Source organism: Acetobacter cibinongensis, assembly GCF_000963925.1.
Lineage (GTDB): Bacteria > Pseudomonadota > Alphaproteobacteria > Acetobacterales > Acetobacteraceae > Acetobacter > Acetobacter cibinongensis.
Window position 1 is genome coordinate 170,671 of sequence record NZ_BAMV01000007.1, and the last position, 56,451, is coordinate 227,121.

At 52.9% G+C, this 56,451-nt stretch carries 57 protein-coding genes and 4 pseudogenes (2 of these 61 cut by a window edge); 24 read left to right on the forward strand and 37 right to left on the reverse strand.

Annotation, left to right across the window (positions count from 1 at the left end; genetic code table 11):
- The 4 genes from Abci_RS03925 to Abci_RS03940 all read right to left on the reverse strand — a co-directional run.
- Nucleotides 1–454 carry the 5' portion of a Flp family type IVb pilin gene (locus Abci_RS03925; RefSeq protein ID WP_084597505.1) on the reverse strand. 284 nt of this gene lie to the left of the window's left edge, so only the first 454 of its 738 coding nucleotides appear in the window; it begins with the start codon at nt 452–454; the stop codon falls past the left edge of the window.
- 160 nt (nt 455–614) lie between these two features.
- Nucleotides 615–803, reverse strand: a complete 189-nt coding sequence (locus tag Abci_RS03930) for a Flp family type IVb pilin (RefSeq protein ID WP_048837832.1) — start codon at nt 801–803, stop codon at nt 615–617.
- A 206-nt stretch (nt 804–1,009) separates the two neighbouring features.
- Nucleotides 1,010–1,681: a Flp family type IVb pilin gene (locus Abci_RS03935; RefSeq protein ID WP_084597506.1), complete on the reverse strand. Its 672-nt coding sequence runs from the start codon at nt 1,679–1,681 to the stop codon at nt 1,010–1,012.
- A gap of 123 nt (nt 1,682–1,804) precedes the next feature.
- On the reverse strand, nt 1,805–2,803 hold the full coding sequence (locus tag Abci_RS03940; protein ID WP_052944759.1) for an AAA family ATPase: 999 nt from the start codon (nt 2,801–2,803) through the stop codon (nt 1,805–1,807).
- A gap of 421 nt (nt 2,804–3,224) precedes the next feature.
- Here Abci_RS03940 and Abci_RS03945 point away from each other — a divergent pair, with 421 nt between their 5' ends.
- The 4 genes and pseudogenes from Abci_RS03945 to Abci_RS03960 all read left to right on the forward strand — a co-directional run.
- Entirely contained in the window at nt 3,225–3,770 is a 546-nt protein-coding gene (locus Abci_RS03945) for a hypothetical protein (protein ID WP_048837833.1), read from the forward strand.
- Nucleotides 3,767–4,393: a recombinase family protein gene (locus Abci_RS03950; RefSeq protein WP_048837834.1), complete on the forward strand. Its 627-nt coding sequence runs from the start codon at nt 3,767–3,769 to the stop codon at nt 4,391–4,393. The genes Abci_RS03945 and Abci_RS03950 overlap by 4 nt, the downstream gene beginning before the upstream one ends.
- 219 nt (nt 4,394–4,612) lie before the next feature.
- Nucleotides 4,613–6,241, forward strand: a complete 1,629-nt coding sequence (locus Abci_RS03955; RefSeq protein WP_084597519.1) for a tyrosine-type recombinase/integrase — start codon at nt 4,613–4,615, stop codon at nt 6,239–6,241.
- A 196-nt stretch (nt 6,242–6,437) separates the two neighbouring features.
- Nucleotides 6,438–6,694, forward strand: a pseudogene (locus tag Abci_RS03960) (integrase core domain-containing protein); the annotation flags it as partial.
- A gap of 80 nt (nt 6,695–6,774) precedes the next feature.
- Here the strand turns inward: Abci_RS03960 and Abci_RS03965 are convergent.
- From Abci_RS03965 to Abci_RS03985, 5 genes are all read right to left on the reverse strand, one after another.
- Nucleotides 6,775–7,602 (reverse strand): hypothetical protein, encoded by an 828-nt coding sequence (locus tag Abci_RS03965; protein WP_048837836.1) that lies wholly within the window; start codon nt 7,600–7,602, stop codon nt 6,775–6,777.
- 74 nt (nt 7,603–7,676) lie between these two features.
- Nucleotides 7,677–8,252, reverse strand: coding sequence for a J domain-containing protein (locus tag Abci_RS03970; protein WP_146806902.1), 576 nt, complete (start codon nt 8,250–8,252; stop codon nt 7,677–7,679).
- Nucleotides 8,253–8,286: 34 nt separating this feature from the next.
- On the reverse strand, nt 8,287–9,252 hold the full coding sequence (locus tag Abci_RS03975; protein WP_158319773.1) for a DUF2167 domain-containing protein: 966 nt from the start codon (nt 9,250–9,252) through the stop codon (nt 8,287–8,289).
- A gap of 104 nt (nt 9,253–9,356) precedes the next feature.
- Nucleotides 9,357–9,671 (reverse strand): metallophosphoesterase family protein, encoded by a 315-nt coding sequence (locus Abci_RS03980; RefSeq protein WP_052944760.1) that lies wholly within the window; start codon nt 9,669–9,671, stop codon nt 9,357–9,359.
- A gap of 189 nt (nt 9,672–9,860) precedes the next feature.
- Complete coding sequence (locus tag Abci_RS03985) at nt 9,861–10,094, reverse strand: metallophosphoesterase family protein (RefSeq protein ID WP_048837839.1); 234 nt, start codon at nt 10,092–10,094, stop codon at nt 9,861–9,863.
- Nucleotides 10,095–11,046: 952 nt separating this feature from the next.
- Here Abci_RS03985 and Abci_RS03990 point away from each other — a divergent pair.
- From Abci_RS03990 to Abci_RS04010, 5 genes are all read left to right on the forward strand, one after another.
- Complete coding sequence (locus tag Abci_RS03990; RefSeq protein ID WP_040133494.1) at nt 11,047–11,625, forward strand: TetR/AcrR family transcriptional regulator; 579 nt, start codon at nt 11,047–11,049, stop codon at nt 11,623–11,625.
- Nucleotides 11,626–11,679: 54 nt separating this feature from the next.
- The gene (locus tag Abci_RS03995; protein ID WP_040133497.1) at nt 11,680–12,450 is read left to right on the forward strand and encodes an MBL fold metallo-hydrolase; all 771 of its coding nucleotides are present in this window, start codon (nt 11,680–11,682) and stop codon (nt 12,448–12,450) included.
- 11 nt (nt 12,451–12,461) lie between these two features.
- Complete coding sequence (locus tag Abci_RS04000) at nt 12,462–12,863, forward strand: ester cyclase (RefSeq protein ID WP_048837840.1); 402 nt, start codon at nt 12,462–12,464, stop codon at nt 12,861–12,863.
- Between the two features lie 270 nt (nt 12,864–13,133).
- On the forward strand, nt 13,134–13,718 hold the full coding sequence (locus Abci_RS04005) for a recombinase family protein (RefSeq protein WP_040133501.1): 585 nt from the start codon (nt 13,134–13,136) through the stop codon (nt 13,716–13,718).
- 4 nt (nt 13,719–13,722) lie between these two features.
- A complete protein-coding gene (locus Abci_RS04010) occupies nt 13,723–16,701 on the forward strand; it encodes a Tn3 family transposase (RefSeq protein ID WP_040133502.1) in 2,979 nt (992 codons plus the stop codon).
- Between the two features lie 77 nt (nt 16,702–16,778).
- Here Abci_RS04010 and Abci_RS04015 read toward each other — a convergent pair whose 3' ends face one another.
- The 7 genes from Abci_RS04015 to Abci_RS04045 form a co-directional block, all read right to left on the reverse strand.
- Nucleotides 16,779–18,116 (reverse strand): reverse transcriptase domain-containing protein, encoded by a 1,338-nt coding sequence (locus Abci_RS04015; protein WP_219810299.1) that lies wholly within the window; start codon nt 18,114–18,116, stop codon nt 16,779–16,781.
- A gap of 22 nt (nt 18,117–18,138) precedes the next feature.
- Complete coding sequence (locus Abci_RS04020) at nt 18,139–18,285, reverse strand: hypothetical protein (protein ID WP_181015810.1); 147 nt, start codon at nt 18,283–18,285, stop codon at nt 18,139–18,141.
- A 509-nt stretch (nt 18,286–18,794) separates the two neighbouring features.
- A complete protein-coding gene (gene ybaK / locus Abci_RS04025) occupies nt 18,795–19,268 on the reverse strand; it encodes a Cys-tRNA(Pro) deacylase (protein WP_048837841.1) in 474 nt (157 codons plus the stop codon).
- Nucleotides 19,269–19,668: 400 nt separating this feature from the next.
- On the reverse strand, nt 19,669–21,099 hold the full coding sequence (locus Abci_RS04030; protein ID WP_048837842.1) for a hypothetical protein: 1,431 nt from the start codon (nt 21,097–21,099) through the stop codon (nt 19,669–19,671).
- Entirely contained in the window at nt 21,096–21,446 is a 351-nt protein-coding gene (locus Abci_RS14135; protein ID WP_048837843.1) for a plasmid mobilization protein, read from the reverse strand. The genes Abci_RS04030 and Abci_RS14135 overlap by 4 nt, the downstream gene beginning before the upstream one ends.
- Nucleotides 21,447–21,736: 290 nt before the next feature.
- Nucleotides 21,737–22,075 (reverse strand): nucleotidyltransferase family protein, encoded by a 339-nt coding sequence (locus tag Abci_RS04040; RefSeq protein ID WP_048837844.1) that lies wholly within the window; start codon nt 22,073–22,075, stop codon nt 21,737–21,739.
- Nucleotides 22,072–22,473: a nucleotidyltransferase substrate binding protein gene (locus Abci_RS04045; protein ID WP_020944509.1), complete on the reverse strand. Its 402-nt coding sequence runs from the start codon at nt 22,471–22,473 to the stop codon at nt 22,072–22,074. Before Abci_RS04045 ends, Abci_RS04040 begins: the two co-directional genes overlap by 4 nt.
- 208 nt (nt 22,474–22,681) lie before the next feature.
- On the opposite strand from Abci_RS04045, the gene Abci_RS14140 reads away from it, so the two are divergent.
- Complete coding sequence (locus Abci_RS14140) at nt 22,682–22,936, forward strand: DUF6538 domain-containing protein (RefSeq protein ID WP_052944761.1); 255 nt, start codon at nt 22,682–22,684, stop codon at nt 22,934–22,936.
- A 33-nt stretch (nt 22,937–22,969) separates the two neighbouring features.
- The gene (locus Abci_RS14145; protein WP_052944762.1) at nt 22,970–23,587 is read left to right on the forward strand and encodes a hypothetical protein; all 618 of its coding nucleotides are present in this window, start codon (nt 22,970–22,972) and stop codon (nt 23,585–23,587) included.
- Between the two features lie 430 nt (nt 23,588–24,017).
- Here Abci_RS14145 and Abci_RS04055 read toward each other — a convergent pair whose 3' ends face one another.
- A complete protein-coding gene (locus Abci_RS04055) occupies nt 24,018–24,350 on the reverse strand; it encodes a hypothetical protein (protein ID WP_048837942.1) in 333 nt (110 codons plus the stop codon).
- Nucleotides 24,351–24,432: 82 nt separating this feature from the next.
- Between Abci_RS04055 and Abci_RS04060 the strand changes: the two genes are divergently transcribed.
- A complete protein-coding gene (locus tag Abci_RS04060) occupies nt 24,433–25,323 on the forward strand; it encodes a 3'-5' exonuclease (RefSeq protein WP_048837845.1) in 891 nt (296 codons plus the stop codon).
- A 178-nt stretch (nt 25,324–25,501) separates the two neighbouring features.
- Here the strand turns inward: Abci_RS04060 and Abci_RS04065 are convergent, their stop codons facing one another.
- Nucleotides 25,502–26,473, reverse strand: a complete 972-nt coding sequence (locus Abci_RS04065) for a quinone oxidoreductase family protein (protein WP_048837846.1) — start codon at nt 26,471–26,473, stop codon at nt 25,502–25,504.
- A gap of 90 nt (nt 26,474–26,563) precedes the next feature.
- Nucleotides 26,564–27,646 (reverse strand): annotated as a pseudogene (locus Abci_RS04070) (MFS transporter); the annotation flags it as partial.
- Nucleotides 27,647–28,013: 367 nt separating this feature from the next.
- On the opposite strand from Abci_RS04070, the gene Abci_RS04075 reads away from it, so the two are divergent.
- Nucleotides 28,014–28,889, forward strand: a complete 876-nt coding sequence (locus Abci_RS04075) for an arginase family protein (protein ID WP_048837943.1) — start codon at nt 28,014–28,016, stop codon at nt 28,887–28,889.
- Between the two features lie 43 nt (nt 28,890–28,932).
- Here the strand turns inward: Abci_RS04075 and Abci_RS04080 are convergent, their stop codons facing one another.
- Both Abci_RS04080 and Abci_RS04085 read right to left on the reverse strand, forming a co-directional pair.
- The gene (locus Abci_RS04080; RefSeq protein WP_048837848.1) at nt 28,933–29,823 is read right to left on the reverse strand and encodes a LysR family transcriptional regulator; all 891 of its coding nucleotides are present in this window, start codon (nt 29,821–29,823) and stop codon (nt 28,933–28,935) included.
- 102 nt (nt 29,824–29,925) lie between these two features.
- Nucleotides 29,926–30,894 (reverse strand): carbon-nitrogen hydrolase family protein, encoded by a 969-nt coding sequence (locus tag Abci_RS04085; protein WP_048837849.1) that lies wholly within the window; start codon nt 30,892–30,894, stop codon nt 29,926–29,928.
- A gap of 98 nt (nt 30,895–30,992) precedes the next feature.
- On the opposite strand from Abci_RS04085, the gene Abci_RS04090 reads away from it, so the two are divergent.
- Entirely contained in the window at nt 30,993–31,916 is a 924-nt protein-coding gene (locus Abci_RS04090; RefSeq protein ID WP_084597521.1) for a LysR substrate-binding domain-containing protein, read from the forward strand.
- Between the two features lie 48 nt (nt 31,917–31,964).
- Here Abci_RS04090 and Abci_RS04095 read toward each other — a convergent pair.
- A pseudogene (locus Abci_RS04095) lies at nt 31,965–32,120 on the reverse strand (winged helix-turn-helix transcriptional regulator); the annotation flags it as partial.
- A gap of 50 nt (nt 32,121–32,170) precedes the next feature.
- On the opposite strand from Abci_RS04095, the pseudogene Abci_RS04100 reads away from it, so the two are divergent.
- Nucleotides 32,171–32,757, forward strand: a pseudogene (locus Abci_RS04100) (IS701 family transposase); the annotation flags it as partial.
- A gap of 40 nt (nt 32,758–32,797) precedes the next feature.
- On the opposite strand, the gene Abci_RS04105 reads toward Abci_RS04100, so the two are convergent.
- A complete protein-coding gene (locus Abci_RS04105) occupies nt 32,798–33,949 on the reverse strand; it encodes an FAD-dependent monooxygenase (RefSeq protein ID WP_084597509.1) in 1,152 nt (383 codons plus the stop codon).
- A gap of 102 nt (nt 33,950–34,051) precedes the next feature.
- Here Abci_RS04105 and Abci_RS04110 point away from each other — a divergent pair, with 102 nt between their 5' ends.
- Complete coding sequence (locus tag Abci_RS04110) at nt 34,052–34,669, forward strand: TetR/AcrR family transcriptional regulator (RefSeq protein WP_052944763.1); 618 nt, start codon at nt 34,052–34,054, stop codon at nt 34,667–34,669.
- 318 nt (nt 34,670–34,987) lie between these two features.
- Here the strand turns inward: Abci_RS04110 and Abci_RS04115 are convergent, their stop codons facing one another.
- Complete coding sequence (locus Abci_RS04115) at nt 34,988–35,221, reverse strand: IS5/IS1182 family transposase (RefSeq protein ID WP_048837946.1); 234 nt, start codon at nt 35,219–35,221, stop codon at nt 34,988–34,990.
- A gap of 127 nt (nt 35,222–35,348) precedes the next feature.
- Between Abci_RS04115 and Abci_RS04120 the strand changes: the two genes are divergently transcribed.
- Nucleotides 35,349–36,359 carry a chorismate transformation enzyme, FkbO/Hyg5 family gene (locus Abci_RS04120; protein ID WP_048837850.1) on the forward strand — a complete coding sequence of 337 codons (1,011 nt, stop codon included), beginning with the start codon at nt 35,349–35,351 and terminating at the stop codon, nt 36,357–36,359.
- Nucleotides 36,360–36,391: 32 nt separating this feature from the next.
- Here Abci_RS04120 and Abci_RS04125 read toward each other — a convergent pair whose 3' ends face one another.
- From Abci_RS04125 to Abci_RS04170, 10 genes are read right to left on the reverse strand one after another with little or no spacing between them, the layout of a single operon-like run.
- Nucleotides 36,392–37,657: an NAD(P)/FAD-dependent oxidoreductase gene (locus Abci_RS04125; RefSeq protein ID WP_048837851.1), complete on the reverse strand. Its 1,266-nt coding sequence runs from the start codon at nt 37,655–37,657 to the stop codon at nt 36,392–36,394.
- Entirely contained in the window at nt 37,654–38,373 is a 720-nt protein-coding gene (gene fabG, locus Abci_RS04130) for a 3-oxoacyl-ACP reductase FabG (protein WP_048837852.1), read from the reverse strand. The genes Abci_RS04125 and fabG overlap by 4 nt, the downstream gene beginning before the upstream one ends.
- Complete coding sequence (locus tag Abci_RS04135) at nt 38,370–38,810, reverse strand: phosphotransferase (protein ID WP_048837853.1); 441 nt, start codon at nt 38,808–38,810, stop codon at nt 38,370–38,372. Before Abci_RS04135 ends, fabG begins: the two co-directional genes overlap by 4 nt.
- Nucleotides 38,804–39,598, reverse strand: coding sequence for a beta-ketoacyl synthase chain length factor (locus tag Abci_RS04140; RefSeq protein WP_084597510.1), 795 nt, complete (start codon nt 39,596–39,598; stop codon nt 38,804–38,806). Before Abci_RS04140 ends, Abci_RS04135 begins: the two co-directional genes overlap by 7 nt.
- Entirely contained in the window at nt 39,595–40,797 is a 1,203-nt protein-coding gene (locus Abci_RS04145) for a beta-ketoacyl-[acyl-carrier-protein] synthase family protein (protein ID WP_048837854.1), read from the reverse strand. Before Abci_RS04145 ends, Abci_RS04140 begins: the two co-directional genes overlap by 4 nt.
- A complete protein-coding gene (locus Abci_RS04150; protein WP_244877575.1) occupies nt 40,794–43,130 on the reverse strand; it encodes an MMPL family transporter in 2,337 nt (778 codons plus the stop codon). The genes Abci_RS04145 and Abci_RS04150 overlap by 4 nt, the downstream gene beginning before the upstream one ends.
- The gene (locus tag Abci_RS04155) at nt 43,127–43,693 is read right to left on the reverse strand and encodes an outer membrane lipoprotein carrier protein LolA (protein WP_048837855.1); all 567 of its coding nucleotides are present in this window, start codon (nt 43,691–43,693) and stop codon (nt 43,127–43,129) included. Before Abci_RS04155 ends, Abci_RS04150 begins: the two co-directional genes overlap by 4 nt.
- Nucleotides 43,690–44,601, reverse strand: coding sequence for an LpxL/LpxP family acyltransferase (locus Abci_RS04160; protein ID WP_048837856.1), 912 nt, complete (start codon nt 44,599–44,601; stop codon nt 43,690–43,692). The genes Abci_RS04155 and Abci_RS04160 overlap by 4 nt, the downstream gene beginning before the upstream one ends.
- Nucleotides 44,598–46,250, reverse strand: coding sequence for an AMP-binding protein (locus tag Abci_RS04165; RefSeq protein ID WP_048837857.1), 1,653 nt, complete (start codon nt 46,248–46,250; stop codon nt 44,598–44,600). Before Abci_RS04165 ends, Abci_RS04160 begins: the two co-directional genes overlap by 4 nt.
- Complete coding sequence (locus tag Abci_RS04170) at nt 46,247–46,534, reverse strand: phosphopantetheine-binding protein (RefSeq protein ID WP_048837858.1); 288 nt, start codon at nt 46,532–46,534, stop codon at nt 46,247–46,249. Before Abci_RS04170 ends, Abci_RS04165 begins: the two co-directional genes overlap by 4 nt.
- Nucleotides 46,535–47,414: 880 nt before the next feature.
- On the opposite strand from Abci_RS04170, the gene Abci_RS04175 reads away from it, so the two are divergent.
- Both Abci_RS04175 and Abci_RS04180 read left to right on the forward strand, forming a co-directional pair.
- Nucleotides 47,415–48,179: a class I SAM-dependent methyltransferase gene (locus Abci_RS04175; RefSeq protein WP_048837860.1), complete on the forward strand. Its 765-nt coding sequence runs from the start codon at nt 47,415–47,417 to the stop codon at nt 48,177–48,179.
- Between the two features lie 63 nt (nt 48,180–48,242).
- Nucleotides 48,243–49,694 (forward strand): LTA synthase family protein, encoded by a 1,452-nt coding sequence (locus tag Abci_RS04180; RefSeq protein ID WP_084597511.1) that lies wholly within the window; start codon nt 48,243–48,245, stop codon nt 49,692–49,694.
- Nucleotides 49,695–49,894: 200 nt separating this feature from the next.
- Here the strand turns inward: Abci_RS04180 and Abci_RS04185 are convergent, their stop codons facing one another.
- Entirely contained in the window at nt 49,895–50,458 is a 564-nt protein-coding gene (locus tag Abci_RS04185) for a Hint domain-containing protein (protein WP_048837862.1), read from the reverse strand.
- A complete protein-coding gene (locus tag Abci_RS04190; RefSeq protein WP_048837863.1) occupies nt 50,455–50,694 on the reverse strand; it encodes a hypothetical protein in 240 nt (79 codons plus the stop codon). Before Abci_RS04190 ends, Abci_RS04185 begins: the two co-directional genes overlap by 4 nt.
- Before the next feature lie 425 nt (nt 50,695–51,119).
- On the opposite strand from Abci_RS04190, the gene Abci_RS04195 reads away from it, so the two are divergent.
- From Abci_RS04195 to Abci_RS04205, 3 genes are all read left to right on the forward strand, one after another.
- The gene (locus Abci_RS04195) at nt 51,120–51,281 is read left to right on the forward strand and encodes a helix-turn-helix domain-containing protein (RefSeq protein WP_146806906.1); all 162 of its coding nucleotides are present in this window, start codon (nt 51,120–51,122) and stop codon (nt 51,279–51,281) included.
- Nucleotides 51,282–51,409: 128 nt separating this feature from the next.
- Nucleotides 51,410–52,033, forward strand: coding sequence for a hypothetical protein (locus Abci_RS04200; RefSeq protein ID WP_048837864.1), 624 nt, complete (start codon nt 51,410–51,412; stop codon nt 52,031–52,033).
- 239 nt (nt 52,034–52,272) lie between these two features.
- Nucleotides 52,273–53,727 (forward strand): phosphomannomutase, encoded by a 1,455-nt coding sequence (locus Abci_RS04205; protein WP_181015814.1) that lies wholly within the window; start codon nt 52,273–52,275, stop codon nt 53,725–53,727.
- A gap of 11 nt (nt 53,728–53,738) precedes the next feature.
- Here the strand turns inward: Abci_RS04205 and qhpR are convergent, their stop codons facing one another.
- Nucleotides 53,739–54,809 (reverse strand): AraC-like transcriptional regulator QhpR, encoded by a 1,071-nt coding sequence (qhpR, locus tag Abci_RS04210; RefSeq protein WP_048837866.1) that lies wholly within the window; start codon nt 54,807–54,809, stop codon nt 53,739–53,741.
- A 139-nt stretch (nt 54,810–54,948) separates the two neighbouring features.
- Between qhpR and Abci_RS04215 the strand changes: the two genes are divergently transcribed.
- Together Abci_RS04215 and eutC are read left to right on the forward strand one after the other, a co-directional pair.
- The gene (locus Abci_RS04215) at nt 54,949–56,337 is read left to right on the forward strand and encodes an ethanolamine ammonia-lyase subunit EutB (protein ID WP_048837867.1); all 1,389 of its coding nucleotides are present in this window, start codon (nt 54,949–54,951) and stop codon (nt 56,335–56,337) included.
- Nucleotides 56,334–56,451, forward strand: the 5' end (the start) of a protein-coding gene (eutC, locus tag Abci_RS04220; RefSeq protein WP_048837868.1) for an ethanolamine ammonia-lyase subunit EutC. Its footprint extends 680 nt past the window's final position; 118 of the gene's 798 nt are visible here — the first part of the coding sequence; it begins with the start codon at nt 56,334–56,336; its stop codon lies off the right edge, out of view. The genes Abci_RS04215 and eutC overlap by 4 nt, the downstream gene beginning before the upstream one ends.

Here is a 56,451-nt window from a genome sequence, read left to right on the forward strand (position 1 = left end):
AATCATCAGACACTCCTACAGAGTTAGCTAATTGTTCTGGAGTTGTGAGTTTATTTCCATTAGCGTCATAGAAACCAGAGATAGTTGTAATTCCATATACTGCGAAATTTACAAGGTCGCTAGAAACAGCATTTGAAAATGGAGTAAGAAGTGTGCCTGAAGCTGGTGTCATGACTGTTGAATTATCTGCACTTGTTCCACTACTACCAGCACGTGTTCCACTATTTCCGGAACTGCCAGAGCCACTACTGTTAGCAGAGCAACCGGATGCTGTGCTTCCTGCTCCAACAGCCTGACTTAATTTATTGGCTATGGTGCAATAGGTTGTCCCAAGATTTGTTCCTGTTGCCTGTAAACCTAAAATCGTAACAACAGCAATCAGGGCAGACAGTATGCCATATTCTATGGCTGTAGCACCAACCTCCTGCTGTATTTTCTTTTTATAATAAATCATATTGGAAATCCTCCATTGTATATATACATTTTTATTGTAATATATATTAAGGAATAACTTCAAACATATCGAACTATTTGAAAAATTCTTTCCATACGCTGGACATAAAAAAAGGAACCCCGAAAGGTTCCCCATAACGTATAACGCTTGCTTCTGTGGATTAACCACTTGATTTTGCACTGCTAACTGTAGCTAACGTAGAACCAACATTGTTAAATACACTGGTTAAATTAGTTCCAAGTGTTGTGACAGCAGTAATAATTGCGACTGAAATCAAGGCAGCAATCAGACCATATTCGATAGCGGTTGCCCCAACTTCATTTTTACGTGTTTTAAGTAAAGTTTTCATATGAAAATCCTCCAAATATTAATATTGAACACCATACTATTATGATGCCTTAAATATATAATAATAAATACTTTTGCTAATATGCAAGAAAATCGAACTTTTTTAAATTATTTTCTTGACATTATCATTTATATATAAAATAATAATTTTATGTTGTAGCGACATAAGTGACCATCAGACCCCCTCCTAAAACGGTCTGGTGGTTTTTATTTTGCTGATGTTTCTTTGACAGTGACAGATGTATCCCCGTTTGGGGCATACAATGTGTAAACTTTTCCTGACGCAGTGGTAACTTCAAGCCCAGGCCAACCTTTTGCTGATGCGAAAGCTTCACCATCACTGGGTGTATTATCCCTATTCCCGCCAGCCTGAGCCGTTTTCAATGCATTAAGAGCATCAGAATAAGAAGAGAGTGTATTTGATGTTTGATGATTATATAAGCCTAAAACATTTGTAATAGGATCACTGCTGTTAATTGATTGTAATGAATCGGCTAATTTTCCTGCATAATCGGCTGGGTCCCAAGGGCCACTCCAATCTAAATCCCATGGACCATCAGGGTCCATAGATGCAGTTCCTCCAATAGATGTGTCTGCGAATGAAGCATCAAGCTTATCAGATAGTGATTTTTGTAAGTCGTCCAAAGAGGCTCCGTCTGCAAGGGATACACCACTATTTCCTTGTGTAGAACTACTAGATGTTGAACCAGAGCAATCACCAGTTCCACCAAGATGCGTTGATATTGTGCAATAGGTGTTTTTTAAATTCACGCCAACTGCGGATATACCACTAATAGCAACAACAGCCACTAACGATGCAATAAGCCCATATTCTATAGCTGTTGCACCAATCTCATTTTTTACCTTTTTTAAAATCATGATTTAAAATCCTCCTTTGTATATATACAAATTTATTGTAATATATATTCAGGAATAACTTCAAACATATCGAAACTTTGGCAGAAAATGCCACCCAACTGAGTGGCATTCCATCCTCTGCTATCAGGCTACCTTCCAGTAGGTCATCTGGTCTTTCATGATGACTTCAATGTATTGACGCATGGAACGCAGGTCTTTGGTGCAGTAGCGTTGCACCAGTTCCTCCTCTTCCTGGCTCAGGGTGAACCATTGCGGGAGCAGGTCACGTTCCCTCGCAATCTCAGCCATAATCCTGCGTGCCAGAAGGATAACATCCTGCCCTTTTGGCTGTTCAACATGCACAATCCGACATCTGGAACGAAGAGGCTCTGACACCTGTGCAAGGTCATTGGCTGTCAGCACCCAACGCACATAACCCGCATTGACTGGCAGGTTCAGATACACGTCATTGAATGACCCGGCTTCCATGCCTTCAAGGAACTGAAGCATGACATCCTGCACATTCCCATGCTGTCCACCCCTTGGAGCTTTGTCGATTTCATCCAGGATAATGCAGGGGTTCGCCAGTTCCGTGCTGGCCATCCATTCCGTGACCAGAGAAGGCTTGGCTTCTCCAAAACTCTGATGCACCCCCATCAGGGACAGAGCATCTGTCATGCCGGAGACATTGATGGTTTTGACAGGATAGCCAGCCATTTCATGGTAAAGCCTTGCCACTGTGGACTTGCCACACCCCGGAGGCCCAACCAGAAGCACGGGACGCATGGGAACAACCTTTCCCCATTCAGACCATTCCTCATCACAGCAAGCCAGCACCTCAACAGCCTGTGGAGCATGAGGACATGCGTCCAGAACCCTTGTTTTCAGGGTAGCAAAGTTGCGGGGGGTATGGAGTTTGACAGGGTTTTCCAGCCTTCTGACACTGGCAAAACGGTCCATGCGTCTTGAGGAGGAATTTTCAGGAAAACTGTGGTCTTCGGGGAGAACCTTCAGGCAGGTAAAGCCTGACCTTTGTTCACCAACAGGGGTTTCCTTATCCGGGACAATGCCCAGAAGCTCTTCAAGGAATGCTTCGGAAGAAAGCGTGTCGGTTTGTGTATCGGGAGTATTGTTTTCGGTCATCTGCCTGTTCCTGTTGTTTGAGAAGGGAAGAGATGCAGAGTGACGGTCGTATGGTCATAGACTACCTCCAGGGAATAAACGCACCTGTCCTGTCAGAATGAAAAACAGAACAGGGATAAGGAAGGATGAGGAACAGACAGCTAAAGCTGTCAGGGAATAATCAGAAAGGATATTCGCCGGTTCATCATGGAATGGATGATACCACAAAAACCATACGCTGAGAGCCGGGACTGGAAAAATTTTCTCAAAAGACCTTTTTAAGTAATAGTGAAAATACTTAAATATAGACTGTTTCAAAAACTTGACTTTTTGAATACACAACCCTTATCATGTAAATACAAAGGGAAAATCGTATTCAATATTGTATATTCAAAAGTATTTTAGAAAATAATCCCTGATTAACAATTTAAGGAGATATTTTATGAGTGAAATTACATTTCGAACTGGAAACCTGACCGTCCATCATATTTTTTCACCCGTAGAGGGGTTTGATGACATCGCACCAGGATATGTGAAAGACTTCAGGACATTCCTGCAATCCTCTAAAATTACAAAGACAATGCAGGAAGCCTATATTTCCGCATTGCGTGAATTCCCGGTATATTCCGAAAGCAACAAGCTTGAAGGCACGATAGAAGACCAAGCCTATAAATTATTAGATTTATATCATTCTGATGCCATCCAGAATATTCTGGACGTGCTCGCTCCACAGATTATTGAAAAATATGGCGAAGACCAGTTATCCGTTTTCATAGTGGCTTTTCTGGAAGGCGTTTTAAGGGATATTGAAATCATAAAAGGAGATGGCAAAAATCACCTGTCCTATTTCAATCGTGACCTTGATTGTAGCTGTGCTTCTGTCCTGAAGAGCTACTTTCCTGATGATTATGCATTGGGAGATTATCTGGCCCGCTATTTCCTTGCGGACAAAGTGACAGCCCTGCATGTCTTTGGCGGTGTGCAATGATTTATGGTTATGCACGTGTCAGCACCAGAGACCAGTCCACTGATATGCAGGTCAGTCGTTTGCTGGAAGCCGGGATTCCAAAAGAAAGAATTTTTATGGATGTCATTTCTGGTGCGACAGAAGACAGGCCACAGTTAAACAGTTTGCTGAATCTGTTAAACAAAGGGGATGTTCTGACAGTCTGGAAGGTGGACAGGCTTGGAAGACGAACAGCCCATCTCGCACGATTGCTGGAAGAGTTTGACCAGAAAGGAATAACAGTCAGAAGTCTGACAGAAGGTGTGGATACGTCAGACAGGTCAAGTCGTGTCAGTTATCTGCTGATGTCTGTCATTGCTCAAAATGAGCGTGAGACGATTAATGAACGCATCAGGAGTGGCATAGACCATGCCCAGAAATATGGAACGAAAACAGGTCGTCCCATAGGAAGACCCAAAGCCAGTTCAGCAAAGGTGCAACATGCCCTTGACCTTCTGGCATCTGGAAAAAGCTACAGACATGCGTCTTCCATTGCGGGTGTGTCTTTAGCCACATTGGTCAGACGTGTTCAGGCCATGCAACAGCAAAACCAGTTCACACGCCAGAGCAGTATTTTTGAGACACTGAAGCAGGAAGCCTCCTGACAGAAAGGTCTTGATTTTCTACGAAGGTCTTCTACAATTTCCTTCACGTCAGGATTATAAAAGTCTTTAATATCAGTATGTTATTTAGGCGACTGCGGGATTCTTGACTTTCGAGTCCCGCAGTTCGCACCACTAACCTCTTGAAAATATTGAATAAAGTGCCTGCTTAGCAGGACAAAAGGACCGTGTCCCGTTCACCTTCCCATAATGGGAACCGACATGCTCCGTCTGCTTGGCTCACACTACCACTTCCGTCGTACCATTCCCCACACCCTTCGGCCCCTGCTGGGCCGCACGGAAATCTCCCTTTCTCTCCAGACCAACAGCAAACGGGTTGCACGCGAACGTGCAGCCGGGCTTTATGCCAGAACAGGACTGTTCTTTAGTAAAGCCAAAGCCATGTACGAAGATGCCTCTCCAGAAGAACTGAGAAAGCTTCTTGCCCACTATGAGGACCTCATACGCGATACAGACCGTATGATTGCTATTGAAGAAAAGAAAGTGAGCCTCGAACGCACTTATGAAAAGGCAAGGTTCTACCTCGACAAGGCGCATAGCCTGAAGCAATTGCAAGAGTTTATTAAGATATCCAATGACGGCATAGACAGGCTGATGGCAGGCTTCAAAAAACTGCACGCCACGGCCTCCAAGGACTATCTACGCAACGCCACAGAAAAAACCATGCTGCGCGAGCAGATTGCCAACCTAAGCGCCATCGTGGTGTCTATCAAAAATTCAGCGCAGGAAACGGAGGCCGCCTTCATGCCTGTACAGGCGGAGCCCTCAGCCCGCATGGCTCCCAACAAAGCCACACCCAACGCTAAGAAGACGACAGCGCCGACCATCACCGAAATGGCTGAGCAGTTCATTTACCGTGATAAAACCAAAAGCCCCGGCATTATTCGCGATACCGGCAAGACCATCGGTCTTTTTGTGGAAGCCTTTGGCGACAAGCCTGTTGACCAGATTACCGGCGGGGTGGCCGGGGAGTTCCGGGATATGCTCTTCGCCCTGCCCTCGACGCATGGCAAACATAAGAACTCTCCTGGCATTCACGACGCGATTGTGCGCGCCAAGGAGCAAGAGCTGGAAACCCTCAGCGGCAAGACGGTCAAAAACCATTTCTCCCGCCTCTCGGCCCTTTGGGGACATTTGGTGCAACGCGAAATCGTGACCCGTAATCCCTGGGCCGGATGGAGCTATGATGTCACCCAGAAGATTGACCGCCGGGACTGGACAGACCTCGAACTGGCCCAGCTTTCCACAGCACGCTGGACAAGCACCACAACATCCTTACGCAGTTATGTCGGGATTATTACCATCGCCCTGTATACAGGCATGCGCCTTGGGGAACTCTGCAATCTGCGCACGCAGGACATTGTGACCGTGAACGGTATTCCTTGCTTCCATGTTCGCCCTCACCCGGAGGATAACTGGTCACCGAAAACAGCAGCCGGAACGCGGCTTATTCCTATCCATAGCCATCTTTTGCAATGGGGTGTGCTCGACCTTGTGCAGGAGGGAGAACATTACCTGTTCCCAGACTTGAACCCCTCCGCCCGAGGGCGCGGAACGGACTTTGCCCAAGCCTTTTCAAAATTCAAGAAACGCCTTGGCCTGCCAGAAAGCGTCACCTTCCATTCTTTCCGGCATACGGTTTCGACCAAACTGCGGAACCAAGGTGGCAATATCAGAGAACTCTGGATTGATACCTTGCTGGGCCATGAAGCCAGCCATCGGTCTCAGGGCACCACAACCTACACCAGCGGCATTGCTGTGCAGAACCTGCAACAGGTCGTGGAGGCTCTGGAGTATCCGACTTTCCATATCTCCCTCCCACCGCTCTGACTATTTTCAACCGAAGCAAAACAGCTTCAACCATGAGTGATAAAACCGCTCTAGTTGGGGGGGCAAACTGAAACGTTTTTTTGAATTCACGGTATCCGTTCGCTAAGGGGGGAGAACGGAATGTCGGTTATCGGGAAGGCCTGACCGGAAACTGCCATTCGCAGCGTTCAAGTTCATGACGGCTTCCGACCAATGCCAGACCCAGGGCAAGATCGAGCGCTGGCACCAGACCTTGAAAAACCGCATCCTGCTGGAAAATTACTTCCTACCCGGGGATCTGGAACGCCAGATCGAGGCATCCATCCAGCATTATAACCACCAGCAATACCACGAGCGCCTCAACAACCTGACGCCTTGGTTCGGTCGGGCTTCAGCCACAATCAAATAGCGCGAAACGATCAAACGGAACACATCGCTCATCGACGCTTGCAACACTGCGCAATCGCCGCCTAAACGTACCCTCCAGACGAGACCCGCTCTTCGCTATCTCATGCCAAGAAATATGCCAAAGGTCCTGACGACGGACACCCGCCTCACCTCTTCTTTCCGCTGAGCTTCCTTAAAACCGCCCCGGTCACCCCCATGCCTATGATGCCGGGACCGGCTCCGTTGACCGTCACCGCCACAGTTCTGGTCAGCGTCCTAGTGTAGTCCCTGACATAGATACTTTTGAATCCCGTCGAAGAGAAAGCCGGCGCGCGCATGTGGCTGGACACATTTTGCTTCACGCTGACACGTTTCGTGCCGACCGTTGTTCTGGACGAGGACCGGGCAGACGCCACCAGCGAGACGAGAAGAATCGTGACGAGCGGTATCGATAGGAACGTCAGGCTCAACAAAAGGAACGCTTCCTGCACGCCGGAAGCGCGGCGACCGACCCGGACGCAGGTGATGAGCGCCAGGACCGAGAAGGCCGACACCAGGCACTCTAGGTCGTGGGGCCCGGCTATAATCTCGCCCGTTCCAATCATGTGGATGTGAGACAGCGTAAAGAACATGCCGAAACTCAGGATGATTTCGACAAGCATGTTTTTCACGGTATTAAAAAGAGCCAAAAATCCGAGAGCTAGGAAAGCAATGGTCAGTACGACATCAAGAACCGGTATCGCCTCTACGATGACGGATATTACCGCACCAAACAGAAATCCTTTCATGATATCGTAAAGGATTCCCCCCCTTATTGCCGATACGACAAAGTAGATTAGCGAGGACATGAAGACGCCCGCGACAACGAGAAGATAGCGATCAGGGTTGACATAGACGCATCGCATTGCCCCGAGCAGGACGCCGAAAGCCAGCAGGGCCGTCATGCCGGCTCTTGCCGCGGATGGTTCTGCCGTCATTTTCAGCGTGTCTGACATGGGACGCCTTTGCTTTCTGTTCTGCCGTTCCTGGGAACCGGGATTTGAGGGACGAATTTCATCGGTCCGCTGTCTCAGGCGTCGCGACTTTGACGAATAAACTGGTAGGCCTCATTGATTTCCTTCGAGCGCTCTTCGGCCAGCGCCCTGAAATCATCACCAAGGCTCGCCATTCTGTCGGGGTGATAATCCGAAATCTTGCGGCGATAGGCAGCCTTGATGTCGACAGCAGATGCGTTCTCGCGAACATCCAGGACGACGTACCATGGCCGACGTTCTCGCCTGGTTTTGTTGCGCGCGGCGTCTTCGCGCTCTTGGCGTTCCCTTCTTTCCTGCTCCCTGCGGGCCTGCTCGTCACGCTTCTTGCTCGCGGCTTCGTCGGCATTCGCCTTTCCCTGACGGCGCCTTTCCTCGGCCGCGTCCCATTCATGCCGTCGCGCTTCTTCCTGGCGGCGCGCATTCTCGGCGCGGGCGGCCTCATCGTGGGCCTGCTGGTTCGGGCCCGCCTGGCCCGTCCTGGCCTTCCCCTGGGTCGCCACGGAAGGCCTGAGCAGCCTCGTCACGAAACCAAGAATACGCGAGACAACCACATATCCGATGACGGCGCAGACGGCCAAGGCGGCAATGGACAGAATGGCAGTCCCAATCATGACGCCCACCCCATAAACTTGGTGCAATCTCGCGTCACTGACCGTCCCCGGTCTTCTTGCTGCTCCCGAAAATGGCTTTCTTCACACGCGCAAGCACCGCGACGACCGCACCAACAATCGCCACGAAGGCTGCCTTGATGCCCAGCGCGCCTGCGACTTTCGCAATGCCTGCCAGCAAGGCGGCCAAGAGACCCGTCTTCACCGCGACCGCCGCCGCGCCGCCGCCAATGAGCCCCATAAGCCCGTATTTGGCCAGCTTGTCGCCGGACTGATATGCGCTGTAACGACTGCCAGTATCGAGAGACAGCCCCCCCATGACGGTATTGAAATCCTGGATGTCGGATGCGAAGCTCTGCGGGGACGTCACGACGATAGCCCGGAAGTAGCCGGTCCTGGTCAAGAAGCGGGTGTTGAGGTTGTCCGTGATGTCGTTACCCGAACCGAACCGGTATGCCCACTCCAGACGCTTCGTGTATGTGTTGAACTCGGGTCGGAGTTCCCAGCCCTGCAACGGAAGGAGCGGTAGCCCCTTCTCGGCCCGAACCTTGTCTTCCGCCTCGCTGTGAGTCCGCTCGTTTGCCAGAAGGGCGTCTGCGTCGATAGATTCGTCATCCTTGACGTGACCGACATCGTTGTAGTCTAGGACCGCGAACCAGCTCTTGCTGTCCGCCAGGGGCTTCAGAATATAAATCTGGCCATCGGGTCGGGGATTGCCCTCTAGCGCAATGAAATCATTGGCGTCGGGCGATGTAAGTGCGGCGTATCCGGCGGGAATGGGGAGGCTGGCCATGCCGGCCAGCCGCAGCTGGCTCGGCCCCGTAAGCCAGTGCTTGGCCGCTATCTTTACCGCCGGACTGTCCGGCGCGGGTGACTGGTCGGATGACGGCGTTGAGTCCTGGGCCTGCGCCTGCGCCGGTGCTGAAGACAAGGCGCCGACCAGAACCACGGCAGTCAGGAATAAGTGACGTAAATAAAGCCGTCGAGCAATCGAAAAACCCACCACCCTGCAAGCCATCCCATTACTCCGAGAACTGTTTCTTACAATGTCACGTCCCTATCACGTCGATTTCGTAATGACCAGCAAGTGCCTCTCCCGTTTCCCCCTCAAATGGAGATGTCTGCCTCGGACACCGAGAACCACCAGGTCCCGTCTTTCGACAGGGCGATGTCGACGACAAGCCGCGGATTTAAAGCCGGATTTTCCCGACCGCCACGCCTCAGGTATCCCACAGGGTTGCAGACCACGAGCGTGCCGGAGGCATCGCGATACTGATGATGCCCGAAATGCGTATGTCCGCAGGCCCAGAGCGCGGCCCCCATGGCTAGGAGGTCGTCGCGGTTCGAGGCGAAGCCGGCATTGACCGGGTCGTCTCTGTATCGGGCGGCAATGCCGCGCAGGGACGCCAATTGGCGGCTCACGACAATCGTCGGACCGGCATGCGCCGCACCGAGTTCGCGTGCGAGAAACGCACGGCTGTCCTCATGGCGGCACGCGGCCTCGGACGCAATAAACCCGCCAGGCCCGTCGGTGGCCCAGTCGACGCCCTGGATAAACCTGCTGTCGTTAAGTGCGCGTTCGACGAGGCGTCCATGGAATTTCGGACGCTCTTACAACCTGAAATCCGTCCAGAGCGTCGAACCCAGCACCCGGACCGGCGTCCCGCGCACATCAACAACGGCGGTCTCGTCCTCGAGCACGATGACGGGGCGGCCCATACGCCTGGATTGGCGCGCCGCATCCCTGCGCATAACACCGATGCCGCGGTCGACATCCATGCCGATGCCGTAATGCTCATGATTGCCCGCGACCATGACGATGGCGGCCTTAAGAACCTCAGGCACGCCGTTGTCACCGCCCGGCGCGCAAATCGGGCGGCATCACGGCGGACGCGCCCTCGCCATGGGGGTTGGGCCTCGCCATCTCACTGGATCCCATCTCGCGCGAGCTTTGCGAGCTTCATGGCGGGTCTTTGGTTCTGCAAAGGGCATTGCTGGGGGGACTGGCGGCCAAGGTCAGGCTGGATGTCTCGTAACGTTCGCCGTTTGAAATTTTCCAGTTCGCGTAGATAAAATGCAAGGCGAGCTGTGGACACGTCCGCTTTGCGAAACGGGAAATGATATGCCTCACGTCCGCAAAGAGGGCGACTGCTGCCTGTCTGCTCCTGTATCATTGAGCAGACAGGCCGATCAGGGGGGGAACCGGAATGTCGGCTGTTGAGAAGGAAACATCAAAAAGCTGACATTTGCATGCAAGACGTTCGGAGGGGCCAATAGTCCGAAGCTGTCGAATTCGCTGAGCTTGAATGTCAGGCAGCGCCGACCGTGAGAGTGGCAAATAGTAGTTATTACGAAATGGAAAAGGAAAAGTCTGAATCAATTTTATTTAGAGCAGCTCTTAAATCCAGATAAAATCATACTTCCGCGGCTGCGTGCCTGCTTGAACCTGTCGGCGGCAATCCGACGTTTCGGGTCTAGGTGACGACCTGGGGGCGTCACATAAAAGGGGCACAGATATACGCTAAGGCTTGAAGGCGTCGGAAAACACCTGTTTGCCGCGCAAGACCGCAAATGACCTGCTCTGCGATAAAGCCGTTGGTCGCGACCGTGACCCTAAGTGTCAGGTTTCGTTTTAACCACGTTTTCAGACCGTTCGAGCCTAGCCTAACAACGAGCGAGCCAGGTCAATAATCGAAATTTCGTAACTGACTGAAACATAGCGGAATATTTTTCTGGACTAAACGGTCCTAAATGACTATACACCCTCCCACAGCATGCCATTGCAGGGATAACGATCGTGGCCAGGCCGCAAGAGTTCGACAAGCAGCAGGTCTTGAACAAAGCCATGAAGCTCTTCTGGCAGAAGGGTTTCGTGGCGACCTCGCTCAGCGATCTGTTGGCTGCGACCGGGCTGAGCAAGAGCAGTCTCTATGCGACGTTCGGCAGCAAGCACGAGCTCATGCTGTCCGCCTTCGACAACTATCGGGCCGAGCGGGAGGCAGAAATGCGGCGCGTGACCGGTGACGGCAATGCCCGCGCGGGCATTCTGGCCTTTTTCGAGAAGATCGTCGAGGATGCCCGGGCGGAGGGGTTCGAAGGGTGCATGAGCATCAACGAGGCCGTCGAACTCGCCCCGCATGACCCCGAGGTGCGGGAGCGGGTGCGGCAGGACTTCGCGACCATCGAAACCATTCTGGCCACCGCGATTGCCCGCGGTCAGACGGACGGCTCGGTCGCGACCCGGCGGCCGCCCAACGAACTCGCGCGGCTGCTGACCATCCTCTTCCCCGGGATGCAGGTGATGGCGCGCTCGTTCGCCGACGGCGATTTCCTGCGGACCGCAATCAGGCAGATCGAAATCCTGCTCGATAGCTGAGCCCCCTTTTTTTGATCATTTTGGACCAATTGGTCCTCAACAAGGAGACGTAAAATGCAAGTCAGACAGATCCGGAACGCCACGCTGCGCATCGATTACGGCGGCCAGCGCTTCCTCATCGATCCCTATCTCGCGGCGAAAGATACCTATCCGGGCTTCGAGGGCACGATGAACAGCCACATCCGCAATCCGCGGGTCGAACTCGCCACGCCGATGAGCGAGATTCTCGATGTCGATGCAGTCATCGTCACTCATAGCCATCCCGATCACTGGGACGAGGCTGCGGTCGCTCTCGTGCCCAAGCACCTGCCGCTCTTCGCGCGGGACGAGGCGGACGCCGAACTGTTCCGCAGCCAAGGCTTCGCGGACGTCCGCAACCTGGCCGACGAACCCGGCTTCAAGAACGTCAGCCTGACCCGCACCGCCGGCCAGCACGGATCGGACGCGACCATGGCCGCCGCCGGGGAAGTGCTCGGCGAGGTCTGCGGCGTGCTGTTCACGGCCGAAGGCGAGAAGACGCTCTACCTTGCCGGCGACACCGTCTGGAACGCGTCGGTCGAGGAGGTCCTGGCCGACGCGCGGCCCGACATCATCATCCTCAATGCCGGCGACGCGCAGATTCCGGGGCTCGATCCGATCATCATGGGCAAGGAAGACGTGAAGCGCGCCCATGATGCCGCGCCCTTCGCGACCGTGATCGCGAGCCATCTCGAGGCCGTCAACCACGCCGTGCTGACGCGCGCCGAGCTCAATGCCTTCGTCGCGGAGCACGATCTTGCCGACCGCGTGCTCGTGCCGGCCGACGGCGAAGCCTATTCATTCTGAAAGGACAGATTATGACCACCGAAGCAAACAAGGCCGTCGTCCAGGCATTCTACGACGCGATCAACCGCCGGGAATTCGACCTTCTCGCGCAATATTGCCACTCCGACCTCAAGTTCTACCATCAGATGGACACGCCTCATCACGGGGTCGAAGGGTTCGTGGCGTCGGAGAAGCAGAATTTCGACGCCTTCGACGACTGGACCATGCCCATTGTCGAATTGATCGCCGAAGGCGACAAGGTCGCCGCCTATCTCGTCTTCCAAGGCATTCACAGCGGACTGCATCAAGGAGTCTCGGCGACCGGGAAGAAGCTTCGCTTTTCGTTGCTGATGTTGCTGACTCTGAAGGACGGCAAGATCATCGAAAAGCGGGCGCACTTCGACCGCATGGATATTCGCAACCAGCTTGCCTGAACGGACGCCGATGCAGCGGGACGTCCTGCTGCATCGGTCCTGCCGCATTCATGGGCTGAACTGGCGGATGGCCGATTTCACATTCGTACACGCCCAGGGAACCTCCTATTTTTGTCGGGAGCTGCCTAGCCACCCTGGCGGAAATCACATGTTTGTCGACAGGCGGCGGCGCGAACAGACTGCAACCCGATGACGATGGCCGATTATGCACGACAAACCCTGTCGCTTTGATCTAGTGTGCGACAACATCAATTTAGAGGTTTGTCGCACATGCTCATCGGGTACATGCGTGTCTCATCGGTCGACGATCGCCAGTCTGTCGACCTGCAGCGCGATGCTCTCATCGCCGCCGGCGTCGATGAGCGCCATCTCTTTTCCGACAAAGCATCGGGCGCCCGGGACGATCGCCCCGGGTTGAAGGCTTGCCTGGAATACCTGAAGCATGGCGACACGCTGATCGTTTGGAAGCTCGACCGCCTCGGGCGATCCCTGGCCAACCTTCTGACGATCATTACCGACCTGAAAGACCGGGGCGTGGCGTTCCGATCACTTACGGAGCAGATGGACACGTCGACGCCCCATGGAGAATTGCTGTTTTCGTTTTTCGGCGCGCTTGCTCAATATGAACGCGCGCTCACGCGCGAACGGGTGATGGCGGGTTTGGCCGCAGCTCGGCGGCGCGGTCGGCACGGGGGGCGTCCACCTAGCATCGACGCGGAAACGATCGAGCAGATCACGGATGCACTCAATGCTGGTGCAAGCAAGGCGTCAGTGTGCCGGTCCTTTAAGGTGCCCCGATCTACCCTCATCGGCACGCTCGATCGGATTGGCTGGACGGGGCCAGCCAAGGCCTGAGCAGATGCCCCGCCGTTCTGTCCTGACCGAGGCGCAACATGCCGAGTTGTTCGCCTTGCCCGAAAACGAAGCCGACCTGGTGCGGTATTGGACGCTCGGTGCCGACGATCTGCGCGCCATCACAAGCCGAAGGCGTCCCCACAACCGTCTCGGTTTTGCACTTCAGCTCTGCGCTTTGCGATATCCCGGCCGGCTGCTGAAGCCCGGCGAATTCATTCCCGATGCTCCTCTCAGGTTCGTCGGGGATCAGCTCGGCATCGCGCCGGACCTACTTGCAGGCTATGCCACGCGCGGCCCCACCCGGTACGAGCAACTCGACACGCTGCGCGAGGTATTCGGTTTCCGCCAATTGAGCCGTCCGATCCAGGCTGAACTGCAGGCCTGGCTCCTGCCGATCGCCCTCACCATGACCGGCGGAATCGATCTGGCGCGGATCTTGATGGAGGAATTCCGGAGACGGCGGATAATCGTGCCCGGCATCACATCCCTGGAACGTATGGTGAGCAAGGCCCTGCTCGATGCCGAGCGGAAAGTGGGCGACTTGCTGACGGGCCATCTGACCTCGGCACAATGCGGCCTGCTGGATTCGCTGTTGCTGCAGTACGATGAAGGCCGGATCAGCACTCTTGCGTGGATTCGCCAACCGCCCGGCAGGCCTGGGCGCCGTTCCTTCGCGGCGATTCTTGAGCGGTTGTCCGTAATCCGCGCAATTGGCCTGGCCCCTGAAGTCGTGGCCCCGGTCCATCCCGAGCGGCTGCGCCTTCTCAACCAGCAGGGCGTCCGGCTTACCGCGCAACATCTTTCCGTCCTGAACCCGATCCGTCGTCGGGCTGTTCTGGTCGCCACCGTCATCGAAATGCAGGTGGCCCTGACCGACGATGCCGTGGTAATGTTCGAACGACTGATCGGACAGATGTTCCGGCGCGCCGAACGCCGGGAAGAGGCGGCGTTGAAACGCGACAAGCGCACCATCAACGGCAAAATCCGCCTGCTGGCCCGCCTCGGAACCGCGATCATCGACGCAAGGGCAAACGGCTCGGATCCTTTCGGCGCCATTGCAGAGATAATCGGGTGGGATGACCTCGGCTCCGAAATCGCGGAGGCTAGGCAACTTGTGCGTCCCGATCCGCTCGATCCTGTCGAGCTTGCGCGATCCAACCTTCCGATCCTCCGTCAGATCGGTCCGGCCTTTGTCGCCAGCTTCACCTTCGGCGCAGTTCCTGCCTGCTCGGGCCTTGCTCGTGACATCGCTACGATGCGCGATCTGGGCAGTGGGCGGCTGCGCAAATTGCCCGTGGGTGTCCCGCTCGGCTTCGTGCGCCCCGCCTGGCGTCGGCGGATCGACCGAGCCGGTCTTGACCGTCGCATCTTCGAATTCTGTGTTCTTACCGAATTGCGAGACCGGCTGCGCGCCGGCGACATGTGGGTCGAGGGCAGCCGGCGATATAGAGCGGTTGAGCAGCAGCTTATTTCCGCGCCTGTGTTCGCTGCCATGCGGGCGGCGGGGCCACTGCCCATCCCGGTCGCCGAAACCGCCGCGACTTGGCTAGCGGAACGCAAGGCCCTGCTCACCCAGAGACTGGCCGAGGTCGATGCAAAGGCAGCGGCCGATGCACTCGAAGATGTACGTCTCTCGGGCGGCAAGCTGCGGATATCGCCGCTTCGGGCCGTCACGCCAGACGAAGCTGAAATGGCCCTTGCGCCCTTGTATAGCCATCTGCCGACTATCCGCATTACTGACCTGTTGGCGGAGGTTGACCGCTGGACCGGTTTTTCGAAATGCTTCACCCATCTCACAACCGGCCGAATGCACGATGATCCCCGTGCCGTCCTGACCGCAGTGCTTGCCGATGCCACCAATCTTGGGCACGCCCGCATGGCCGAGGCCTGCGATCTGGTGAGCCAGCGCCAACTCGGTTGGCTTGCAGCCTGGCATTTGCGCGAAGATAGCTACGGCGCTGCCTTGGCGATGTTGGTCGATGCCCAGCATCGCCTGCCACTTTCAAACGCGTTCGGCGCCGGCAATGCGTCGAGTTCCGATGGCCAAAATTTTCCGCTCGATCGCCGCGCCCAGGCGACCGGTGCCGTCAATCCGCACAAGGGCAGCGAACCATCAGTTTCCTTCTACACCCATGTTTCGGATCGCTATGCGCCATTTCACGCCAAGGTGATTTCCGCCGGCGCGAGTGAGGCTGCGCACGTCCTTGACGGCCTGTTGCATCACGGTGCCGAACTGGCGATCGAACGTCATCACACCGACGGCGGCGGCGTGTCCGATCACGTTTTCGCGCTGTGCCATCTGCTGGGCTTTCAGTTCGCACCGCGGATTCCGAACATCGCCGCGCGGCGGCTCCATCTCTTTCGTGATGCGCGGCCCGGTCCGGCCATCGCCCCGCTGGCCGCGCAAGCCATCGATGAGCAGCTTATTGCCAGTCACTGGGAAGATATTGTCCGCCTTGCGACGTCGATCCGGACCGGCGTCACGAGTGCGTCCACGATGCTCGAGCGCCTCGGCTCCTATCCGCGCGCCAACGGTCTGGCCCTGGCGCTGCGCGAGGTCGGTCGGGTCGAACGGACGCTTTTCACCCTCGATTGGATCGAAAAGCCGGAAGAACGGCGCCGCGCCACACGTGAGCTGAACAAGGGCGAGGCGCAGAACGCCCTCAAGCGGGCGATCTTCTTTCACCGCACCGGCCGGATTCGCGACCATGGGATTCAGGCCCAGGGACACCGGGCAAGCGCCCTCAATCTGGTCGCCGGAGCCATTGTCCTGTGGAACACGACCTACATGGAGGCGGTACTGCGCCATCTGGAGCGACATGGGAAACAAATCCCGCCCGACTTGCTCCAGCACTTGTCGCCGCTGGGTTGGCAGCACATCAATCTTACGGGCGACTACCTCTGGACGGACGCCAGCACAACGGGCGGAACGCTGCGGCCGCTGCGCCAAAAGATCGGCGTTTCCGATGCCCAAAATGCTTAGCGTATATCTGTGCCCGTTTTATGTGACGTCCCCGACCTGGTGGGATCAGGACTAGTAACAGTTGAGGAACACACTGCCTATTTTGATTTTTTGTCTTGTGCAAGATCAAACATTGCTGAGGTTGAGGGGACACCAAGTATCATCGCCTTTATCCCATCGTTGGCCTTCCCGAGTTGCCGGACGATCGCACCGTGGTAGCCCGAGACCTGTTTTGAAATGTATTCGTCGAGGTGTTCGAAGGGTTGACGTTGGTTGCAGAAGGCGAAGGATTTTTGCCATCCGTAAATTCGCTTACTTAGGGAGTCTAGGGTAGCACTCTGCGAATGCTTGGAATTCAGAGTGGTGCCTTTTGTGAGCGCGTCTTTGATCGCGGCCCTCGAAGTTGCGAGCGTCTCTCGAACGACTTCCTTCATATTGTCGAGAGATTTATTACTAGGAACGCATCGCTTCGGCTGAATAGTGCAGCCAAGGAAATTGATGGACTTGCTGCACTCTCCTTGCGCTGCTTTGTCAGGACCGTCTGCTGGCGTGTAGAGGCCGAAACCAAAGTCTGTCAGGGTTGTCTCGGTGTAAGCTTTGGCGGCGTCGATGACTGCTATGTTAGCACCGACCATGAGAATGTCGTCGATGTATCTAACCGCCGTTACGCCCATGGTATTCAGCTTCTGGTCCATGTCGTACAGCAACACGTTCCCCGCAAAGGCCGAAAGAGAGGACCCTTGAGCAACGCCGATACCGCCTTTCGGAAATAGGTGCGTGTAACCAACAAGCTCATCTTCATTTCCCAAGTGGACCTCAAGTGCCTTGGCGAACAGCTCAACGAATGTGTTGTCGTTGGTTTCATGCCGAACAAAGTCAATCACTTTGTTTGTCGGAATTTTGGTGAAGAAGGACCGAATGTCGGACTGGAAGTAGAATTTCGCGCCGCCATCAATCGCGGTCCTGATTGTCTCGATGGCGGGGCGAACGCCGCCATGAGGGTAGATCAATCCTCCAACGCCATATTTGGATCGGTTGACGTCGTTGATGCGGCCCAGTCTGTCGTCACAAACGGTCTCATATCGTGTATCTGGATCGCGTAAGTCGCGTGCGTGCCTTGGCTGTAGAACCTGTAGGATTGCCCGCTGAACGACACGGTTCTGGATAGTAGATATTGCGATAGGCCGTGGGTCTTTACCTGCTGCATGGCGCTTGCGCTTGTCTTTCAAGACGCCTTCGACAGGATCGAAAGAGAATTTGCCTGTGCGCAGTTGATTGATGATGCGCCTAAGGTGGCGCTGGTGAGCATGCTCGAACTCCGAGGCTTTGCCGCGAATATCGGCGTTACCGGAGATCAGAGCGCTACGCTTGACGTGACGCCACGCTGAGAAAATGTTTTGTTCGCTTCTGACTTCTTCAAATAATGTTTTCACCATGTTCTTCGTTCGGGTCCTCCGCTCATACAATCCCGACCGTTGACGGACACCCATCCTCTGCGCACGGCATGGCCGCGACGACAGACACCTCAGCAGCAACAGCCACCTTGGCGAGGTCTCCCTGGCGCACGATCCGCATGGATAGGTCCAGCTTCACGTCATACGTCATGGAAACCATGGACATGGTTAATTTAATGGTGAGCCGATCTTGCTACTTCAAGGGAAGCCGAAAAAAATACTTTGGGGATTTCAAAATGGCTAACTGAAGATTTTTGTCTTTGGTATAATTAGATGAGTGCATCGGGTTGCGACCGGCCCCTCGGTAAGGAGCTGTGCAAAGGTAGCTCTCTGCGAAGCGCGGCTAATCCCAATTGCCGGAGCGAGCATCCACTTCCGGCTGATAGTCTGTGAATGATTCGTGTCCGCTATCCGAAAAGCTAGCACAGATCCCACATGTCCGACCTGAGGGCGTCTGCCGCCTGTCCGCTTCACGTTTCTTGAGCGGACAGGCAGTTCAGGGGGGCAAGCTGAAGGTCGGCTTCCGCGCTGTTTTTAGGGCAGATAAACCTTATGATTTTCCATGGCAAATAGGGCGGGTTGTCGCGACACTGCACCCGCACTCCGGCTGATATGGTCCGCCAAATCGCAGGGGGTTCCTGAAGCGGGCTGTCCAGCGTGTCAGCGAACCAGATCAGCGGTTATGCAATTCAAGATCCCAATTAGGTCAGCGGGGCGAATGCGGATTTGCAGGCCGCGTCGTCCGCCATTCAGAAAAATCTCGTCATGGAGCGTCGCCACTTCATCAAGAACCGTTGGAACGCTTTTGCGCTGGCCCAGCGGGCTAATACCGCCGATCTTGTAGCCGGTAAGACGCTCGGCATCGGCGGGCTTCATCATGTGCGCCGATTTGCCACCGAGCGCTGCCGCCAGTTTCTTCATGTTCGCTTCCTCGTCCGATGGCAGGATGGCGCAGACCGGCCTGCCATCAAGCTCCGCCATCAGCGTCTTGAAGACCTCCGAAGGAACCACGCCCATGGCTTCAGCCGCTTGTAGTCCTGCGCGTTCGGCATCGGGATCATAGTCATAGGTGACAAGAGCGAACGAAACGCCTGCGTCCGAGAGGGCTTGGGTTGCTGGTGTGCTTTTGGACATGGTTTCCACTCATAGTATCAGATCAAGCAAATTGCGAAGCGAGGGGCTGCGGTTACGGGAAGACCACACAGCGGAGAATGGGATCATTTCGCTTTCATCGGCAATCGGCAGAAAAACGATTTTTACGGCATTTGCCGCCATGCTGTCCTCGACAAACACCGACACGCCATGCCCTGCCGCGATCATCGACAGGAGCGCGCTGCGCCCCACTGAACTTAGGCGAATAACGCGATGTCTTCTGCTCTATCATAGGGCTCATCCGCCGAAAGTTTTACTCTCCGGCAAACCCAGAGCCGTTCAGTCCTGATTATGTCCGTTATGCGAAGCACTATTAAGAACTCTTTAATGCCTGACGAGAGGGCCGACCATAACCATGAAGATGTTTGACAGCAAAACCAGTTCAGGCCCCCGCAAGGCCAGAACCTACAGAGACCGTCTCCAGCAGCGGTAATTTTGGCATAGAGTGAACTGGCACACGCGGCTCGCCTCTTAGACTCATCATTGCCTCCCCCCATGCTCCGGCCTGTATCGCCTGCCGCGTTACCGGGTTGTCTGACACCAGGCGCTGCTTCAAAAGCCTACGCTCTCTCAAGGCTGCCTGCACTTCTGGTGACGCAAAATGCTCCTGCACGTCCTGCTGCCGTAAATGGGCCACCTCCGCGCACGCCTTTGAAATCCGTTCCCTCGCTTCGTCTGCTGTTATGGGTGGCACCTCTATGGATAACCCAAACAGTGCCTTCAGCATTCGGGCGATAAGGGCTGCCAGCAGCCGCTCCAGCATCTCTCCCAGCGTGCTGTTTTCCAGCCGTCGCACCCTGTTTTGGTAGGGCAAGGCAATGAGTTCCGCCCGACACTCAGACCGTTTCCACCTGGGCCGAATACATTGTCTTAATACTTCAAGCTTTTGGGCATAGTCCGGTGGTACGGCTATTGGGGGTGGCTTGTTCGCTTTGACAGATTGTACCGTCAAACGAGGCGGAGATAAGGGAACAGGCCTATTGGCATCCGACAACAAGGCAACCAGCTCTTTTTTCTTCAGCCCTAGCACACGATGCAAAGCAAGATGAGCACCTCCGTTTTGACCAATCAGCCAGACGTCAGGCTTATCCCCTTCACGAAGCAGATACCCCTCCTCAGCCACCCGTTCGATAAAGGACAGCAACACCTGCCCCTCTTCCTGCCATCGCTTGCGCAAGTGCGCCCGCATGGAAGGTAACACTGATTTCCCTGCTTTGCGCTTCGTGACCTGATGCGCCTTATCCGTAAAGGTTGCTTGAGGCGTATTGGCTTCTCCCCAAAAGGCCCGCTTGAAGTCCGTGGCGGCCCTCTGCATATGGGGATTGGTAGAGGCTTCCAGCGCTCTGATGACCGCATCATTATGCTTGCCTGATGTCAGAGGGTGACCAAAGGCCAGTTCCGTAAACCGGGCCACCTTTTCGTTCCTGATACGGATAAAGCGGGAGTCCAGACTGCGTCCGTTAGCGAGGGTTTCAGCAAACACCACATGCCAGTGCCGGTCATAGCTTTGACCATCAGCCCGCTTTTTCTGGTGCTCCACAATCATCAAGGGTGGGTCAGCCCCAAATTCACTTTGGTAGAGTGTCACTATCTTCTGAAATGTCTCAGGGGATGTCGCCTGTTCCGGGCTGAGGATAACGTGACGCAAGCCGTAGCGCCGTTTGGCGTGACGAGCATCTTTGACCGCCTCTGCAAGGGCGAATTCCCTGCCCTGCACTATTCTGACCTCTTCATTCTCGTCCGTCCGCATCAAGTGGCGGTATAAATGACGGTGCGTGCTTTCTGCTGTGATACGAGAGGTTTTGATAATCATACCCGTATCTCCCGTAGCAAAGAACGGACATGAGCCGTGGCATTATCGACGGCCAGAAGGGTTTGCCCAACATCAGCACTGCGGCCCCCGTTTAAAACATGGGCTATCTGATTCAAATTATTACCAATGGCTGAGAGCTGATGCGCCACGTCCTGCAAGGCAACAACAAGAGCATCATGTCGACCTTTTGTGGCAATAACCGCCAGCATCACAGAGCGCAGCCATGACGAACAGGTGACACCAGCGGCACAGGCCGCACGCTTTAAAACAGCATGTTCCGTATCCGACAGGCGGAGACGCATATCATGGCACCGGCCATGGGTTTTGGGGGATTGTCTGACAGACATGGCAAGGCACTCCTTCACCACAGAAAAGGGGGTTCACGGGGGAAAGCAACGCTTTCCCCCTGACCAGTTTGCAAACTAGCGAGACCAACGTGTCCGCTGGTTTGCACGGCTGGCTTTAAGGTAACCAACTTTTCTGCAAGTGACCGGGCTGGGAATGTGACGCCTCTCAACCCATGGCAGGCTCTAGCCGCGGAAAAGGCCTTTTAGCTCTTGATGAGTTCTCAACAGCCTCACTTTAAAAGGTATTTTCAGAAGGCTGTTAAACGAGGGACGACAGAGAAAGGAAGCCCTCAAGGAACGCTGTTTGAGCGGATATTTTCTAAAGATGTTTGAATAACAATATGGTCTTTCTGAATCAGGTCACGAAAGACTGCATCGGTTGTTGCCCAGTCCAGCACATCGACTTTCCAAGGTAGCAGAGAGGAAGAAAAAGCCTCTTCCAAACCGACACGCACCAGTAAAGGAAGCGGCTCTTCGCCAATAACAGCAAGGTCCAAATCTGAATATGGCTTGGCAGTTCCTTTTGCTCTGGAACCAAACACCCAGACCTCTTTGTCTGGCACAAACTCTTTGAGAAGAGTGGTGACGGTGAGTTTCTCTTCTGGGGAAAGAACCAAAGCAGAAGTCATGCGGTGCGTTCTTTTAGGACCTGCAACAAGAATGCAGCCTCCTCTATAAAGTCAGGGATACCCGCCACAACCTGCCGTGCCGTTATCTCGTTATAGGTATGGCTCGTTAAATTGCGCATCTTCCGATAAACGCTCCACTCAGCCCAAGACCCTTTTAGAAGACCGGCTTCATTGGCGGAGCGAATAAGGTCGGGAAATCCCATCCGGTCATATTCTTCAGGTGAGGCCGCGTTCTGTTCCAAAAACCGCTTCAGGGTTTTGTGGCTAAGTTCATAGGTAAATTCAAAGCGCTGTATCAGACCATCGCGTAGCTGTTCATCCGTTGGTTCAGCCTCGTGTCGCACCCAGCCTTCTTTCAAGCGGTCAAGAGCTCGTTCCAATGGCGTGAGATACAACATGCTGCTCTTTACCCTCTGCTACGCTTCATAGTGTCACGCAGTCATACCGTATTCCCGCACTCCGCAACACCGTGAATGCGGCCCCTTGCCCGGCTTGACCTTCCCATAATGTTCAACCAAAATGCCTACCAGAAATTCAACCCCGAAGGTGACGGCAGAACACTTTGTTCGTCTTTTCAAGAGGTTAACTGCGGGACAGTGCAGGACTATGAAGGTTCGAGTCCCGCAGTTCGCACCACAAGTTGTTGAAAAACATAGGTATTTTGTCCGAGAGGAAATTTTCCTACAATGGGAAAACTTCATGCTCCGCGCCATCCCGTCCCGACGCACAGGAGAGCCTCGTTATCACTTCCGCCGCATCGTCCCAGCACTGCTCCGCCCTCTGTTGGGCAAAACCGAGATTTCACTTGTCCTCCATACCTCTGATAAACTGATCGCCCGTGAACGTGCAGCTGCCCTGTAAGCCAAGACGGGACAGCTTTTCAGAGCAGGCAAGATGCAACACCCCACCAAAGACGGCCTTCTGGCCCTCTATCGCGACCTCACTGAAAGCTACGAGGCCGCTCTGAAAGCTCAGGAAGAGAGTAGCGAGAAAGTGCTCGAAGCCGAGCGCGCCCAGCATCTCATTGAAAAAGCCGATCTGGTCACCAAGCAATCAACCTTCCTCAATACGATCCTGCCTCACATGGAAGGCCTTCTGAAGGGATTGGGACAACTCAGGCACACCCTCGAAAAACGGGAAGTCTGGGCTGTCACCGAAAAACAGGGCTTACAAAACCAGATCACCACGCTTTGTGGCCTGATCCAGAACAGCCTGCCTCACAATGAAGATAAACCCGATGGGCAGAAATCCTCGTCCAAACAACCGCGCAGCATGAAACTGTCGACGGCGGCGGACAAATTTGTCTTCTCAGTGCCATCCAAAAGTGCTGGCACCATCAAAGGAACCGGCAAGACCGTAGCCCTCTTCACCGAAGCCTTCGGAGATATCCCAGTTCATCAGATCACCGGCGACGTGATTGGAGAATTTTACGACTTTCTCTCTGGCCTCCCGACCACCCATGGCAATGGTACGGTCACCCTCCCCCCTTCGGGATGCTGTCAGAGAGGCTGAGACAATGGAGAAGGACTCGTCTCCGGCAAGACCATCAAAAACCATTTCTCGCGCATGTCTGCGATCTGGAGCGAACTGGTCCTGCGAGACCTCGCCCCCAAAACCCTTGGGCCAACTGGTGTTTTGATTTAACACAAAAGACCAATCGCAGAGCCTGGTCAGAAGACGAACTGAGAACACTCCTGATATTAAAATGGCCGGGCCAAGTTTTCCCGGAACGGCACCTATCGGGGCATTGTGCGCATTGCTCTTTATACCGGCATGCGTCTGGGCGAGTGCGATGGCAAGATCCGGGAATGGCCTCCCAATACATTAGCCGACACCCGTATCGTGCCCGTTCGCAGCAAATTCGTCAAAAAAGGCAGATGCCTTTCCCCATCGCCCAACCTGACGCCTCTTTTCAATGAATTTGTGACGTCAAATCAGTCTCTTAATTCAAAGCCCAACAGCGTGAGGTCGGCACATTCTGATCTGTCTGGGGATTAGGTGCAGTTAACACACACAACACCGTCTGCTTACGCCCCACCACTGTTACAAGAACACCTTGCCCCGAATAGTCCGTTGTGCTGATGACCTTAAAACCCTTGTTCAATAATCCAGTCAAAGACATAGAAAGTGGCTTCAACGTTGTGGGAACTGCCAAGGGACTATTGGGGGATTTCACACCCGACTGTGGCAGCCAGTCCCCAGAAGACTGGGCAAAGCCACTAACTGGCCCTAAAAGGCCAAGAGTTGTCGCAAGGATAAAACCGGCTTTTCGCATGAGACTTTTCCCTTCTAATGCTGTCATAGCCTGTAACCGACTGTCTCCTGTCTATCACACCAGGCTTTGAGGGAGAACTTCTGTGAAACACGCGCCTCTGGAAGATCAGGCCCGCACCTTGGAAGCCACGGGTGCTTACCGGGTGTTACGTCGCATCGCGCCCCTTCCGGCAGAGACGCTGGTGCCGCGTGACCAGACCCGTGTCGGTCTTTTTCTGGATCTGGAAACGACTGGCCTCGACCCGGTCTGTCATGAGATCATCGAATTCGGGATGGTGCCCTTTGTCTATACGCTGGACGGCCGCATTCTCGGCACCTTACCAGCCTTCAATCGTCTGAGAGAGCCTTCCCAACCCATCCCTCCCGAAATTACCGCCCTTACCGGCATTACACAGGAGATGGTTGCAGGTAAAACCATAGCCCCTGAAGAGATCGCTCAGTTCGCGGCACAGGCAGCCCTCATTGTGGCCCATAACGCCCGCTTTGACAGGCTGTTTGCCGAACGCTTCTGGGAAGGGTTTTCAACACTGCCCTGGGCCTGTTCCATGGAAGATGTGCCCTGGCAGGCAGAAGGCTTTGAGGGGCGCAGCCTTGGCTATCTGGTCATGCAGGCCGGGTGGTTTTTTGATGGACACCGAGCGGCTGATGATTGTCTGGCTGGCGTTACCTTACTCACCACACGTTTGCCTAAAACACTGACCCCAGCCCTGTCCGCCCTGCTTCAGGAAGCGCGGCAACCCCGCTGGCAGATCTGGGCGGAGAATGCCCCCTTTGACCTTAAAGATAAGCTCAAGGCGCGTGGCTACCGCTGGAATGACGGCACAGATGGCCGCCCCAAAGCTTGGTTTACGGAAGTGCCACAAGCCCAAAAAGAAGACGAACTGCATTTCCTGAAAACGGAAATCTATCTTCGTGAGATCGCCCTACTCACCCGTGAAATTACCGCATGGGATCGGTTCTCGGCTCGTGCCTGAAGCAAGCCCAGCCCTTCTTGATCTCCCTTATTCCTAGATATGCTAACAGCAGACTGTCAGCCATAGCCTACATGTCGGAAACATACATGCCTGTGAATAACCTTCTGCGTAGCAGGCGTGATAAAATCATTTTCTTAGGCAGCAAGTTTAAAGTCTAAACCTTCAGAAAATTCTATTTTTAGGGTCTGGTAAGGATAGTCCCCACAGCTTGCCGCGATACGAGACGCTTATAAGCGTTCTCAAAGTCATCGAGTGCCCAAACACTATCGATCACTGGCCGAACAGCTCCCTTTTGAACAAAAGACAGGATGGCATTGAATGCATTAGACACTGTATCCTTCGTTTCCAGCCACGCGTCATATCCAAGAAGGCGTTTTTCGTGAATGACAATTTCAGCCAGATCCAGACAGGGTTCAGAGCCGCCAGCAAACCCGATGGACACTATAGAACCCTGTTCACGCACCGATTTTACCAAATCCCTAAGGAGAGAGCCACCAACCACATCCAAAGCGAGGTCAGCTCCTTGACCAGTCGTAAGGGAGGAGACGACATCCGACAGGGTATCAGTTGGGAGATCTATAACTGCAGACGCTCCACTCTTACGGGCAGCTTCTGCCTTCAATGGTGTAGGAACCACGGCAATAGGTCTTGCCCCCAAAGCTCGCGAGAGTTCAATTAAGGCATGACCGACTGCCCCGGCAACTCCTGAAATCAGGATTGTCTGTCCCGCTTCAATGTGGCCAACGCCGGTTAAGGCTTGGTATGCCGTCACATAATTGATAGGCAGCGCCGCACCTTCGTCGAAACTCATCGTCTCAGGCAACGCGAAGAGAGAGATGTTTTCAACGGACACATAGTCCTGTTGCAAACCATCTTTCATGCTCCCTAATTGGCCGCCCCCGTATATTGCAACGCGCGTTCCAGGCGAGAAGAGATCGCTATCCTCTACCGTGCCTGCACCGTCATTACTCAAAACTAGCGGTGCCTTGGCTTTATTAAAAAGACCTCGACGAATTTGCCCGGAAAGTTGATTGACCGTCGCCGCATGCATTTTGATCACACTATAACCAGGCCGAGGCAAAGGCTTGGGGCGTTCCTCAATCACCATTGAAGGATTGGCCCCAAAAGACGTGCAAACCAAAGATTTCATGATGTTTCACTCATGCACAAAAACGTTTGATGGTGACAGGTGATTTTCTGCGGTGTTTTTATAATTTTTGAATCGAAGATACTCTCAAAATCATTCTACTTTTCTATGTGTAGCCAGATACAAAGCGCTCAGAATGACAATGAGAGCACTCATCCAGAAATTGGCTTTCAACCCAAAATGATCAACCACAACGCCGCCAAGACTTGAACCAACTGCAATGGCAATTTGTGCAGTAAGGGTGAACATGGCGGCGGCAGCCTCCGAATGTTCGGTCTCAATACTGCGGTGCCACGTATTCAGGCAGAGTGGCAAAGCGCCCCAGGCGACTGCCCAGAGGAGAATGAGCACCGTTTCAAATTTCGGGAAGATCACCAGCACCGGTAAGAACAGAAACGGTATTACCAGCGATATTTTCGACGCAAAAAGCGTTGCTTTGAGATTGTTTTCCAAAAAGCGGCTGGCCACGAGGTTGGACGCAAACCCTATAACACCGTAAGCCAACAACAAAACCGTCACGGCCTCTGACGGAATACCCGCTTCATGAATGAGCGGGGCCAGGTAAGTATAGGCTGCAAAGTGTGCTGCAAAAACAGCAGCAATCATAACAATACTTTTCCGCGCTTCCGGCAGTCTGATGAATGCTTTGAAGTCAGTAAGCCGGACATGGCTTTGCGCTGGAACGGCTGGTAGCAGTCTCCACTGCGCGAGGAAAGCGCCAACAGCAATCAGTGCTGCTGCCACAAATGCCCCACGCCAGGAAGAGTATTCTGCTACAAGAGATCCCATGGGAACCCCCAGAATCATGGCTGCTGTGACACCCGCAAAAACAGCCGCCGCAGCCTTATGCGCCCTTTCCTGAGCAACAAGTTCCACTGCGACCGACAGGCCCATGGCCCAAAATGCCCCTAGGCTGATACCAATGAGTGCTCGACTGAGCAACAGGACAGCAAAGGACGGTGCCATGGTAGCAATTAGGCAACCCGCGAGTAGAATAAAAGAAAGCCATAAAACAATTCTGCGACGATCCGTGCGTCCGGAAAATAACATAACTCCAGGAGCAGAAACTGCGGCCATCATGCCAGGGATTGTCATACTAAGACCTGCTGTTCCGGGACTTACAGAAAATGTTCTCGAAATATCAGGCAGAATACCGACAGGCAAAAATTCGGTCGTGACTGAGGCAAAGGATCACAACGCCAAAGACAGGACAGCCAGTTTCTGACGGCCAGAAGAAAGCTGCTGAGCACTCAAATTCTGCATAACGTGGATAAAGCCTTGGCTTTTTAGCGGTTTTTCCTCTTACGACCAAGTAATCTGCGTGACTATGGGGTTTTTCATCAAAATTTTTGTGAATAATTTTCAGCAATAAATATCTATTCATTCTTTCAAACTCATGAAATGCTTTGTTGTATAAGGCGGCTCGAAAAGACCAGATTTGTGAGAAAAAGAAGGTTAATCCTCAGAATATCCAATTGTAATGGTGCGTTATTTGGTTGGTATTGAGACAGGCCGCACACACATACCTGATAGGAGATTGTTCATGACGAAGCAGGATTCCAACACTTTGAGGCTCATTTTCCCTCAATGGCAGGGCGGTGATAATCCCCCTTATTATCTGGGGTCCAAACTTCTGGCTTGGCTGGCCCCTCCTTCTGCGGGCCCTGTAGAGGAAGTTCCGGTGGACGTTCCGACCGATACTCCTCTGGCGGTTGAGAATGAAATGCGTGGGCGCAGTGTTCTGCTGAAACAGATCCACAACGCCCGCAGCATTATTGAGCATCATCAGCCAAAGTCTCTGGCGGTTCTGGGTGGGGACTGCCTTGTCTCACTCGTGCCGTTTGCGTGGCTTTCAGAACGCTACGGCGACAAGCTAGGTGTTCTCTGGATTGATACGCATCCAGACGTCCAAACCCCGAAACAGTATATGAATGCTCATGCACACGTTCTGGGCGCCCTATTAGGCCATGGCGATCCAGACCTTACAAAAGCTGTGACAAAGCCGGTTACTGCAAGGAATGTTATGATTGCCGGCATCCATGATCCACTCCCGTTCGAGGCACAGTTCATTGCGGATCATGGAGTACGCACCTGTTCACCTCAGCAGGTGCGCGACGGTGCACAGCCCGTCATGGAGTGGCTCAAAGACAGCCAGATTGAAGTGCTCGCCATTCATCTGGATCTGGATGTGCTGGACCCACACAATTTCCGCTCTTTGCTGTTTGCAAAACCGGGCCGTGGCAAGCATGATTTTGGAGATGTCGCCGAGGGTAAGCTCAACATTCCCGATATTTTGAAACTGATTAAGGAAGTGACAACTGAAAAAGAGGTCGTGGGCATGACGATTGCTGAACATATGCCCTGGGATGCCCTCAACCTACAGGAAATGCTCAAGCAGTTACCTCTCATCGGAGGGTAAAGCATTACGCAAGAAAGCCTGCTTTCTTTCAGAGCAGGCTTTCCTATTTTACTTTCATCTCTTCGACAAACAGAGACAGCGGCATCGAATGACGATGGTGGCGTGGGTAGAAGAGGTGAAAGCCAAGATGCATCGGACAGAAAGGCTCCAGAACCGATATCAATTTGCCACTTTGTACGTGCTCTTCAGCAATAATTTTAGGAATGTAGGCTAGCCCAACTCCGTCCAGGCAGGCATCGCGTGCGCCGAACACATTGTTGCATACAAATTGACCAACCGGCTGAAACTTCAGGTTTTTTCCCTTTTGTCTAAAGCGCCACTGATAAATCTTTCCGTGGGTCGGCAGACGCACCCCAATACAGTTGTGCTCTTGCAGACCAACTGGCGTTTTGGGAATGGCATGTGTTTTGAAATAGGCTTTAGAACCCACAACAGCAAATTGAATGTCAGGCGATACAGGAACCGAGATCATGCCCTGCGTCACCAGTTCTCCAAGACGCACACCAGCGTCAAAGCCTTCATCCACAATATCAATCAGGCGCAAATCCGTTGAGACCTCAAGAGAGATTTCCGGGTAACGCTTTAGAAAGTCTGCAATACGGGGCCGAAGAAAGAAGCCCAGAGACTCATCTGTCACGGTGACACGAAGGTTACCTCTGGGGCATTTACGGAATTCATCAAGGCTGGTCATCCGATTCTCGATTTCATCGAAAAGCGGCTGAATATTTTGCAGCAGATACTCCCCCGCGGGCGTGGGAACGACCCGCCGTGTTGTCCTCGTCAACAGGGTGACTCCTAGCCGTTCTTCTAAAAGACGCATGGTGTGACTTATTGCAGAGGGCGTGACGCCCCTGCGTGCCGCCGCCTTCGCAAAACTTCGCTCTTGTGCAACTGCCAGAAAAGAAAGCAGTTCGCTGAAATTTTCTCGTGACACTTGCTGACCAGAGCCTTTTGTTCGTTACTTAATTACCAGTCATACTGATAACGAGAAATGCCTTTGAAATCATACTTTATATCGCTGCACTAGCAGAATTTTTTATCCGTTCTCTGTGCTGAAACCGGACGTATCATTCTCTACGTGAGTGAACGACACTGGATTTTGACGGGTCGTGTTGACCTGCAAATTGAAGACGTCAGGACGGGCATAATGTCCGGCAACATCAAGGTCGTATTTCCCCCGGATAACGTCATCCAGATCAATATCGGCTGTAATAATGGCTTCACGGTCATAGACTGGGCCAGCAATAATCTCTCCAAGAGGATTAATGATCACGCTGCCGCCACGAATGAGCACGGTTTCCGGATTATTCCCTTGGTGGCAGTTATAGTGTTCCGGCGCATCGGCACGCGTCATATATTGGCACGCGCTTAGAACAAATGTTCGCCCTTCATAAGCAATATGGCGCATGGAAACCTGCCAGATATCGCGCTCATCTACTGTAGGCGCGCACCAAAGAGTGATGCCTCGTGCATACATGCTCTGGCGCAGGTCTGGCATATAGTTTTCCCAGCAGATCGCGGCCCCTATACGCCCGATATCTGTTTCAAAAACCGGAATGGTGGAGCCATCTCCCTTTCCCCAGACCAGTCGTTCAGTGCCGGTCGGCATCAACTTGCGGTGTTTGCCTAGAAGTGCCCCATCTGGCCCAAAAAACAGCGCTGTACAATAAAGTGTTGCACCATCGCGCTCTATAACACCCACAACAATATGGGCCTTCATCTTCGCGGCGAACGAGCCAATCCGTGCCGTTTCTGCTCCTGGCACGTCAATGGCCGACTTCCAGTAACGTAGATAGTCCTCACGCCCTTCAGGAAAGCGGCTTCCTAAAACAGCTCCGAATGTCAGGCCTTTTGGATATCCGCCAATATAGGCTTCCGGAAACACGGCAAGCTCAACGCCCTGCGCGGCAGCAGCTTCGCAATGTGCCTCCATACGGTCCAGTGTACGCGGTGTGTCGAAAAGACTGGTGCCTGCCTGAATAACGGCAACGCGACGCTGGCTCATGTCCGAATCTCTCATAAATATGGCGAGTTAGAGGAATAAGAAAAGTGGACTTTCCCGCTGTATCAGGCAAATTGATTATTTTGATAGATAAAATCACTATGATCGATATATCTCGTCTGGATTTTAACTTGACCATCACCTTTCTGGCGCTGTGGGAAGAACGCAGCGTCTCCCGGGCGGCCAAGCGATTGTCACTGAGCCAGTCGGCCGTCAGTGCCTCCCTGGCACGATTGAGGGAAGCGGCGGATGACCCCTTGTTCGTCCGCACACGGGAAGGTATGCAACCCACACTTCGGGCAATTGCCATGGTGGAGCCACTTCAAAACGGGGTTGCTCTGATCCATAGTGCGTTCTCGACTGTAACCGCCTTTGAGCCAGCAACCAGCCGACAGCATTTTTCTTTGGGCATGTCGGACGATTTCCAGATCGCGCTTGGTCCAGTGATTGCAAGACGACTGGCAGCAGAAGCCCCGCGTGTTTCGGTAACATTCAGGCAGGCGAACAAGCACCGGGTTGAGGCTCTTTTTGAAGCAGGCGAAATTGATTTTGCCGTTATCGCACAACCGAATATGCGCTCTGGATTGCAACAACAGGAGATTGGGCGGTCCGGTTATGCCTGCCTGCTTGATCCATCCGCCTGTGACGTGAAACTGCCATTAACGCTGGAAGAGTATCTGTCTCTGCCACATCTTCTGGTCTCGTTTTCAGGCCGTGAGGGAATTGTCGATCATGCTTTGAAAAGTATGGGCCTTTCACGACGGGTACAATCGGCGCTGACACATTTCTCCGCCCTTCCTCCTTTTCTGAGCGGCACGCGCACCGTTGCCACACTCCCAACTCATGCAGCCCATAGCCTTGCTGCTGTTTCCGGCCTTACTGTCTGCGCGGCCCCCATAGATTTGGGAGACTATTCTGTATCGATCCTCTGGCAGCGTACAGCGGATAATCCCTGGATGCGCCAAATTATAAGCGAAGCCTTTATGACCATATTATCGGACCTGGAGACGACCTGTTCGGCTTAACCTTGCAGCGAAAATATCCTAATTTGAACAAGGATGGTCTAGCTGCTCCTAATCTGCGCCAACATCATGTTTGTGCTGGAACTGGGTGTGCTCATCTCCCCATCTCTTCAGTGCCATGATGACCGGTTCCAATGTTCGCCCCCTTGGGGTCAGGCTGTATTCCACCTTTGGGGGCACTTCTGGGTAGACGGTTCTAAGCACTACAGTTGCATTTTGTGTTGGGTTCTGACTCTATGGTTACGATGATTTAGGATATGATGAGTGGCTGTGCGTCTGTTAAAGAGACGCTTAATTTATGGGCGTGTTTGCTTCGCTCTACCAAGGATTGGATTGTTCCACTCTTTACGCAAAAGCGTGTCGCAGATTCAGCCTGTGTTTTCCCTGACGTTCTGATTGGCAATGAACCACGCAAGACGGATGGATGCGGGCAGAGATCGCAGGAGATCCGGGTGCATGGCGGCAGCAGGCACTTCTGAGGCGCGGGCACTGGAATGCCTATGTCGTTCGGGATATCGTCAGGGATCATGTGATCGAGCATCTGGGCACGGACGATGGCGTGTTAGTCATCAATGAGGTTGGTTTTCTGAAGAAGGGTCAGGCCTCCTGTGGTGTGGGACGAAAGTATACAGGATCTGCTGGCAAAATTACGAACTGCCAGATCGGTGTATTTGCCACTTATGTATCGGCGCGGGACAATAGCCTTTGTTGACCACGTCCTGTATCTCCCGAAAGACTGGACATCGGATCGTGAGCGCTTGAAGAAGGCCTACCGTTCCCGGATGGTATGGTGTTTGCAACCAAACCGGCGTTAGGCTTGATGATGATTGAGCGAAGTATGAGTCCTGACGACAGACATTTCAATCAGACAAACTGTTTGTTCTTTAAGAATTTTTGCGAAAAAGATAATTTCTTGATCGCAAAAGGATCTGCCACAAAACACGCCTTCCCCAGAGAGAAATGCGGTTTGAAGGAACAAACAATTGGGAGCGCAGCGCAATAAACCTCTGATGCTTACGCACAAACGGCCGCATTCGGGCCTCAAACTTTTTCAACGCAGCATCCATATCGTGCGGATGCGCTGTAAGCGCTTCCCCTAGGGCCTGTCCGCCAATCATGCCAGCCGATGCGCCCATCCCTGAATAGAGCGTCAGGCACCAGGCAGAATCTCCTAACAGAAGGACACGCCCTTTCGACCAGCGAGGCATTTTAACCATCTGGACAGAATCAAACAGAAAGTCGTCTGTTGCCGATAGGTCTTCAAGCGCCTTGGAGATAATGCCGCCGGCGTCCAGATCGGCAAAAATATGGCGCAGCACAGAAAGCGGATCCTTTTTTGAAGCCCGCTCCGGATGCTTGGTACGGTAAGAAAAAAGCGCTGTTGAAGGACGTCCTTCCAACGGGAAGACTGTCAGGGTGCGCTTTACGTCTGCAATCATCAGGCCATCGCCTGCCTTGAAGCCCTCGACAGGCCGCGCCAATGGAAAAGCGCATAACATTGTACCAATGGAATGGAAGAACACCTTATCCGGCCCAAAGACAAGCTTGCGCACGGTCGAGCGCACGCCATCAGCGCCGATCACAAGATCAAAAGTTTCGGTTGTGTCCTGCCCACCCTCACCTCGTAGTGTCACCTGAGCTTGTGTCGCGCCATTCACAATTGCCACAGGAGTGGTGCCAAAGCGGACTTCCACCTTGCCTTCAACCCCGTGCCAAAGCGCGTCTTCAATATCTCCTCGTAACACGGCAATTGGAGCATTTGTCTCCTGTGTCAGGTCGGCAATGCGCCTGCGGGTGCCATCCTTACGCACATCCCAAAACTGAATATGCTTTGGAGTTCTCTTTTCCATACTATCCAGCACACCCAGAGTAGCGGCAGCATTTTTGCCTTCATCGCGCAGTCCGATGAAATAACCGCCTTTTCGCCGCTCGGGTGCCCGTTCAATAACCACAGGCGTCCAGCCTTGGCGCTTTAAAGCAATGGCTGCAGACATGCCGCCAATACCAAGACCGACAATGAGTGCGCGCTGTGTCATATATCGTCATCCCAAAGGAGGTGGCTTTCTCTATCTGAACATTGCATAGATAAGAGAGGGCATCAATCTAAACAGTGTTCATATTTGAGGAGAAGAGTGATTATGACCGGCCCAGAACGGGACAAATATCACCATGGCGACCTGAAAACAGCACTTATTGAGGCGTCCGAAGGCATCATCCGTGAGGACGGTGTTGAAGGATTTACCCTCAGGAAAGCTGCCAAAGCTGCTGGCGTATCCCCTGGAGCCCCGTCACATCATTTCAACGGCACAAGAGGGCTTTTGACGGCTCTCGCTATCAAGGTTTTCAAGCATCTAGAAGCAGAACTGAATGCTCTACCGTCTTCCGGCATTCCTGCTCAGGATCTCCGAACGCAGGCTTTGGGCTACGTGACCTTTGCCGCCCGTAACCCCGGACTATTCCGCCTGATCTGCCGTGTGGACCTGATTGACTTCAAAGACCCGGATCTGATTGAGACATCCTTTGACGCTTTGACACGCTATGCACATGCAGCGGCAGCCTACTTTGGGCATGACGCACCAGATCTGCATAAACGTGTCTTTCGTCCACATATGGCTAGTGCCATGGCAACGGCACATGGGCTAGCACATATGGTGATAGAAGGACGACCAGCCTTGTTATTGGATACACCTGACCCAGCCAGCACTTTTATCGAAACAATGCTTCCCTCAGTCCTTCTGGCAACATGGCCAGATTAGTGTGTCCAACAGACGCAAGAGGCCCATAGAAACGCTAAAATTATCGTTTTTGCTAAGTCATACCCCCCAGCAATATGGGGGGAAACCCTCGTGAATTATGGAGGCTTACACGCCTCCTTGAACATCACGTCGTCACTGACAACACACTCTAGGATCTGTTTTAGCTCTTGATCCGGTCTGCGGTTTCTTGGATTTGAATGATTCAACGCAGCGATATTGCTATTTTCTCGTACCGGGTTGCTACAACACGCTATTTTGCGTAAATAGCAGACCGAGCGCAATCCCCTGCCGACCTTGAACTAGTTCGAACAGATAATCTCACACACCAAACTTCGCCCAGCGGATGAAAAGCTGGACCGCTTGCCACCACGGACCCAGTTCAGTCGGAATGCTCCGCCATTTTGCGCCATTCTCAGGACGCCAGAAAATCGCTGCTATGGTGCATCGTAGATCATGCTCAGCGGTCTTACCTTTTGGCCAAACTGCTTCAATCAACGGTTCCCATACCGCCCGTGTTTCATTTGTGAAAGCACTTTCTCCGTATTCTTTCATTCCGACAATATGGCAAGCATTTCAAGATCTAACAGGCCCTAGAATAATTTTTCAATTTCGAACACTCTGTGTGTCATGATATATGCATTCTAGATTTAGCTATTTTACCATTCACTCTCACCGGATTATGAACACCACCATGCCTTCATATGGCGCGTTAGTCCCAGGTTATGACCCACCTCACACAGCACAGATGCTTGCTGTTGTGCATTATAACCACGGGCACCCAACGCTAACGTGCAACAACGGTGTGTTACACGTTTGTATCCCTTCTACGGCAACCCAGCTTACCGAATATTGGTGCATCCCTGATCAAACATTACACCAACCCAGCCAGACAGAGTGTCATGTAACAGGCAATGAAGGCTGGTGTGCTGATGGAGAAAATCTGTTTGCCGCCTGCCTGATCCCTGATGGGCCAGAACTCGCGCATGCCTCCAAACAGGCCTATGAACACTTGATACAGTTGGCCCACACGCTCGGCTATATCAATATTTATCGTATCTGGAATTATATAGGCTCTATTAATGCCTCCAACAGTAATGGGCTTGAACGGTACCGGGATTTTTGTTTAGGCCGCGCGGAAGCATTTGAAAGCTTAAACTACACCCCTGCCTCGTTACCCGCTGCTACCGGGATTGGCCTTCAGAAAGGCGGTGTTGTTGTGTTTTTAATTGCACGCAAAACACCACAAGCCACCAACATTGAAAACCCCCTGCAAGTGCCAGCTTACCAGTATCCTCAGCGTTATGGACCTAAAGCTCCCTCTTTTGCACGGGCAACAGCTATAGAAACTCAAAACAGTCTGTATTTGTATGTTTCAGGCACGGCAAGTATCCGCAATCATGTTTCTTTATGCCAAAACCTAAACCAGCAAACATGTATTACCATCGAGAATATTCAGACGCTTCTTGACGAAACACAGAAAAAATTTCCAGCCTTCACACATGTGTATTGTGACTCTTTGAAAATTTACGTTCGTCATACACAGGACACGGTAGCGGTGGCAAACGCTTTTCAAAATGCCTTTTGTGTAAAACCTGAACACTCCCCCACACTCATCTCCGACATATGCCGAGAAGAGCTCTCTTTAGAAGTTGAAGGTGTTTTTAGATTCCAACACAACCCTGTTCTATAGCGTTTTTTTTATAGAACAGGGTTGCTGGATATTCAGGATTTTAAGCCAAGTCTTCTTTTGAGGAGGCTTATGCCAAATACAGCTTTAAAGGCTGCTACGGGAAAACCTACTTTCCACCCTGCCTCAAAATCCCCTGCCAACAAAGAAATAATGGCATCCCGCATCCGCAAAATATTGCGTGGACGCATAAATAGTTTCCGTAAAATCGGGTTGTTAATGCGGTAAATCAACCATGAGATACGTTTCATCTCCTTGCAGGTCTGTGCCTCAGCTTTTTGTGCAGCTTCCCTACCTGCTTGTGGGCTACGCAACCAGGCCTCTGCCACCTCCGCACCCCGGTAAGCACTTTTCATGGCCAGCAAGACACCTGATGAAAAAACCGGGTCAAGGAAAGCGTAGGCATCCCCTATCATGTAATAGCCATCACCCCATGCCTTGTCTGCCCGGTAGGAGTAATTTCCTGTTGTTGAAAGCGGGCTCAGCAGTTCAGCGTTCGCCATACGCTCAGCAACACAGGGGCTTTCTTTGACTTTTTTCCAGAATAAATCCGCAACAGGACCTTTGTGTTGGCGATACGCACTTTTATCTCCCACAAAGCCAACACTCATAAGGCCGTCTGGCAAGGGAATCATCCAAAACCACCCCTCTTGCACAAGGTGAATGGAAATATATCCCTCCATACCTGCATCTCTTCGGGGCACATTACGGAAATGACCGAATATTGCGGCTGTGGAGTTATTTTTATCTGCATTTCTGCGGTGCTTGCGTGCCGCCAAAAACCCGTCACGCCCGGAAGCATCAAGAATAAACCTTGCAGAAAAACGGTGCTCCTTACCGTCTTTATCCTGCGCCGTTACCAGTGTAGGTGCATTACCTTTAAATTCTACTTGCGTAACTTTAGTATTTTCAAATGTTGTTGCGCCCTTTTTTGCAGCATTGCGAAACAGGAGTTCATCAAAATCTGCGCGTAAAACCTGATACGCGTGGCCATGCCGCGCACCGATAGCGTGACGGAACGGGAAAGCCTGACGCCCCTCCCCTGTTTCCACCACAAATTCGGCACCCGGTTTATGAACGCCCATAGCCTTGACCTGCTCCAGAACCCCCAGATCTTCCAACAGAGGCAGGTTACAGGGGAGGAGAGATTCACCGATATGAAATCGGGGGTGTTCATCTTTTTCCAGTAACACAACCTTGTGGCCTTTGCGGGCCAACAGTGCTGCGGCAGTACTTCCGGCAGGGCCGCCGCCAATAACCAGGACATCGCAATTCTGTACTGAAATTTCTGGCACGTTCATGCCATGCCTCCGTTAATACCTATTGTTTGACCAGTAATATACCCAGCCTGCCCAGACGCAAGAAACGCGACCAGATCGGCAACTTCCGCAGGGTGGCCCGCTCTTTTTGCGGGCACTAGTGCAGCAATTTGCTCCGTACTCATAACGGCTGCTGTAGCAGGAGATTCAATAACGCCGGGTGCCACAGCATTAACCGTGATTCCACGCCCAGCAACTTCTCGCGCCAGAGAGCGTACAGCGCCCTCCAACCCGGCTTTGGCCGCTGCGTAATTCACTTGTCCTCTGTTGCCTATGCGCGCTGTAACAGACGACAGGGCAATAATCCGCCCCCAACGTTTACGTGTCATAGGGAGCAGGAGAGGTTGTACAACGGCGTAAAAGCCGTCAAGAGACACACTGATTACATCCCGCCACTGGGTTTCTGTCATGCCTGCCATCGTGACATCATCGTGCGTGCCTGCATTATGCACGATCACTTGTGGCACTCCGGCTTCCAGCACAGTCGCCAGATTTTTCTGTGTGGCTGCAATATCAGCAAGGTTGCTGATCCATGCTTCCGCACTGTGGCCCTGCTCCAGTAAACTACCAACCAACGCATGGGCACGCTCAGCAGAACCATGAGCATGAACAATGACATGCAGACCGTCAGCAGCCAGCTTTTGGCAAATAGCAGCCCCTATGGGGCTGGTACCGCCAGTGACAAGGGCGCGTTTCATGCCAACTCCGTCTCCTGCCGCAAAACAACGGTGCCACGTCCCTTAACCAACAGCGTACCATCCTCTGCCGTCACACTGAACGCGTAGGCCAGCCCTCCGGCCATACCATGCTCCTTGCTGACGTGAATATGCAGTGTACCATACGCCGGATTATCCAGCCGGTCGCAGGCAATAACTACATCACGTAGGGCGGCCAGATATCCAGGCGGACTACTGGTTTCTCCTGTCAGGGTGCCGTGCAATGCGGCAGCCTGCATTGCAATTTCCGCCCCCACAATGGGGCCAAGCTGCCCATTTCGACGTAGCGGATTATGGCTGTCACAGTGGGCGCGACTTGTTGCATGCAGCGTTGTGGCGGACCATGCCAAGCAGGTATCCAGCAGGCAGCTCGCACCCTGGTGTGGGATACGGCTAAGAATGGCGCTTCTGTCTAACACGGGCTTACATCCACCTCTAACTGACCTGGCTGACAGGCTATTCTGACAGTCCCGGCCCGGTGCTGCGCCAGACATGTCAGCAAAGACAGGCTACGGGCAGCGGGATTATCCGCAGCCAGAGCCTGCAACCCTTTATGAGGCGGCATATCAATGGGCAAAGTGCTGCGTGGTACGTATCGCAGGTTTAACTGTGCCATTGCCTGTTGGCTCAGGTTGGGGTCAAGCAGGAGTGCACAGGCAAAGTTACCTTTTGTAACACGCACTTTGCCAATTGGTCCGGGAATAGGCTGGTCATAGGCCACGAACAAAACGGGATGCTGTTCCACCACGGCTTCTGATGCGGCTTTTAAAAGTCCAAGACCAAACGACCAGTCGTAACATCCCAATGCTGTGGCTGGTGCAATGGAATTATGGCCAATCGTCCAATATCCGGCGGGCGCATTATGGACTGAATTATGAAATTGCGTGGGAGACACTTCCCCCCCAGGCTCAGACAACGCCCGGAGGATGGAATCAATCACGCCGCCATCCCCATTTGCACTGGCAAACACAACGGACAGGTCTGACGTTTCCATACCCGCCACCGTGCAGGCTTCTGAGGCCACAGCCATGGCAAGGCGCGTAACAGGGCCCGAACGCCTGCGTTCATTAGGTGCAAGGATAGAAGCCGGAGGGGGCGACTGTTCTTGCTCTACCCACTCCGTTTTTCCTTGCAGGCATTCCTGTGCCTGAGCCCAACCCGCAAGTCCCGGCCCCCAGACAGATACACCGCGCACGCCTACCTTCATTGCGCAGCCCCAAACACAAGACTGCAATTGGTGCCGCCAAACCCGAAAGCATTGCTCACAACATGCTTTACTGGCGCGTCCACATTGTCCGTCACCACCCGTGCCTGAAAAGAAGGGTCTATGTGTGTGATATTCAGCCCGCCCGGTATGAAGCCATGCTGTAAGCTTATACCGCATATCATGGCTTCAAGACTACCAGAGGCCCCAAGGGTGTGACCGGTCCAGCCTTTGGTGGAAGAACAGGGCGTAGCGCCACCAAAAACCGAGTGAACGGCTTTATCTTCCATGGCATCATTGGCAAGGCTACCCGTACCATGCAGGTTGACATAGCCGACATCTGAAGCGTCCAGCCCAGCACGGACCAAGGCCTGCCGCATGGCGGCTATAGCCCCCCGCCCCTCCGGGTCTGGCGCGGACATATGGTGGCCATCACTGCTGGCAGCGCATCCGAGCAGCATTGCCTGATAGCCTGTATTCTGCTGTACCATGCGCGCGCCGGGCCGCTCCAGCAGAGCAAAGCCCGCAGCCTCCCCTATGGAAATGCCGTGGCGGTCTGCATCACATGGCCGGGTTGGTTGTTCATCCACCAGACCCAAGGCCCCAAAGCCATGCAAGGTCATGCCGCACAGGCTATCGGCCCCGCCAACAATGGCGGCATCACACACTCCGGCTTCTATCCAGTGCCATGCATCCAGAAAGGCGTGGGAGGAAGACGCACAGGCGTTGGACACCGTAAGGCATGGCCCTTCAAGCCCCAGCGCGGCGGCCACATAGGTTGGTAGAGAAAACAGGTCCTGCTTGTGCTGCTGGTCAAAACCGGGGGGCATGGTGTCCTGTTCCCTATCGCGCATGGCGTACGCGATCTCGGAATTTAGTATACCGGACGTTGATGTACCCATAATGACCGCAATACGCGTAGGCCCGTAATAGGCACGGGCCTGTGCAACAGCATGATAAAACCCATCTGTATTCAGGGCCATGTCTGCCAGACGGTTATTGCGGCAATCGAACTGTTGCAAATGCTCAGGAAGCCTGTGGGCTTCAACGCCTGCCACGCGGCCCATATAACCTTGTGTCCCACCCGAAAAATTACAGCGTACCAACCCGCTTTGCCGCTGCCGTAAGGCCGTATGAGTGGGCGCAACGCCAAGCCCAAGCGCACTGATGGCCGTTCCTGCCGAGATGACGAGCGGTTTCATGTGCCGTCTGTTGCCGCAGAGGGCGCGTATTGTCCAGCCAGGATAAAGCTGAACAGCATGAACAAAAATGCACCACAGGCCACGGTTACACCTATCTCCCGCAGTAAAGCGGTATGGCAGAAGCCTAAAAGACCAAACGCCAGAACAGTCATGACATTACAGGTCAGCAACGTCCGGATGGTTCTGGCACGTTCTGCGGCATCCAACTGCGGGCGTGCAAAAAATAGTGCGTAATCCAGCCCTATACCAAGCACAAACTGTAATGAGACAATGTGTACGAGAGAAACCGGCGCACCCCGCAATGCCAGAAAAGCGAGCAAGACCAGCAGGGTTGCGCCCACCGTACACACAACGCGGGCAAGCCGTCTGGCATCACGCAGCCCCAATACCAGTACCAAGAATGCCAAGACGCTGCCTACCGCCGTCCATTTAAGGGTAAGAGCCGTATGGTGCGCTGTCAGGGCGTTAATTTCGTGGTTGAGGTCAAGAGCCATAAGGTCAGGCTGCCCAGCCAAAGCGGCTTGAACTGCCGGAAAATCTGACACGGCTTCTGGCAGTATCATCCCCCACCATCCATCCGGGCGCTCAAACAGCAAGGGAGCCAACGCCATTGCCAAAGGTGTTCCGGCCAAGTCCGGTGGGGTTACAGCAGGCAGAGTACGGGCTTTGGCAACATCCGCCACAAACTGGTCAAACGCGTCTTGCTTGAAGGGCAAACCAGCCTGCTGCTGTGCAACCCGGGCTGCAAGCGTTGCGGCATCCGGCAGAGCTTGCACATTTATGCGCTGCTGCCGGACGGAGGGAAGGATATGCACGGCATCCTCCACACCCACCAAAGTTTTCTGTTGCACCAATTTTGCAAATACGGGTGCCAGAGCCTCCTCTCGCTCCAGAACTGCCTGAGCACTTTGGGCATGCACCACAATGACATGCGCGGAATCCGGTGCCCCCAACTCCCGCCGCAAAGCCATATCGAGACTACGGGCAGAGGCCGAGATGGGGCTGAGAGCCGTCAGGTCTTTCTCCGCCACTAATGGCCTCCAGACCAATACCGCTATAGCCCCCACAACCGGGACCAAACAGACCCAACGCCACCGCCTGAACAGTTCCGCCCGTGCAAGGGGGGCGGATGGGCCACTGACGGAAGGGGCCAGATCTGCCGCGACAATAAGCGATGGCATGAGAAACAGGGTGACACATGCAGCGCTCAACAACCCGACTGCCGAAAACACACCAAGCTGCACCAGACCCGGCAGACCGCACAACACCATGCCCGTAAGACCCAATATGGCCGTGGTTACGGCAAGGCGGAGGCTGGGGCCTATTCTGCGCAGCGTAGCCTGCGGCCCCTCCCCTCTATCCCGATGACCTATAAGCAGGACCGGGTAATCCAGCGAAACGCCCAGCATGGTCATGCCAAACCCGAAAGCAATGCCGTGCACGTACCCGAACAGCAGCCTGACAACCACCATAGCGATGCTCAGTGACAGCAGAAAAGGAACCCCAATTGCCGCCAACACCCACAAAGACCGGAAACGCCAGTACAGAACTGCCACAACCAGCAGGGTTGAGATTACAGACATCATCTCAATATCGTGCCGCATGTCATGCGCGCTCTGCACAGCAAAGACGGCTGGCCCACTTAACAACAGGCGCGCGTTGCCTGGTCCTGCTTTGGCAAAGGCGGCCCGCACTGCATCCTGAGCCACACGTTGCGCTGCAAGGTCCATCCCGGCAGCTTGGGTCCGCAACAGCATAAGCGCGCGGTGCGTGTCAGACGCAAACCAGACTCCCTGCTGCAACCAGGCATGCACATCAGGCTGCAACCCGCGCATGACATCCCAAAAAGCCCCGGTCGGGTCGCGCAACGCAAAAGCCGCCACCACGGGCTCCGCCGAAGACTGAAGCCCGTCCCAGACCTGTTCAAACCCTTTTGTCAAAGCCTGTGGAGAGAAATCACGCACAGCAGCATCTGGTGCCATCTGATAGCGATGCTCAAACAGTAAGTCCCGCATCTTGGGGCTGTCATCAAGCGAGAAAGAACCATTCAGAACCAGCAGGAAACGGGGGTCTTGACTGAGTGTGGCCTGCATCTGGCGGCTTATCCGCGCCAGTTCCGTATCCGGTGCGCCTTCTATCCCTACTGTAATAAGGGAAGCCGCTACCCCGCCCCGCACTTCTCTAAGCAAAAACTGCGTGGCCGCATTATGTCCCTGCGGTAAAAAGCCAGCCATATCCAGCCGCAAAGGGATACTGAGAAACACCATCATGACCACTAGGGCAGAAGCCGCCAGAGCCAAAGCAAGGCGTTTGGGGTTTCTTCCCGCTGTCACGGCGTGATGGTAAGGGTTTGGGTGTCACCGTTAGGCTGCACCAGAACAAGGCTTAAAATAGCATTGTTCCTGCCTGTTATTGTGACACTCTTAGCAAATTGCGCTATTTTTTCTGACACAGGCGTCAAGTAAATAGTCCAGTCAGATCCCTGCTCGGTTGCTCTCATGGTGTAATACTGCCTCAGCAGAGCGGCATTGCCGTCCAGCGGCGCACGCAGGGTATCCGCCAACAGGCGGAGGGCGGGCACCTTTGCGGTATCAACGCTCTGGGCCGCACCATGATTACGGCTAATGGTCACGACATCACCATTAATCACCAGATCTTCTGCCCGCGGTTGCTCGGTCGTTTTTTGCAGATAGCCGGGATGCCGGTAAACCAACGTGCCCGAGCTTTCCAGGGAGGTTTTTAAAGCTGCAAGGTTTCGTGTTTCATGAAATGCATTGTGCCGGGCCTGTACCTGCCCAAGGCGGGTGATCACTGTATCCGCCAGATCCTGCGCAAACACAGGCTGTGCGCCATACAGCATGCTGATGCAGCAAGCCACACCATAGCGTATTTTCATGACCGTTCCTTCCAGAAATCATAAAAATTGAACCACGAAAACGGGTCTCTCCGGCACAGCAATTCAAGCCATGCGGCATAACGGACCAACCACGCCTTAAGTGTCTGCGCCTGCTCTGTGCGGGTGCCTTCAAGTGTTATGTGCTCGGCAAAGGGTTCAAACCGAATATCGTAAGATCCATCCCGGCACCGCAAGGCACTGAACAGAACCACAGGTGCCCCGGTTATAGCAGCAAGCCGCAGCGGCCCGACAGGGAGAGGAGCGTCTTTTCCCAAAACAGGTACGGAAGCATATCGCCCCATATCTGGTGCACGGTCGCCTAAAATAGCAACCACATCCCCCTGATGCAGGGCTTCTGCCACGTGCAGCATGGTCTGTGGCTCACCTATGTGAATGATGGCGTTTTCATATTCAGGGTCCAGTTGCTCTATGGCTTTACTGGCCGCCCCCACAAACCGGCGGTACATAAGCACCCGCAACCGTATCTTGCACGCGGCAAAGCGGCCGACCGAACGCAGCGCATCAAACGACCCGACATGCGCCCCAAGTAAAATACAGCCTTTACCTTTGCTCAACGCTGCAAAAATAACCTCGCTGCCCTGCACCGTATAAGGCGGCACACTCTTTTGGCTGCCAAGTATAAAAATGCGGTCAAGCACAGTCAGAGCGTAAGCATGGATATGCCGCCACCGCTCAGGCCATGTTGGCTTACGCCCCAGCACTCGGCACAAATACATATAAGACCCGCGCCGCGCTGTACCATCCGAGGCCAGATAATAAAGCGAGATCGGCCAGATCAAATGGCTTAACACACGCCGCCCCAGAATACGGGCCAGAAACAGCATGACCACCATAACGGCATGATTACCGCGCTCCGGGGCCAGCCACGTTTCTGCTTGCCTGCTCATGCAGGGTGAGAAAGCTGAACTATGGCACGCAGAACCACTCGGCCTTCTACACGGCCTGTCAGACGTGCCCTGCCCCCATCAGTCTTTAAGAAAAAGACCACTGACTGGCCCGGCAGAACGGGCTGCATGAACTTAACCTGCAAAATACGCTGGGGCGCGATGCCAGCTTGGGCCAGCCCCTCTTCCAACACAACAACGCCGGGCACCACAGGCTGGCCGGGAAAATGCCCGGGTAGGCAGGGATTATCCGGGGTAATGCACACTGTACCCAGCCTCTGCCCATCGGCCTCCTGCTCTGCCAACTGGCGCAATGCCTGAACGGTCAGCTTACCAACCGAGTTACGCGGCATAGCCTCCACCAGCACCACACGGCGCGGCAGAAAAGCAGGGTCAAGTTGCTCCCGCAGGCTCTGTAATATCTGGTCTGGCGCAAGCTCAGGGGCAACGGCAAACACCTGCATCCGGCCCAAAGCCTCACCTTGGTCTGCTTCCGGCGCTAAAAACGCACCATCCATAACGCCGGGTATAGAGAGAAGCGCTGAGTTTAACGCCGCAAGAGACGTTCGCTTTGCTGCAAGTTTTACAACATCGCTTTTGCGCCCAATCAGCCGGAAACACTGTTCCGACACGGGCTCTACAAAGTCAGATAAGGGAAAAGGCGCAGCACCCGGCGCACTTATGTACCCATCTTCCCCCTGAACGTTTAGCACAACCCCAGAATAAAGCTGCCAGAGCGGCGTTTGTGTCGTGCGCCGCATGGCAACGGACCCAATTTCTGTCGCACCGTAAATTTCCATAACAGGTGCCGCCAGTTTACTTTCTGCTTCCTGCGCCACCCGTATATCCATGGGGGCAGCGGCTGAAATCACCCGTGTTATGGGGGGCAAAGCCAGATCCGCTCGTACCAGACTACGGAGCTGCAAAGGGGTTGTGACCAAAATGCGTGGCGCAGGAGAGCGCTCCAACATGGCCTGCCAGTCAGCCGGGTAAGCACATGGACCTGTGGTGGTCATGCCCCGTGTGTGAATGGCCTGTAAGACCAGCGTTTCAAACCCATACATATGGTAAGGAGGAACAGTGCCCACCGCAGTAGCAGGACTTGGAGCGGGGTCTAGCAACTCACGCGCCACAACACTCCGCTCGACTAAAGCGCCCCAGTGCTTTTTATGCCCAACCGGCTGGCCGCTGCTGCCAGAGGTAAAGACAATAGCAACAAGGTCTGACGCGGCAATCGTTGGGTTTTGGGGTGGCTTTGCCTCCAGCAAGGCTGACTGTGCAGGAGGTGCCGGGATAATCAGGCTGTTCTGAGGGAGGCCTTCTGCAGGCGCATCATTATCCAGCGCAACGCACACCGCGCCGTACCGCTGCGCAAGGTCACTCAGGCTGCTTTGGTTACGATCGCTCGAAAGCAGGAGATACTGCCCCCGTAGCACGACAGCCAGAAATAAAACCGTAAAGGACCAGATATCCTGACATAAGGACACCACAGGTCTATCCGGCAGCTGTTGTGCAACCTGATGCGCCGCACCCAGCAGATCATGCCCGGTAACCGGGCCTGATGGCGTATGAAATACCGTCCGGTCAGGAGCGTAGACTAATCGTAAATCACGCGCTTCTGCCTGTTGAGCAAGGCTTACAGCCTGCGTCATGACGGCTGGCGATGAGCCGCCACATAGGCGCACAGCGTACGCAGCGAACTGAAAATTTCTCGGCTGTTCGGGTCATCAGAGCGTAATGTCACACCGTAATCACGGCCAATCATCAGGACAATTTCCAGCGCATCAATGGAATCAAGCCCTAGACCGTCCCCAAACAGGGGAGCCTCGGGACTAATTTCATCAGCCGTGACTTCCAGTTGCAAAGCCTCAACCAGCCGCTCAGCCACTTCATGTTCAAACGGCGTTTGCAGGGAAACAAATGATTGCGTATTCACGGAACTCTCATGTCAGATGAAAAATTTGTTAGTGCAGTATCACACCACCCAGTTCACGAAAAGCGCGTAAACCCCGCTATTCTGGCTAGGCCCCGGCTACGCAAAGCCGGGTGGGGCCTGCTTGTATGCAGTTTAATTTTGCCAAAACTGTGCCTGTTATACGGCACTCCCGCACACTATGTGACCCTCACGCTGGTTTTGTGCCAGGGGGTAGGCATTGCTCTCGTAACGCAAAAATTCCGCCTGTGGCCGCCTATTACGGGAGCACTTCTTCTTCCCGCGTGGCACTGGCCTACAGCCTTTAGGCTTATTGATCTATTGGGCCTTTACCTTATTGCCCTAGCGGCTCCCTGCTTTGTTTTTATTCGCTCACTTTTCCCTAACCAAGATCCTCTCATCACCAAATTTGCACGGCAAGTTCATGGCACCTTACGCCCTGATATTATAAGATACACATATTACCTGACATGGTTTTGGAGCCTGTTTTTTGTAGCAGCCCTCCTAGCCCCGCTCATCCTCTTTCTCTATGGGCCACACAATGCCTGGCGATGGCCCTTGAACGGGGCAACCCTGGGACTGGCTCTTATTTTTTTAGGCCTGGAATATGGGATAAGACGGCTGGCTATACGCCATTTCGACCATGCCTCTCTCCGCACCTCGATAGACATATTTCGAAAGCAACCCTGACATACAGCAAAAGCATAAATCATTGCGCTAAAATGATAATTACGGGCTACTTACTGGTCTGCTGAATGAGTTGCCCTCTATAATTTACATCTATTTTTTACACGCTCCCTTGCTTCGCGGTCTAATTTTCTTAAAAAACAGAAACTCTGCTTCATGAGCGGGGCGTATTGTGACAGAGGAACCCAACCCCACTATGACGGACAAAGCAGCAACACCCCCGCACCCTGTTCTCTCCGCTTATTATAAAGACCCCAAAAGCAGACAGGATTTTGTGCAGTCTATTTTTGACCGCACAGCACGCCATTATGACCGGATTAACGCCATTTTCTCTTTAGGGAGCGGGCGCTGGTACCGCAGATGGATGCTCCGCCGCGTAGGGTTGAAAGCTGGAGACAAAGTGCTGGACGTTGCCACAGGCACAGGCCTGGTTGCACGTGAAGCTGCACGCATTGCTGGAAAAAACAATATAATTGGCTTGGATATGAGCGCAGGCATGCTGGCACAATGCCGCCAGAACCTGCCCATCGCTCTGGTGCAGGCTGATGCGCAGCACCTGCCCTTTCCGGATGCATGCCTAGATTTTCTGAGCATGGGCTATGCCCTGCGGCACGTGAGTGATCTACGCAAAACTTTTATTGCTTACAGGCGCGTGCTTAAGCCCGGTGGACATGTTCTGATTCTGGAAATTGGGCGTGCGAACAATGCTTCTATACAGGCCTTCCTCAAGTTTTATTTGGGGCGTGTCGTGCCGCTGCTCTCTGGCATTGCGGCAACACGAGACAGTCGCAAGCTGATGGAATATTATTGGGACACAATTGCAGAATGTGTTCTACCCCATGAAATTATGCAAAACTTGCGGGATGCTGGCTTGGAGAATGTGAGACGCTATACATCTTTTGGCGTATTTCATGCCTATGCGGCCCAAGCACCACAGGACAATGCATCACAACGCAGCTAGACTCTCAACATCCCTACAAAGAACTTTACTCTCTCGTATTTCAGAGGCTCCAAATAAATTCACATGTTTTTACGCGAGCCTCTTTTTTCTTTACTAGGATTGCTTTTATGTAGCTTGTTTTTAGAGACTTTAGTTCGGCCAAAATCCATAAAAATTCCTCAGCCTGTCGGTTTGGCTACCCATAGTCTTCTTGTAACGGATGTTTATGGAATAATTTTACTGGTTTCCGGGTCTTCTCTCTTCGCGGCAATTCTAACATTTTGCCTAACGCTGACACTGGTTATTGCGTCAAATTTAAAATGGTCTGTGCTGGATGAACCCCTAGTATTCAGTGACCTAAGATTTATAAAAGATCTTCTAAGACACCCGAAATTTTATATTTTTGCAATCCCATGTTCTATACGATGGGGCGTTGGTATTGCTCTTGTTTTTATTGGGGCAGGATATGGCGCCACCTTGCAGCTTAGCTGCCCAATATCGGTTCGATTTTTTGCACTCTCCCTTATAGCGGGATGCACCTGTACACTTGCCCTGCTACCTGCCACACGCTGGGCTCCCCTCCCTGCTCTTAAGGCAGACCTTACCCGTTTTGGATTATTAGGCTGTTTATTTATTTACTGGCGTTGCTGGCAGAAACAGACACTTTCCGAAAAACCATACCCGGAAAATACCCAAGAAGTAGATACTATTTTTGACCTTATTATTGTCGTTCAATGTGAGTCTTTTACAGACCCTAAGACGCTCAACCTGCCGTCCACCATGGGGGTTGCCTCCATGCCAAACCTAGCCCATGCCAGAAGCGTTGCCTGCCAGTATGGATCCCTTGAAATCAGCAATTTTGGCGCTTACACGATCCGCACGGAATATGGTGTGCTCTTTGGCCGTAGCGAAGAGCAGCTTCGTTTTCAAAAATTCGACCCATATATGACAGCAGAACATGATGCGGCTTTGTCACTACCCTATAAGCTGGGACAGGCAGGCTATCACTCCGTTTTTCTGCACCCTTATACTCTAGATTTTGCCAACCGACGTAATCTGATGACCAAAATAGGCTTCACTACCGTACTGGGCTCTGAAGCTTTTCCGCACACCCCAACGCCTGATATGCCCTATGTGCCCGATGAAACGCTCGCCACTAAACTTTTAACGCTTTCCAGAAATTCTGAAAAACCTCTGTTTCTCTATGCTGTAACCATTGAAAACCACGGGCCATGGCAAGAACAGAACAAACCTCTTGAAACCTATTTGAAACATCTTGAAAATAGCGACCATATGATCGGGCAGCTCATAAGAGGTCTTACGGCTGAAAACCGTTCTGCTCTGCTGGTATTTTTTGGTGATCATCGGCCTTCCATTGCTCCGGACCTCCAGCCAACTCCCGACCGTGGCACACCTTACTTTGTTATCCCTTTTATAAAAGGCAAAAAAGTAAATCGGAAACCCAACTATAAAAACCTGGTGCCAGCAGAATTACACCATATAATTGTTAATTTAAGCCTTAAAACTAAACCCTGACATAATAGAGTCTAGAAAACAAAAGTAGAGCCGCGATCTAGACAATCATAACATGATCGTCCGTTTACCGTATGGGACGCACACAAGCTCCGGCACTCGACAAAAGGGGCTGGATCAGCAGAGCTAACCAGCCTTAGGTCAAGTTTCACAGTCCAGACTTAACGGGCAGGTCTATTCTCCCGAGGCTACTGCACGAGTCCTCAGACTATAGAAAAGCCGTCTGCTGCCCGACGCGCAACGCCACGATCTGCCGTGGTATCCGCATTCCAGCTTGTGTCTTTACTGGGCTGCCCAAGACGCACCACCTTACCCTCTTGACGGAAGCTATTACGATCACCCGTATCCAGGTAGCTTTCATTCAGTGCACCATCTGACCAGATGACTGAATGCTTTTCTGCCTCTACGTGGAAGTAGTCATAGGCTACAAGAGAATAATCGTAAAAAATGCTGCGACCATTGACCAGCATACGCACTGGAATAAACCTATCTTCAAAAAACAGGTGGTGATCGGGTGTCACCAAAAGGTCCTTGTATGGCACGCCATCTGCCAGAGCATCCTTGAGGATACGAACCGGGTAACCGGCCTCAGCATCTGGCAATGCTGTGTTGGCACGCATATGCTTCCTACCTGCCCAAGTAACAGAGCTCACACGCTTACTCCGAATTTTCCAATCCCATGTCATCAGACTGTCACCCAGCCGAATGTCCTCCACCGCAACATCGCCGTGAGCAGTCTGGATTAACGTGCTTGCAAGAAAGCTCATACGACATATCCTCGTCGGGTGCTGTCTGCCGGGACGAATTTGCGTCCTGCAGCACCGGCATGGATGATTGGAAAACTATCGCTTGCCATTTTGAGCGCCGAACCCGTGCTATTTTCCACCACAGCGGTCACGGCGAGCATGACCTTTTCGGCCATCTGACAAACATTATTTGCTTCGGAATAATTCAGGTAATCTGTGCTTTTAAAAAAGAGACAGTCAGTCAACTGACCGCCCACTCTATAATACCTTGAACGCGTAAAATAAGATCGTTCAAATAGACTATAAAAAACACCACACTCGCCCCAACGAGAAGTCACTGGAAAAAATTGGGATATCGTGGTCGCTCTCATTATTTTATTTTAACTTTTGCAATTTTATTTTTTTCTTGGATAGACCGGATGAGTTCTGATTTGTTTTTACCATTGGTTTTCCAAACTCCTCAGTGCTCATTGGCCGCAGAAAAATTCCTCGCAATTTGCTCTCGAGTTTATCTTTCCAATTTCTAGATTTTCCTTAACAAATTATTTTCAGGTCTTAACATTTTGCTTTCATTAGGGATATAAGCATCCACGCAAAACGCTTTCTGTTTTATGCAAACAGGTCTGCCCCTCACTTGACGGCGCCTTTTCATTTCTGAAATTAATTAAAGATAAAGTTGGTCATGTCTTCCCTACCCGACGGCTCGAAAGCAACGCGCCTCCTCAGTGAACGCGAAATATTTCTCGGTTTTTGCCGCGAGGAAAGCCTGCCGAAAGCTGCTAAAACCCTGGGCGTCTATCCCTCAACGGTTTCGCGAGCCATTTCTGCTTTGGAAATTTTTTAAATACAAAACTGGTAGAAAAACAGGAAGGCCGTTTAGTATTAACAAAAGTTGGCAAGACTTATTCATCAATACTTGATGAAAATATTTCTTTTATACACGAATTTGAATCAAAACTTGTCCAGAAAATTATGGAAGTTGATATTATAAGTCCGGAGTGGGTTCAAAACCATATTATCGTTCCCAGCCTCTCCAAAATGACCAATTATCATAATATTATGAGAACAAATTTGGTTATTAGCTCCAGCATTACCAGAATGCGACCAGGGACACCGACAATTTTTGTAGGATCTGGCCGTCTGGATCGCAGACTGAACAATATGCTTCTGAAGAATATATGCGAAGTACCTTTAGGCATTTACTCGTTCGATAAAGACGCTTTTTCCAACACCACAGCCCTAGATGTCGAGAGTGTAAAAAAAATCAGTATTATCAATGTATTAGATGGTGATGGAAAGAGCGTTATCAATTTTAATGAAAATAAAAATCTCACTTTTCCCAATGCGGTCATGACAGTTGATGCCCTGGATAAAGCTTTCTTTCTGGCTCTAGAACATAAATGCACCTTTGTAAGCTGCTATGGCCTAGTTCAGCAGGCTCTTGAAACAGGAGACTGCATAGAAGTCCCTCTAAAAACCCCGATGGATAAACTCCCGCTAGACCTGATTTTTACCGATAGCAACAGCACAGAATTTATGTCTCTTGCACGCTCAATACATGAGTTTGGACAAAATCTTCTGAATGTTTACCTTTGATACGTTAGTTAAACGATATACTATATTAAATAGTATTTAAAAATATTTTCTTCAAAAGGATCTGAAAATACTTTTACTTTGGATATTTTATCTCCAGAATCAATACTGTTAGTATGTGCTGCAAATTCTCAACCCAACAGTTGCATTGGGTCAGGGCTCTCTTTTGGGGTTATGTAGTTTGATATAAGGTGCCCGCACTAAGAAATCTGCGGGGCACGAATATGAAAATTGCGGCTTGGATGGAACACTCGGGTGTCGCTTTTGGCACCAGTGGCGCACGTGGTCTGGTCAGCGCCATGACAGATGCCGTCTGTTGCGCTTATACGCTAGGCTTCTTGCAGCATCTTCAATCCGTAGGGGAATTTAAAGCAGGCACCTCTGTGGCTGTTGCAGGAGATCTACGCCCCAGCACCCCCCGCATTCTCACAGCGTGTGTGGCTGCTATTGAAGCCGCAGGAGGCATACCTGTTTTTTGTGGTTATGTTCCCACGCCCGCGCTGTGCCATTTTGCTTTTGCACGATCTATACCTTCTCTTATGGTCACAGGCAGCCATATTCCTGATGATCGTAACGGCATAAAATTCAATCGTGCACATGGCGAGTTTCTCAAATCTGATGAAGCTGCAATGCGTAATGAGATTATAACTTTGCCTTCTGGCTGGTTTAATGCTGAAGGCGCATTAGTTCACCCCGTTACACTCCCTCCTATCACACCAGTTATTCCAGACTTCATTAAACGGTATAAGGATTTTTTTGGGGAAAATGCTCTCTCTGGTTTTCGCCTTGGAATTTACCAACATTCTGCTGTAGGCCGTGACGCGCTGGTGCAGATTGTGGAAGCACTTGGTGCAGAAACTATCGTGCTGGGACGCTCAGAGCAGTTTGTGTCGGTCGATACAGAAGCCGTGCGCCCGGAAGACATCAGTCTTGCACAGGAATGGGCAAAAACAGAAAACTTTGATGCCCTGCTCACTACGGATGGAGATTCAGACCGCCCCCTTTTGGCAGACCATACGGGCACATGGTTGCGTGGGGACGTTCTGGGTATTCTGGCCGCACAATTTTTAGCAGCCCGCAGCGTTGCAACGCCGGTTAGCAGCAATACTGCACTGGAGAAAACTGGAAGCATTGAATCAATACGCCGCACACGCATTGGTTCACCCTACGTTGTGACCGCTATGACAGAGGCTGCCGAAGCCGGAATTGTTCCTTCTGTTGGCTACGAGGCAAACGGAGGCTTTCTGCTGGCAAGTGACATTATACAGGGCGGCAATCGCCTAGCCGCTCTGCCTACGCGGGATTCCGTTTTACCTATGCTGTGCGCGCTGGCTGCATGCAAACACCATGGTAACAAGCTGAGCCGTCTTGTCGCGACCCTTCCTCCCCGCTTTACACTGAGTGATCGTTTGCAAAACATGCCTACGGCTCAAAGTTTGGCAAAGCTGGAGGGTCTCGGTGCAAATCCGGAGCAGGAAGTAGAAAAACTTGGTTTTGTCGCCGCGTGCGGTCCCCTCATGGCATTGGATGAAACCGATGGCGTGCGTATGACCTTTGCATCTCAGGAGGTTATTCACCTGCGACCGTCCGGCAATGCACCGGAATTGCGCGTCTATGTGGAAGCCGATAGCACGGCAAGAGCCGAAGCTCTGCTTGCGCTTGGTATGCAGGCAGTTGCACTGTGGCGGAAAGAGTGAGTGCTGGCCTCTTATTTGACGATTTTTGACGGCCGTCCGTTTGTCTGCCGCCATACGCGCGGCGACACGCCCACCCAACGGCGAAAGGCCCGACTAAAAGCGCTGGTCTCTGTATATCCCAACTGTGCGGCTATGGAGCTTACGTCCGTTTCAGGAAGTGCAAGCAAACGTAACGCTTCACTCTGCCGTGCCTCATCCAGCAAAGCAGTGTAGGATAGACTGAGGTCAGCAAGCCGCCGTTGTAGTGTCCAAGGGGTAAGCCCCATGCTTTTTGCTACTTCGCGCAGGTCATGCGTGCCCTGTGGCAACAGGGAAACAAGCTGAGCCATCACCTGATTTTTTAAGGACTGTGTGTCAGAACCGGGTAACACACTGCCTTTTTGTGCCAGCATGAGCAGCGATGATTGCATGACCTGCAATAAGGCTGGGTCTGCCATAGGCATAACCTTGCTGTGCAAATGTTTTTTACTAAAGACAAGCGCATTCATGTGCGTTGAAAACCGTATTTCAGCTTGAAACGCTGCCTGATGTTCTTGCGCCTGTTCGGGAGCATCATGCGCAAAAAGCACCAGTTGTGGGCTCCAGTCTGACCCTAAGCCCGCACGTAAAATATTACAGAACATGCCAAGCGTCAGTTCAGCATCATGCCGTCGGTCCTGAATAGCAGGGTCGGTAATTAGATATTCAAGGCAGAAGCTGTCTGCGGTTTCACTCAGGCGGGTAACAGTATTCGCCTGATGATAGCCAAAATAAGCAACAAGATTACGAACCGCCTGCTCCACCGTAGCGGAACAAAGCGCCACATAGCCTATCAGGCCAAGTTGCTGTGGCAAAAACTGCTGGCCAAATCTCAGGCCAATATTATGGTCCTGTGTGTCCCGCGCAGCCTCGGAAAAAAGCCTGCAATAGGACCGCAAATTTAAAGACTGTGTGGGAATAACAAACTGTGCGGGCGAGAGACCAGCACGCCCGGCTATGCGGTCTATGTCTCCGCCGCTTTGTGTAAAGAAACTTTCCACACCTGATGCAGCAGCCGCAAGAACTTGCGCATCACGATCAGGGGAGTGTGGAGGGGATGACATTGCTTTCCGCCCGGTCTGTCTGACGAGTGGGCGAAGCGTATGTCTGATTGTCGTCTATTGTCAAAATCTTGTTGCGTCCGGTCAAGTCAAAATCGGTCCGCGACAGATATAGTTCCGGTCAAGCAACGGAGAGACTGTCATGGCGTATCATTACGCATTGGGCGGAGAAACTTACAGGTTTGAAGACCTGAAAACCCTTCTGGGCAAAGCCTCTGCCGCACGCTCAGGTGACCAGCTTGCGGGTCTGGCCGCAGAGACGGATGCGCAGCGTATTGCTGCCCGGTACGCCTTGGCGGATCTGCCTCTCACAACCTTTCTGACAACTGCTCTTATTCCCTACGAACACGATGACGTGACCCGCCTGATTGTGGACACTCATGACGGAGCCGCGTTTGCCCCCCTTGCAAGCATGACCGTGGGAGAGTTCCGGAACTGGCTGCTGGCTGACACCACCACCACGGCTGTCCTTACCGCAGCGGCCTCCGGCATTACGCCGGAAATGGCGGCAGCGGTCAGTAAGATCATGCGCAATCAGGATCTGATGGCGGTGTCACGCAAAGTGCGGGTTATTACCCGTTTTCGGAACACCATTGGCCTTGAAGGCTGCCTTGCCACCCGCCTTCAACCCAACCACCCGACAGATGACCTGAAAGGCATTGCGGCCTCCACACTTGATGGATTGCTGCGCGGCATGGGCGATGCTGTTATTGGCATCAACCCGGCCACAGACAGCGTTGCCAATGGTTTTGACCTGCTGAACATGCTGGACCACGCCCGCCAGCGTTATGACATTCCTACACAAACCTGCGTCCTGACCCACGTTACTAACACCTTGGAAATCATGAACAAGGGAGGCGCGGTTGATCTGGTTTTTCAGTCCATTGCCGGAACACAGAAAGCCAATGAAGGCTTTGGTGTCTCTCTCGCCATTTTACAGGAAGCTTACGAAGCAGCGTTAAGCCTGAAGCGTGGCACTCTTGGCCAGAACGTCATGTATTTTGAAACAGGCCAAGGCGCAGCACTTTCTGCCAACGCGCACCATGGTGTTGACCAGCAAACGGTTGAAGCCCGTGCTTACGCGGTAGCCCGCGCCTATAACCCGCTTCTGGTCAACACCGTTGTGGGGTTTATTGGCCCGGAATATCTGTATGACGGCAAACAGATTATCCGCGCGGGGCTGGAAGACCATTTTTGCGCCAAGCTGCTTGGTGTCCCCATGGGGTGTGATGCCTGCTACACCAACCATGCTGAGGCCGATCAGGATGATATGGACAACCTGATGGTGTTGCTGGCTGCTGCTGGCATCACCTTCCTGATTGGCGTGCCCGGCGCTGATGACATCATGCTCAATTACCAGAGCCTGTCTTTTCATGATCTGTTGAGCCTGCGCAGCCTTCTGGGCCTGAAGCCCGCTCCTGAATTTGCACTCTGGCTGGAACAAATGGGCCTGTATGATACCCAGACCCAGCACATGCTGGACAGAAACCCCGGCCAAACCCTACTGGGCCAGATGGTGCGCCCCACATGACGGATCACACCCCAACACGCACTCCTGCTGCCAGCCACCCTGACGTATGGCAGGAGTTGCGCCACCTGACACGGGCCCGCATTGGTCTGCCCCGAGCCGGAAACGCGCTGAGAA

Excerpts from the sequence above, each read along its gene's own strand:
- Abci_RS03930 (WP_048837832.1), bottom strand. The coding sequence starts at position 803 with ATGAAAACTTTACTTAAAACACGTAAAAATGAAGTTGGGGCAACCGCT.
- Abci_RS03935 (WP_084597506.1), bottom strand. The coding sequence starts at position 1,681 with ATGATTTTAAAAAAGGTAAAAAATGAGATTGGTGCAACAGCTATAGAA.
- Abci_RS03940 (WP_052944759.1), bottom strand. The coding sequence starts at position 2,803 with ATGACCGAAAACAATACTCCCGATACACAAACCGACACGCTTTCTTCC.
- Abci_RS03945 (WP_048837833.1), top strand. The coding sequence starts at position 3,225 with ATGAGTGAAATTACATTTCGAACTGGAAACCTGACCGTCCATCATATT.
- Abci_RS03950 (WP_048837834.1), top strand. The coding sequence starts at position 3,767 with ATGATTTATGGTTATGCACGTGTCAGCACCAGAGACCAGTCCACTGAT.
- Abci_RS03955 (WP_084597519.1), top strand. The coding sequence starts at position 4,613 with ATGCTCCGTCTGCTTGGCTCACACTACCACTTCCGTCGTACCATTCCC.
- Abci_RS03965 (WP_048837836.1), bottom strand. The coding sequence starts at position 7,602 with ATGTCAGACACGCTGAAAATGACGGCAGAACCATCCGCGGCAAGAGCC.
- Abci_RS03970 (WP_146806902.1), bottom strand. The coding sequence starts at position 8,252 with ATGATTGGGACTGCCATTCTGTCCATTGCCGCCTTGGCCGTCTGCGCC.
- Abci_RS03995 (WP_040133497.1), top strand. The coding sequence starts at position 11,680 with ATGCAAGTCAGACAGATCCGGAACGCCACGCTGCGCATCGATTACGGC.
- Abci_RS04000 (WP_048837840.1), top strand. The coding sequence starts at position 12,462 with ATGACCACCGAAGCAAACAAGGCCGTCGTCCAGGCATTCTACGACGCG.
- Abci_RS04005 (WP_040133501.1), top strand. The coding sequence starts at position 13,134 with ATGCTCATCGGGTACATGCGTGTCTCATCGGTCGACGATCGCCAGTCT.
- Abci_RS04010 (WP_040133502.1), top strand. The coding sequence starts at position 13,723 with ATGCCCCGCCGTTCTGTCCTGACCGAGGCGCAACATGCCGAGTTGTTC.
- Abci_RS04015 (WP_219810299.1), bottom strand. The coding sequence starts at position 18,116 with ATGGTGAAAACATTATTTGAAGAAGTCAGAAGCGAACAAAACATTTTC.
- Abci_RS04020 (WP_181015810.1), bottom strand. The coding sequence starts at position 18,285 with ATGACGTATGACGTGAAGCTGGACCTATCCATGCGGATCGTGCGCCAG.
- ybaK (WP_048837841.1), bottom strand. The coding sequence starts at position 19,268 with ATGTCCAAAAGCACACCAGCAACCCAAGCCCTCTCGGACGCAGGCGTT.
- Abci_RS04030 (WP_048837842.1), bottom strand. The coding sequence starts at position 21,099 with ATGATTATCAAAACCTCTCGTATCACAGCAGAAAGCACGCACCGTCAT.
- Abci_RS14135 (WP_048837843.1), bottom strand. The coding sequence starts at position 21,446 with ATGTCTGTCAGACAATCCCCCAAAACCCATGGCCGGTGCCATGATATG.
- Abci_RS04040 (WP_048837844.1), bottom strand. The coding sequence starts at position 22,075 with ATGACTTCTGCTTTGGTTCTTTCCCCAGAAGAGAAACTCACCGTCACC.
- Abci_RS04045 (WP_020944509.1), bottom strand. The coding sequence starts at position 22,473 with ATGTTGTATCTCACGCCATTGGAACGAGCTCTTGACCGCTTGAAAGAA.
- Abci_RS14140 (WP_052944761.1), top strand. The coding sequence starts at position 22,682 with ATGAAGGTTCGAGTCCCGCAGTTCGCACCACAAGTTGTTGAAAAACAT.
- Abci_RS14145 (WP_052944762.1), top strand. The coding sequence starts at position 22,970 with ATGCAACACCCCACCAAAGACGGCCTTCTGGCCCTCTATCGCGACCTC.
- Abci_RS04055 (WP_048837942.1), bottom strand. The coding sequence starts at position 24,350 with ATGCGAAAAGCCGGTTTTATCCTTGCGACAACTCTTGGCCTTTTAGGG.
- Abci_RS04065 (WP_048837846.1), bottom strand. The coding sequence starts at position 26,473 with ATGAAATCTTTGGTTTGCACGTCTTTTGGGGCCAATCCTTCAATGGTG.
- Abci_RS04075 (WP_048837943.1), top strand. The coding sequence starts at position 28,014 with ATGACGAAGCAGGATTCCAACACTTTGAGGCTCATTTTCCCTCAATGG.
- Abci_RS04085 (WP_048837849.1), bottom strand. The coding sequence starts at position 30,894 with ATGAGCCAGCGTCGCGTTGCCGTTATTCAGGCAGGCACCAGTCTTTTC.
- Abci_RS04090 (WP_084597521.1), top strand. The coding sequence starts at position 30,993 with ATGATCGATATATCTCGTCTGGATTTTAACTTGACCATCACCTTTCTG.
- Abci_RS04105 (WP_084597509.1), bottom strand. The coding sequence starts at position 33,949 with ATGACACAGCGCGCACTCATTGTCGGTCTTGGTATTGGCGGCATGTCT.
- Abci_RS04110 (WP_052944763.1), top strand. The coding sequence starts at position 34,052 with ATGACCGGCCCAGAACGGGACAAATATCACCATGGCGACCTGAAAACA.
- Abci_RS04115 (WP_048837946.1), bottom strand. The coding sequence starts at position 35,221 with ATGAAAGAATACGGAGAAAGTGCTTTCACAAATGAAACACGGGCGGTA.
- Abci_RS04120 (WP_048837850.1), top strand. The coding sequence starts at position 35,349 with ATGAACACCACCATGCCTTCATATGGCGCGTTAGTCCCAGGTTATGAC.
- Abci_RS04125 (WP_048837851.1), bottom strand. The coding sequence starts at position 37,657 with ATGAACGTGCCAGAAATTTCAGTACAGAATTGCGATGTCCTGGTTATT.
- fabG (WP_048837852.1), bottom strand. The coding sequence starts at position 38,373 with ATGAAACGCGCCCTTGTCACTGGCGGTACCAGCCCCATAGGGGCTGCT.
- Abci_RS04140 (WP_084597510.1), bottom strand. The coding sequence starts at position 39,598 with ATGAAGGTAGGCGTGCGCGGTGTATCTGTCTGGGGGCCGGGACTTGCG.
- Abci_RS04145 (WP_048837854.1), bottom strand. The coding sequence starts at position 40,797 with ATGAAACCGCTCGTCATCTCGGCAGGAACGGCCATCAGTGCGCTTGGG.
- Abci_RS04155 (WP_048837855.1), bottom strand. The coding sequence starts at position 43,693 with ATGAAAATACGCTATGGTGTGGCTTGCTGCATCAGCATGCTGTATGGC.
- Abci_RS04160 (WP_048837856.1), bottom strand. The coding sequence starts at position 44,601 with ATGAGCAGGCAAGCAGAAACGTGGCTGGCCCCGGAGCGCGGTAATCAT.
- Abci_RS04165 (WP_048837857.1), bottom strand. The coding sequence starts at position 46,250 with ATGACGCAGGCTGTAAGCCTTGCTCAACAGGCAGAAGCGCGTGATTTA.
- Abci_RS04175 (WP_048837860.1), top strand. The coding sequence starts at position 47,415 with ATGACGGACAAAGCAGCAACACCCCCGCACCCTGTTCTCTCCGCTTAT.
- Abci_RS04180 (WP_084597511.1), top strand. The coding sequence starts at position 48,243 with ATGTTTTTACGCGAGCCTCTTTTTTCTTTACTAGGATTGCTTTTATGT.
- Abci_RS04185 (WP_048837862.1), bottom strand. The coding sequence starts at position 50,458 with ATGAGCTTTCTTGCAAGCACGTTAATCCAGACTGCTCACGGCGATGTT.
- Abci_RS04195 (WP_146806906.1), top strand. The coding sequence starts at position 51,120 with ATGTCTTCCCTACCCGACGGCTCGAAAGCAACGCGCCTCCTCAGTGAA.
- Abci_RS04200 (WP_048837864.1), top strand. The coding sequence starts at position 51,410 with ATGGAAGTTGATATTATAAGTCCGGAGTGGGTTCAAAACCATATTATC.
- Abci_RS04205 (WP_181015814.1), top strand. The coding sequence starts at position 52,273 with ATGGAACACTCGGGTGTCGCTTTTGGCACCAGTGGCGCACGTGGTCTG.
- qhpR (WP_048837866.1), bottom strand. The coding sequence starts at position 54,809 with ATGTCATCCCCTCCACACTCCCCTGATCGTGATGCGCAAGTTCTTGCG.
- Abci_RS04215 (WP_048837867.1), top strand. The coding sequence starts at position 54,949 with ATGGCGTATCATTACGCATTGGGCGGAGAAACTTACAGGTTTGAAGAC.